Here is a 49,068-nt window from a genome sequence, read left to right as displayed (position 1 = left end):
GTGGAGGTTCTGCGCAGTGGGCAACCCGGCATGGATGCCGGGTTAGCCGCCCCCGGCCATGGATGGCCGATGGCGGCGGGCCCACGGAGCAGGACCGGAGCGAGGGCATGCCGAGCCTAAGCGAGGCACCGAACGAAAGGGGCAAAAGCGCTTTGGTTACTTTCGCGCTTTTCGAAAGTGACTCGCTGTAAAAGCGAAACCGCCAGCCGCCGTTACCAAAGAAACGGATATGCCCCCAAACTAACCGGCATCAGAAGCAGGCGGACTTTATTTTGTTTCCGAATATACGTTGCACGAAATTTTCACAAAGCCTCCAAGACAATTCGCCCGCGCCAACATCCGGGCAGTAATCAATGGCAATGCGGCGGTTGATCGTGCAACATTTGCGCACCGCGCAAGCCCCGGGGCCGAGAACTGGCCAACAGAGGGCAAGGCGCAGCTGTATTTTTGAAACTTAAACTTCCAATGGGTCCTAAAACGACATGGCAATCCCGGACGCCCTGAATCAGCAGCGAGCTTCTAGTCGCCTGCTGCAACCGACCGTCAAATCGCATCTGGCCTACACGCTGCTGTGTGCCCTGGTCATGATGGTCATGTTCAGCCTGCTGCGCGTTGCGCTGCTGGTTTACAACCGCGAGATGATCCTCGACACCCCGGCCTCGACCTTTCTCGAAGCGTTCGCCAACGGTCTGCGTTTCGACCTGCGCCTGGTGGTCTACCTCAGCATTCCATTGCTGCTGGCGCTGTTCAGTGCACGCGCCATGGCCGCCCGCGCATTCTTCCGTTTCTGGCTGACCATTGCGACAAGCATCGCGCTGTTCCTCGGCCTGATGGAGATGGACTTCTACCGCGAGTTCCACCAGCGCCTCAACGGACTGGTCTTCCAGTATGTGAAAGAAGACCCGAAAACCGTGATGAGCATGCTCTGGTACGGTTTCCCGGTGGTTCGCTACCTGCTGGCCTGGGCCGTGGGCACCTTGATCCTGACCCTGGCGTTCAAGGGCGCCGACCGCGCTACCCGTCCTCGCGGCCCGTTCAGCGGCGGCAGCATTGGCACCCGCCAGATCGCCCCGTGGTATTCGCGCATCGCGGTGTTCGTGGTTTGCTTGCTGGTCTGCGTGGTCGCTGCTCGTGGCACGCTGCGTCAAGGCCCGCCGATGCGTTGGGGTGACGTCTACACCACCGACTCGAACTTCGCCAACCAGTTGGGCCTCAATGGCACCCTGTCGCTGGTCGAAGCGGCCAAAAACCGGATGTCAGAAGATCGCGACAACATCTGGAAGGCCACTCTGCCACAGCCTGAAGCGCAGAAAATCGTGCGTGACATGCTGGTGATGGCGGACGACAAACTGGTGGACACCGAAACCGCAGCCGTACGTCGCGATTACACGCCGCCGGCCGACAAGACCCTGCCGATCAAGAACGTCGTCGTGATCCTGATGGAAAGCATGGCCGGTCACTCGGTGGGCGCCTTGGGCGCACCGGGCAACATCACGCCGTACCTCGACAAACTGTCGAAGGAAGGCCTGATGTTCGACCGCTTCTTCTCCAACGGCACCCATACCCACCAGGGTATGTTCGCCACCATGGCGTGCTTCCCGAACCTGCCAGGTTTCGAATACCTGATGCAGACGCCGGAAGGCAGCCACAAGTTGTCCGGCCTGCCGCAATTGCTCAGTGCCCGTGACTATGGAGACGTGTACGTCTACAACGGCGACTTCGCCTGGGATAACCAGTCGGGTTTCTTCAGCAACCAGGGCATGACCAACTTCATTGGTCGTAACGACTTCGTGAACCCGGTGTTTTCCGATCCGACCTGGGGCGTGTCCGACCAGGACATGTTCGACCGTGGTCTGGTAGAGCTCAAGGCTCGGGAAAACGGCAAGCCGTTCTATGCGCTGCTGCAAACCCTGTCCAACCACACTCCTTACGCCTTGCCGACCCCATTGCCGGTTGAGCGCGTGACCGATCGCGGTAGCCTGAACGAGCATTTGACCGCCATGCGCTATGCGGACTGGGCGCTGGGCCAGTTCTTTGAAAAGGCCCGCAAGGAGCCGTATTTCAAGGAAACCCTGTTTGTGATCGTCGGCGACCACGGTTTTGGCAACGAGCGTCAGATCACAGAAATGGACCTGGGCCGATTCAACGTGCCGATGCTGATGATCGCACCGGGCATCCAGGAAAAGTTCGGCGAGCGAGACCATACCGTGGGCACACAGATCGACATCGTGCCGACCATCGTGGGCCGTATTGGTGGCGAAGTGCGTCATCAGTGCTGGGGCCGCGATTTGCTAAACCTGCCTGAAGGCGACACTGGTTTTGGCGTGATCAAGCCGTCGGGTAGCGAGCAGACCACCGCCATCATCACGGCTGATCAGATTCTGGTGCTGCCGAAGGAAAAGGAAATGGCGCCGAAGATGTACCAGTACGAACTGGGCGCGACACCACACGCCGAGATCGTTCCGAATGCACCGCGTACCGCTGAGCTGAAGCTCAAGCTCGAAGCGTTCCTGCAAACGGCGACCAAGAGCCTGATCGACAATACCGCCGGTGTGGTTGACGGCAAGCCGGACTAAGTCTTGATGCAATAAAAAAAGAGGCCCTTGAAAAGGGCCTCTTTTTTTTGCCGGTTAAACCTTTATATCTTGCCGAGCAATAGCAGGATCAACAGCACCACCAACACGACGCCGATGATACCCGACGGGCCATAACCCCAACTTCTGGAGTGCGGGAACACTGGTAAACCACCAATCAGCAAGAGGATCAGGATTACGATAAGAATTGTGCCCATGTCTATTTCCTTGTTGGAAGTGTTCTGGAATACCTGGCGTTTAACTGTCAGCCGGGATGCTATAAAACCAGGCTGCTTACAAAATCCGACTGTCGCTCATGAAAGAAAATTCCAAGTTTTTTTAATGTTTTTCGAAGAAAGGCTTATTTCGTTTTTAATGAGTCTAGTTGGTTCAGGCGCTGCCACGGTTTGCTCGGGCCATTCAGCAATCTGATGGAGCGTGGGTCGGGCATTGTCCTTCGCTACACTCGACGCATCTTCCCCGGAACAACAAGGCTGTTTGCTATGCAAAATCGCATGATGATCACTGGCGCGGGCTCGGGCTTAGGTCGCGAAATCGCGCTGCGCTGGGCGCGTGAAGGCTGGCAGCTGGCCTTGTCGGATGTCAGCGAACCCGGCCTGCAGGAAACCCTGAAATTGGTTCGCGACGCCGGCGGCGACGGTTTTATCCAGCGTTGCGACGTGCGCGATTACAGCCAGCTGACCGCTTTCGCCCAAGCCTGCGACGAGAAACTCGGTGGCATCGATGTCATCGTCAACAACGCCGGCGTTGCCTCGGGCGGGTTCTTCAGTGAACTGTCGCTGGAAGACTGGGACTGGCAGATCGCGATCAACCTGATGGGCGTGGTCAAGGGCTGCAAGGCCTTCCTGCCGCTGCTGGAAAAAAGCAAAGGCAAGATCATCAACATCGCGTCGATGGCCGCCCTGATGCAAGGCCCGGCCATGAGCAACTACAACGTGGCCAAGGCTGGCGTGGTGGCGTTGTCCGAAAGCCTGCTGATCGAACTGGCGCAGCAGGAAGTGGGCGTGCATGTCGTCTGCCCGTCGTTCTTCCAGACCAACCTGCTGGACTCCTTCCGTGGCCCGACGCCGGCGATGAAAGCCCAGGTCGGCAAGTTGCTGGAAAGCTCGCCGATCACCGCGGCCGACATTGCTGACTACATTTATCAACACGTTGCCGCCGGCGAATTCATGATCCTGCCTCACGAACAGGGCCGCATGGCCTGGGCGCTCAAGCAGAAGAACCCGCAACTGCTCTACGACGAAATGACCGTCATGGCCGACAAAATGCGCGCCAAGGCCAAACAAACCGCAGGTTGAGCTTGCCCTGTGCACAACACCGTCGTTAGGGTGGCCGCCATCGGCCATCCTCGCGAGACGTTTGCATGCTCAATTACCTGTGGTTTTTCCTCGCCGCGCTGTTTGAAATCGCCGGCTGTTTCGCCTTCTGGATGTGGCTGCGCCAGGGTGAAAGCGCCTGGTGGGTCGTGCCGGCTCTGCTCAGTCTGACCTTGTTTGCGCTGCTGCTGACCCGCATCGAAGCGACCTATGCCGGTCGCGCCTACGCCGCTTACGGTGGTATCTACATCATCGCCTCGATCGGCTGGCTGGCGGTGGTCGAGCGGATTCGTCCGCTGGGCTCGGACTGGATCGGTGTGGCGCTGTGTGTGATCGGGGCCAGCGTCATCCTTTTCGGCCCGCGATTCTCCGCTTCCTGAAGGATCGGTCCTTCAATCAATGGATTTGTCAGACGTTTCCTTAGGAAGCGTTCGTGCTGCGCTGTAGGGTGGGACTGATTGTCTGTCAGCGCATTGAAGAGCTGCTGCACGCGAGGCATCTTCAGGGTCCGATAACCCTGAAGGATGAATGTCATGCTTGTACTCAGTCGCGTTGTGGGCGAATTGATTTCCATCGGTGACGACATTTCCGTGCGCATTGTCGCGGTCAACGGCAACACTGTGCGCTTCGGTGTCGAAGCGCCGCAGAACGTCAGCGTGCACCGGGCGGAGGTCTACGACCGCATCCAGGCCAAACGGGCAAAAAACAAAGGGCGCTGAAGACCTCAGTCGAACAGGTGCTTGGGCACATCATGCTTGAGCATCAACTGGCATTGCTCACTGTCCGGATCGAAGACAATCAGCGCCTGGCCCTTGGTCAATGCCTGGCGAACCCGCAGAACACGAGTTTCCAGCGGTGTGTCATCACCGTTGTCCGTACCGTCACGGGTTACGAAATCCTCGATCAGGCGGGTGAGGGTGTCGACTTCAAGTTGGTCGTGGGGGATCAGCATAGGCACCTCGGCTAAACAATGGCGCGATGCTACGGCGGTTGAACGCACAGGACCAGTAGGAGCTGCCGCAGGCTGCGATCTTTTGATCTTTTGATCGTTTGATCGTTTGATCGTTTGATCGTTTGATCGTTTGATCGTTTGATCGTTTGATCGTTTGATCGTTTGATCGTTTGATCGTTTGATCGTTTGATCGTTTGATCTTTTGATCTTTTGATTTTCAGCGATGCAACTGACGCCAGAAGATCAAAAGATCGCAGCCTGCGGCAGCTCCTACGGTTTTGCGTTCGCTTTAGTTATCCGACCGCTGCCCCACCAGACTATCCACCGACGGCACCCGCGTATCGCTTTCCATCTGTGTGTCATGTTCGATCTGATGACTGAACCGGTCCAGCGACCCCTTGGCAGGTTGTGCATCGCTGGCAAACACCGGCGGACTCAGAATATAGGCGCCGAGCAGGCGGCTGAGGGCGGCGAGGCTATCGATGTGAGTGCGTTCGTAGCCGTGAGTGGCGTCGCAGCCGAAGGCGAGCAGGGCGGTGCGAATGTCGTGCCCGGCAGTGACCGCCGAATGGGCATCGCTGAAGTAGTAGCGGAACAGGTCACGGCGCACCGGCAATTCGTTGTCACTGGCCAGGCGCAGCAGATGCCGCGACAGGTGATAGTCGTAAGGCCCGCCGGAATCCTGCATTGCCACGCTCACCGCGTGTTCGCTGGAATGCTGACCCGGCGCGACCGGGGCAATGTCGATGCCGACGAATTCGCTGACGTCCCACGGTAACGCCGCCGCGGCGCCACTGCCGGTTTCCTCGGTAATGGTGAACAGCGGATGACAGTCGATCATCAGCTCTTCGCCGTTGTCGACGATCGCTTTCAGCGCCGCCAGCAATGCGGCAACGCCGGCCTTGTCATCGAGATGACGGGCGCTGATGTGGCCGCTTTCGGTGAATTCCGGTAAAGGGTCGAAGGCGACAAAATCACCGACGCTGATGCCCAGCGAGTCGCAATCGGCACGCGTAGCGCAATAGGCGTCCAGGCGCAGCTCGATGTGATCCCAACTGATCGGCATTTCATCCACGGCGGTATTGAACGCATGCCCGGAAGCCATCAGCGGCAGCACGCTGCCACGGATCACGCCGTTGTCGGTAAACAGGCTGACTCGGCTGCCCTCGGCAAAACGGCTGGACCAGCAGCCGACAGGCGCCAGGGTCAGACGGCCGTTGTCCTTGATCGCGCGAACCGCCGCGCCGATGGTATCGAGGTGAGCGGAGACCGCGCGGTCGGGACTGTTCTTCTTGCCCTTGAGGGTGGCGCGGATAGTGCCGCGGCGGGTCATCTCAAAGGGAATGCCCAGCTCTTCAAGCCGTTCGGCGACATAACGCACGATGGTGTCGGTGAACCCGGTCGGGCTGGGAATGGCGAGCATTTCCAGCAGGACTTTTTGCAGGTAGTTCAGGTCCGGTTCGGGAATTTTGCTGGTCATGGAAACTCCTGATGAGTTGAGGCCATCGATGGTTTCGATGAAGGGAAAGAATCTGTGGTGCCTGTCAGGCCGCCTTCGCGAGCAAGCCCGCTCCCACAGTGGAGTGCGGTCAAATGTGGGAGCGAGCTTGCTCGCGATGGGGCCCAGACAGGCAACACATCAATGTCAGGCCGCCGGCTGACTATGCGGAAACAACAAATCCACAAACCGCTCGGCCGTCGGCTGCGGCTCATGGTTGGCCAACCCGGCACGCTCATTGGCTTCGATAAATACGTATTCCGGTTGATCGGCGGCGGGCACTATCAGGTCGAGTCCGACCATCGGAATATCCAGCGCCCGCGCCGCACGCACCGCCGCATCCACCAACGTCGGATGCAGGATCGCCGTCACATCCTCAAGAATCCCGCCGGTGTGAAGGTTCGCCGTGCGCCGTACGAACAGATGCTCGCCCGCCGGCAGAATGCTGCTGTAGTCGTAACCGGCAGCCTGCAAGGTGCGCTCGGTCTCATGGTCCAGCGGGATTTTGCTTTCGCCGCTGGTAGCCGCCTGACGACGCCGGCTCTGGGCTTCGATCAGCGCACCGATGGAATGCTGACCATCGCCCACCACTTCTGCCGGTCGGCGAATGGCCGCGGCGACCACCTCAAAACCGATCACCAGAATCCGCAAGTCGAGGCCTTCGTGGAAGCTCTCCAGCAGCACTCGACTGTCGAACTGGCGGGCGGATTCGATGGCTTGCTGGACCTCTTCGATGGTCCGTAAATCCACCGCGACGCCATGGCCTTGTTCGCCATCCAGCGGTTTGACCACCACCCGTTCGTGCTCGTCGAGAAACGCCAGATTGTCATCGGCGTTGCCGGCCAGTTGCTGCGATGGCAGGTTCAGGCCGGCGGCCTTGAGCACTTTGTGCGTCAGGCTTTTGTCCTGGCACAACGTCATGCTGATGGCGCTTGTCAGATCGCTGAGTGATTCACGGCAACGTACGCGGCGACCGCCGTGGATCAAGGTGAACAGGCCGGCATCGGCGTCATCGACTTGCACTTCGATGCCGCGACGGTGAGCTTCCTCGACGATGATCCGTGCATAAGGATTGAATTCGGCTTCGGGACCCGGGCCCAGAAACAACGGCTGATTGATGCAGTTTTTGCGCTTGATCGCGAAGGTCGACAGGTTGCGAAACCCCAGCTTGGCGTAAAGACTTTTCGCCTGCCGGTTGTCGTGCAGCACGGACAGGTCCAGGTAACTCAGCCCACGGCTCATGAAGTGCTCGATCAAATGCCGCACCAACACTTCACCGACACCCGGTCGTGAACATTGCGGATCGACCGCCAGGCACCACAGGCTGCTGCCATTTTCCGGATCGTTGAACGCCTTGTGATGGTTGAGGCCCATGACGCTGCCGATGATCGCGCCGCTGTCCTCATCTTCGGCCAGCCAATAGACGGGCCCACCCTGATGACGCGGGGTCAGCAGACTCGCGTCGATCGGCAGCATGCCGCGCAACTGATATAGCTGATTGATCGCCTGCCAGTCCGCATCACTCTGGGCCCTGCGGATGCGAAAACCGCGAAACACCCGAGTCGACTGACGGTAATCACTGAACCACAGGCGCAGGGTGTCGGAGGGGTCGAGAAACAACTGGGCCGGCTCCAGCCCCAGTACTTGCTGGGGGGCAGCCACGTACAGGGCGATGTCGCGTTCACCGGTGTGCTCATTGAGCAGCTCCTGGGCCAGGCTCGCCGCATCCGGGAAGGTATGGCCGATCAGCAACCGGCCCCAACCGCAATGCACGGCGATCGGTGCGGCGCCCAATTCACTGCCGTCTTCGGCCAGGCGTGCCTGCAAGCGTTCGTAAGAGGGCGTCTGACCGCGCAACAAGCGTTGGCTGTAGGCCGTGGCGTGGGGTTTCATCGATCAGATTCCTTGTTCACTGAGCCACAGGTTCAGGGCCGCCAATTGCCACAGTTTGGAACCGCGCAACGGGGTCAATTGACCTTGCGGATCGGTCAGCAGGCGGTCGAGCATCTCCGGTTTGAACAGGCCACGATCCTGACTCGGATCGAGCAGCAGTTCGCGCACCCAGTTCAGCGTATCGCCCTGCAAATGCTTCAGGCCCGGCACCGGGAAGTAACCTTTCTTGCGATCGATCACTTCACTCGGAATCACCAGCCGCGCCGCTTCTTTCAAGACTTGCTTGCCGCCATCCGGCAGTTTGAATTTGCCCGGCACGCGCGCCGACAATTCCACCAGGCGATAGTCGAGAAATGGTGTGCGCGCTTCCAGGCCCCAGGCCATGGTCATGTTGTCGACGCGTTTGACCGGGTCGTCCACCAGCATGATCGTGCTGTCCAGACGCAGGGCTTTATCCACCGCTGCATCGGCGCCGGGCTGTGCGAAATGTTCTTTGACGAAGTCACCGGCGGCGTCATTGGCCGTCAGCCATTTCGGCTGCACGGTGGCGGCGTAGTCGTCGTAGCTACGGTCGAAAAACGCATCGCGATAGGCTGCGTACGGATCTTCGGCACCGTCGACTTGTGGGTACCAGTGATAACCGGCGAACAGTTCGTCTGCACCCTGGCCGCTTTGCACCACTTTGCAATGCTTGGCCACTTCACGGGACAGCAGATAGAAAGCAATGCAGTCATGGCTGACCATCGGCTCGCTCATGGCGCGGAACGCTGCGGGCAATTGCTCGATGATCTCTTTTTCGTCAATGCGCAGTTGGTGATGCTGCGTGCCGTAGTGCTTGGCGATCAGGTCCGAATACTGGAACTCGTCGCCGCGCTCGCCGCCGGCATCCTGGAAACCGATGGAGAAGGTCGACAGGTTTTCAACACCGACTTCACGCAACAGACCGACCAGCATGCTCGAATCGACACCGCCCGAAAGCAGAACACCGACGTCGACCGCCGCCCGTTGACGGATCGCCACCGCGTCACGGGTGCTGTCGAGTACACGGTCGCGCCAGTCTTCGAGTGTCAGATTCATCTCGTCGGCGTGTGGGCCGTAGGGCAGGGTCCACCAGGTTTTCTGTTCGGTGGTGCCATCCGCTTCGATGCGCATCCAGGTCGCCGGTGGCAGTTTTTCGATGCCGGCCAGCAAGGTGCGCGGCGCCGGGACCACGGCGTGGAAATTCAGATATTGATTGAGCGCCACCGGATCGAGGATCGGGTTGATGTCGCCGCCCTTGAGCAGTGCCGGCAGCGTCGAGGCAAAGCGCAGGCGCTGACCGGTGCGCGACAGGTACAGCGGCTTCACGCCGAGACGGTCGCGGGCGATGAACAGGCGTTTAGCGTCGCGCTCCCAAATGGCGAAGGCGAACATGCCGTTGAGCTTGGGTAACAGCGCTTCGCCCCAGGCGTGATAACCCTTGAGCAGCACTTCGGTGTCACCACCGGAATAGAAGGCATAACCGAGGCTTTCAAGCTCAGTGCGCAGTTCAGGGAAGTTGTAGATCGCGCCGTTGAAGGCCAGGGATAAGCCCAGCTGGTTGTCGACCATCGGCTGCGCCGAGCCGTCCGACAGGTCCATGATTTTCAGGCGACGATGGCCCAGGGCAATCGGCCCTTGGGCATGAAAGCCCCATGCGTCAGGGCCGCGAGGGGCTAGGTGATGGGTGATTCGCTCAATGGCTGCAAGGTCTGCAGGTTGATGATCAAAACGTAACTCGCCAGCTAATCCGCACATAAATTCCTTACCGGTTTTTCCGTTGGGGAGGGTCAATCGATACCGCGCCAAAAACGGCGGGTACTCAGAAACTGACCCGGCTGAATCCCCGGAGTTTTAGACCGATAAGTTATAAGGCGAACCGTCAGACTTTTCCGCGGATCAACTGGCGCACGGCGAAACGGTTGGGATGGCAGGCCTCGGCGACCGTTCTGGGCAGGGGCAGCGGTTCGTTTTCGATCCATGCTGCAAGCAGCTCACCCGACAGTGGCGCGGTGATCAGGCCGCGAGAACCGTGGCCGCTGTTGACGTAAAAACCCTCAAGCCAGGGGCAGGGAATGTCCGGCACTTGTCGGGCGTCCTTGCTCAGTACGGCGTAGGCGTCGGCGAACGCTGCTTGCTCGGCCAACGGGCCAACGATCGGCAGGTAGTCCGGACTGGTGCAGCGGAACGCGGCGCGTCCTTCAAGCTGCAGCGGGTCCAGTTCCTGAGCATGCAGTCGCATGGCCAGGTCGGGGGAGATTTCCTCGAGCAAGGCGAGGTTGCCGAGGTGTTCGGCGAGGGTCGGGGTCAGGTCATCGCTCTTGAAGTCGAAGCTGGCGCCGAGGGTGTGTTCGCCCAGTCGAGCCGGTGCCACATAGCCTTCGGCGCAGACGACGGTGGCCAGGCTCTGGCTTTCAGGTGTTTGCGCCAGTCGGGTGATCTGGCCACGAATGCGTTTGAGGGGCAGCTCGGCGCTGTGTGGAAAACGCTTGATCTCGGCGGCGCCGGCCAGGATCACCACGGGGGCACTGGCCAGCAAATCATCACCGTCCCAGGCCTGCCACTGATCATCAACCTTGCGCAGTTCCAGTACATCGCGATGGGGCAGCCACAGGATGTTCGCCGAAGACGCCTGCCAATGGCACAACTCCGGCGGATGAACCCAGCCGCCTTCCGGGAAAAATAACCCGCCGTGTTCCAAGGCGACGCCGGCCTGAGCCTGGGCCTGCGTTTGATCTAGCACGTGCACCAGGTCTGGCGAAAAGGCGGCGGCCAATTGCGCCTGACGCTCGGCTTCCTTGGCGTTGAAGGCCAGTTGCAAGACCCCGCAATCGTCCCAGTCGACGCCCCGTTGCAGATGTTCAAGCAAGCGTCGGGTGTGACCGAAACCACTGACAATCAACTGCGACAACGCGGTGCCATGGGCCGAAAGCTTGAGGTACAGCACGCCCTGTGGATTGCCCGAGGCTTCTTGCGCCAGCGCATCGTGACGCTCCAGCAGACTGACTTGCCAACCCCGCGCCGCGAGACTGGCGGCCGTGGCGCAACCGGCCAGGCCGGCGCCGATCACCATGGCACGACGTTCGCCGGTCAGTGGCGTCGGACGTGCAAACCACGGTTTAGCCAGGGTGGGCACCGGGGCTTCCTCAGGCCAGCCGAGGAACACGCCCTGCAAAATCTCCCATTTGTGGCCGATGCCGGGCGTGCGTTTCATCTTGAAACCTGCCGCGTTCAGCAGGCGGCGCACCCAACCGGTGCTGGTGAAAGTGCTGATGGTCGAGCCGGGGGCCGCCAGACGTGCCAGTTCGGCGAACAGCTCGGCGGTCCACATGTCAGGGTTTTTCGCCGGGGCAAAACCGTCGAGAAACCAGGCGTCAATCTGCGCGTCCAGTTGCGGCAATTGTTCCAGCGCATCGCCGATCAGCAGGGTCAGGGTTACGCGGCCGTTGTCCAGCACCAGGCGCTGGAAGCCTGGGTGGATTGCGATGTATTGCGTCAGCAGTTGATCGGCAAACAGTTTGAGCTCCGGCCATAAGGCCAGGGCACGCTGCAGGTCGGGCAGGCTCAGCGGGTACTTTTCGACACTGACAAAATGCAGTCGTGCTCCGGCCACCGCGTGCTGTTCGAACAACTGCCAGGCGCAAAGGAAATTCAGCCCGGTGCCGAAACCGGTTTCGCCAATCACCAGTCGACCGCCGGCCGGCAACGCGGCAAAGCGTTCACGCAACGCGTTCTGTTCGAGGAACACGTAGCGGGTTTCGTCCAGCCCCGACAGATCGGAAAAATACACATCATCGAACACCCGCGAGCGCGGGAGCCCTTGGTCGTCCCAGTCGAGCTGGGCGTGGGGCAATACAGGTTTCATGGCAGGCTCGGCAACGGCAAGGCGGCCATTCTAGCTGATCGCCGGGACGGTGCTTGATCCATGGCAAGCCTCAGGATGGCGTGCTTGTACAAAATGGTGGTGACCGCAAAAGATCGCAGCCTGCGGCAGCTCCTGCGGGTGTACGCCAATCCCGCGTAGGAGCTGCCGCAGGCTGCGATCTTTTGGCCATTTTTGCATCACCGCAAACCTTGAACTTCCGTTAGTCTTGCTCAATCTGGAAAGGGAGCCCTCCATGTTCGAATCCGCCGAAATCGGTCACGCCATCGACAAAGAAACCTATGAGGCCGAAGTGCCGGCCCTGCGTGAAGCCCTGCTCGAAGCGCAGTTCGAACTTCGGCAGCAGAGCCGTTTTCCGGTGATCATTCTGATCAACGGCATCGAAGGGGCGGGCAAGGGCGAGACGGTCAAGTTGCTCAATGAATGGATGGACCCGCGCTCGATCGAGGTCCGCACCTTCGACCAGCAGACCGACGAAGAGCTGGCGCGGCCACCGGCCTGGCGCTACTGGCGGATGCTCCCGGCGAAGGGTCGCATGGGGATTTTCTTCGGCAACTGGTACAGCCAGATGCTGCAAGGCCGGGTTCATGGCTTGTTCAAGGATCCCAGGCTCGATCAAGGCATCAACGCGGCGGAGCGACTGGAAAAGATGTTGTGCGACGAAGGCGCGCTGATCTTCAAGTTCTGGTTCCACCTCTCCAAGAAACAAATGAAAGCACGGCTCAAGTCCTTGGCAGACGACCCGCTGCACAGCTGGCGCATCAGCCCGCTGGACTGGCAACAATCCCAGACCTACGACAAGTTCGTGAAGTACGGCGAACGTGTGCTGCGCCGCACCAGCCGCGACTACGCGCCATGGCATGTGATCGAAGGCATGGATGCACGCTACCGAAGCCTGGCGGTGGGCAAGATTTTGCTCGAAGGCCTGCAAAGCGCTCTGAATCGGCCCAGGATTCACCCCGTCAAGGTCAGCGCCGCACCCTTGGGCAGCAGCGTCGATCAGTTGAACCTGCTCGATAGCCTCGACATGACCCTGCGCCTGGACAAGGACGATTACGAAGAGCAGTTGATCACCGAGCAAGCTCGGTTTTCCGGACTGATGCGCGACAAACGCATGCGCCGGCACGCTCTGGTGGCGGTGTTCGAAGGCAACGACGCAGCGGGCAAGGGCGGGGCGATCCGGCGGGTTGCCGCAGCGCTGGACCCACGTCTATACAGCATCGTGCCGATCGCCGCGCCCACCGAGGAGGAACGGGCGCATCCGTATCTTTGGCGTTTCTGGCGACATATTCCGGCGCGGGGAAAATTTACCGTGTTCGACCGGTCCTGGTATGGCCGGGTGCTGGTGGAGCGCATCGAAGGCTTTTGCAGCCCGGCGGACTGGTTACGCGCCTACGGTGAAATCAACGATTTCGAAGAGCAGATCGCCGATGCCGGGGTGATCGTGGTCAAGTTTTGGCTGGCCATCGACAAGGAGACCCAGCTGGAGCGTTTCCAGGAACGCGAACAGATCCCCTTCAAGCGTTTCAAGATCACCGAAGATGATTGGCGCAATCGTGATAAATGGGACGCCTACCGGGCGGCGGTCGGTGACATGGTTGATCGCACCAGCACCGAGATATCGCCCTGGACGCTGGTGGAAGCCAATGACAAGCGCTGGGCGCGGGTCAAAGTCCTGCGCACCATCAATCTGGCGCTGGAACAGGCTTTCGAAAAGTCCGACAAACACAACAGGAAAGTGAAGCAGCACAAGAAGTGAGCGATGGTCACGCATACGCGGGGTGAATGATTGTCGCGGTCGGTAATGCAGTGGACTTATGCTCGGTCCACTCTCAACCGACAACAACAATGAGGTATGCCATGCGTGAAGTGGTGATCGTCGACAGCGTGCGGACCGGCCTGGCCAAATCCTTTCGCGGCAAGTTCAACCAGACCCGTCCGGACGACATGGCGGCTCACTGCATCAATGCGCTGCTCGAGCGCACTGGCATTGACCCGGCCAGCGTCGAGGATTGCATCGTCGGCGCCGGCTCCAACGAAGGCGGCCAGGGGTTCAACATCGGTCGCAACGTCGCGGTGCTGTCGCGTCTGGGTACGGGCACTGCCGGTATGACACTCAACCGTTTTTGCTCTTCGGGCTTGCAGGCGATCGCTATCGCCGCCAACCAGATCGCTTCGGGTTGCAGTGACATCATCGTCGCCGGTGGCGTCGAGTCCATCAGCCTGACCATGAAAAGTATCAACACTGACAACCTGATCAATCCGCTGCTTAAAGAGCAGGTGCCAGGCATTTATTTCCCGATGGGGCAGACGGCCGAAATCGTTGCACGTCGTTATAACGTCAGCCGCGAAGAACAGGACCTGTACGCGCTGCAAAGTCAGCAACGTACCGCTCAGGCTCAGGCCGCTGGATTGTTTGACGATGAAATCGTGCCGATGGCGGTGAAGTATCGCGTTGAAGACAAGGCCACCGGTCAGGTGCAGATCCTTGACGGCATCGTCGATCGCGACGACTGCAATCGCCCAGGCACCACCCTGGAAAGCTTGGCGGGATTGAAGCCGGTGTTTGCCGAAGACGGTTCGGTGACGGCGGGCAATTCTTCTCAGCTGTCCGATGGCGCGTCGATGACGCTGGTCATGAGCCTGGAAAAAGCCCTGGAATTGGGGCTGAAGCCGAAGGCATTTTTCCGTGGTTTCACCGTGGCCGGCTGCGAGCCGGATGAAATGGGCATCGGCCCGGTGTTTTCGGTGCCGAAGTTGCTGAAGGCCAAGGGTTTGCAGATTGCCGACATTGATCTGTGGGAACTCAACGAAGCCTTCGCGTCCCAGTGCCTGTACAGCCGCAATCGGCTGGAGATCGATAACGACAAGTACAACGTCAACGGCGGCTCGATTTCCATCGGTCATCCGTTCGGCATGACCGGTTCGCGTCAGGTTGGGCACCTTGTGCGTGAATTGCAGCGGCGTAATCTGCGTTACGGCATCGTCACCATGTGTGTGGGTGGCGGGATGGGCGCGACCGGGTTGTTTGAGGCGGTGCGTTAAATCCCCCAGTTTTTTGTTGCCTGATTAACCGCCTTCGCGAGCAGGCTCGCTCCCACAGGGATCTCGTGTGTGACAGAGATCAAGTGTGGGAGCGGGCCTGCTCGCGAATGGAGGCGCCACGGTCTAAAGGCTCATACGCAAAAGCAGCATCCGCTCGATATAGGCCTGAATCTCCCGCGCCAATTTCTCCGGGTTTTCAAACGGCCCCTCCAGGGTGTTTTCACGGGTGCTGAAATACAACTCCCCATTCACACGACACACCCGGTCACAGCGAAAGTGCGTGGCTGGGGCATTGTCCTGGGCGCGCATGCCGTACATGGCGATCTCCTGAGTGATGTTCCTGCTGGCGAACTCATTGAGCTTATGCATGAACCACTTGCAACGCCTCGCCAACCGATCGACGGCATAGCGCCAAATTAATGATGCGACCTGCACAGTTTCATTCGCGGCCAGCGGCGAACTGTCCCTGTGTGCCGATCAACGCTAAGCCTAGAATGACCTTTCTCGCCACTTGGCTTCGGGGTTCGCCATGCACATTTCATCGGGTCGCTGGGTTTACGGTCTGTTCCTGGCCTTGGTGACCGCGTTGCTGTGGGGAATCCTGCCGATCAAACTCAAGCAAGTGCTGCTGGTGATGGACCCGGTGACGGTGACCTGGTTTCGCTTGATCGTGTCCGGCGGGTGCCTGTTCATTTACCTGGCGGTGACCAGGCGCCTGCCGAGTCGCAAAGTGCTCGGCCCGCGCGGAGGCTGGTTGGTGTTGATGGCGGTGCTCGGCTTGGTGGGCAACTACGTGCTGTACCTGATGGGCCTGAACCTGCTCAGCCCCGGCACCGCGCAACTGGTGGTGCAGATGGGGCCGATCATGTTGCTGATCGCCAGTCTGTTTGTGTTCAAGGAACGGTTCAGCGTGGGGCAGGGGATTGGCCTGCTGGTGCTGCTGATCGGCTTCGCGCTGTTTTTCAATCAGCGCTTGGCCGAGTTGCTCACCTCGCTGACCGATTACACCGCCGGTGTGCTGCTGGTGCTGTTGGCGTCCACGGTCTGGACCTTCTACGCCTTGGGCCAGAAGCAATTGCTCACGGTGTGGAATTCGTTGCAGGTGATGATGGTGATTTACCTGTTCTGCGCGCTGTTGCTGACGCCGTGGGTGCATCCGCTGGAAGCGCTGCAACTGAGTCCGCTGCAAGGCTGGCTACTGCTGGCGTGCTGCATGAACACCCTGATCGCCTATGGCGCGTTTGCTGAGGCTCTGGCCCATTGGGAGGCGTCGCGGGTCAGTGCGACGTTGGCGATTACGCCGTTGGTGACGTTCGCTGCGGTGGCCGTGGCGGCGTGGTTATGGCCGGACTATGTGCACGCCGAGACGATCAACGGTCTGGGTTATGGCGGGGCGGTGCTGGTGGTACTGGGGTCGGCGCTGGTGGCGTTGGGGCCTTCGCTGATTGCCGGGCTCAGGGCCCGAAAGGTGCGGATGGCGGCCAGTTAGACCGCGTTATCGTTCTTCGCGGGCAAGCCACGCTCCCACAGGTTTTGTGTCGATCACAATATCCGGGATCAACACATAACCTGTGGGAGCGTGGCTTGCCCGCGATGACGGAGTGTCAGGCGCCGAAAATCTTAACCCTTGGCACCGGCCTCAAGCATATTCTCAGGCCTTACCCACGCATCAAACTCTTCATCCGTCAGGTAACCTAGCTGCAACGCCGCTTCTCGTAACGTCAGCCCTTCTGCGTAAGCCTTTTTGGCGATTTCCGTCGATTTGTCATAACCAATGTGCGGATTCAGCGCTGTCACCAACATCAACCCACGCTCCAGATGCTCAGCCATTTTCTCTGCATCCGGTTCCAGGCCGGCGATGCAATGCTGTTGGAAGTTGCTGCAGCCATCGCCCAACAGGCGGATCGATTGCAGCAGATTGTGGATGATCACCGGTTTGAACACGTTCAATTGCAAATGGCCCTGACTCGCTGCAAAACCAATGGCGACGTCGTTGCCCAAGACCTGACAAGCCAGCATCGATAGCGCTTCGCACTGAGTTGGATTGACCTTGCCCGGCATGATCGAGCTGCCCGGTTCGTTGGCTGGCAGTTTCACTTCGGCAAAGCCTGCTCGCGGTCCGGAGCCGAGCAGGCGCAGGTCGTTGGCGATTTTCATCAGGGTCACGGCAAGGGTTTTCAACGCGCCGGACAATGTCGTCAGCGGTTCATGGCCAGCCAGGGCGGCAAACTTATTCGGTGCGGTGACGAACGGCAGGCCGGAGAGGGCGGCCAGCTCGGCCGCGATGGCTTCGCCGAAACCATGGGGCGAATTCAGCCCAGTGCCGACGGCGGTGCCGCCCTGTGCCAGTTCACACACGGCCGGCAGCGCGCTGCGGATCGCCCGCTCGGCGTAATCCAGTTGCGCGATGAACGCCGAGAGTTCCTGACCGAAGGTAATCGGCGTCGCGTCCATCATGTGGGTGCGACCGGTCTTGACCAGTTTCATGTGCCGCGCAGACAACTCCGCCAACCCGCCCGACAGTTCTCCGATCGCTGGCAGCAACTGCTGTTGCACAGCCTGGACGGCGGCGATGTGCATGGCGGTCGGGAAGCAGTCGTTGGAGCTTTGAGAGCGATTGACGTGATCGTTGGGGTGGACCGGCGTTTTGCCGCCGCGAGGATTACCGGCCAGTTCGTTGGCGCGTCCGGCGATCACTTCGTTGACGTTCATGTTGCTCTGGGTGCCGCTGCCGGTCTGCCAGACCACCAGCGGAAACTGGTCGTCGTGGCTGCCGTCGAGCACTTCGTCGGCGGCCTGTTCAATCAGCCGGGCGATGTCCGCGGGCAGGTCACCGTTGCGGTCATTGACCCGCGCCGCGGCCTTTTTGATCAGCGCCAGGGCGTGCAGTACCGCCAGGGGCATGCGTTCCTGACCGATGGCAAAGTTGATCAGCGAACGTTGGGTCTGAGCGCCCCAGTAGGCGTCATCCGGGACGTTCACTTCACCAAGGCTGTCGGTTTCGATACGGCTCATCTTGCGCACTCCTGTAGGTCGATAGCGCAGTTTAGGCCGTGATCGCCGGCCGTGGTTCCATCAGTCTGGATTTTGACCGTTCAACCCTCTAAATCAGTCCTGATAAGGCTTGGGGTTGAGTGACACACTTTTTTAGGCGCAGAATGGACGCCCTTGGGGTTTTACCTCGCCTGCTAGAAAAGGAAACTCGATGACTCGTCTTCGTGCCATCTGTACCGCGGTTGCACTGGTTTGCGCCAGCGGCCCTGTTTTTGCCGATACCGCCAGCCACAACGCCAGTGCCGAGGCTTTCCTGACCCTGGCGCACGCTGACAAATTGGGCACCCCGGTGTACATGCAAGTGCAGCAAATGTTCGCTCAGCGCTTTGAACAGACCAAAGCCCCCGAGTCGAAAAAAGCCCTGCTGGAAACCTACCAGGCCAAAGCCAACGCCGCGCTGGACCAAGCCATTGGCTGGAACAAGCTGAAGCCGGACATGGTCAAGCTCTACACCACCAACTTCAGCGAATCCGAGCTGAAAGACCTGGTCGCGTTCTACAAATCGCCACTGGGCAAGAAAGTCCTGGAAAAAATGCCGCAGCTGACTCAGCAATCGGCCCAGATGACTCAAGCCAAGCTGGAAAGCGCAGTGCCTGTGGTCAACAAACTGCTGGCTGACATGACGGCCGAGCTGGAGCCTAAAGGCGCCGCCGCTCCCGCCAAGAAAAAGCCTTAAGCGGAGTTCGGTATGACCATGCAACAACGCATCGAATCGACGCTGGCCCTGTTGCAGCCGCAGCATCTGCAAGTGTTGGATGAAAGCCACATGCACAGCCGTGGGTTGCAGACCCACTTCAAGGCCGTGGTGGTCAGCCAGCAGTTCGAAGGGCTCAACCGGGTCAAGCGTCACCAAAAAGTCTACGGCACGCTCGGCGAGCTGATGGGCGAATTCCATGCGTTGGCGCTGCATACCTACACACCAGAGGAATGGGCACAGATCGACGCGGCTCCCGCCTCGCCAACCTGTGCTGGCGGCAGGTAGGAGCGAGGCTTGCCCGCGAAGGCGTATTCAAGATCGCCTTCGCCGGCAAGCCGTGCTCCTACAGAGAAACATTTATTTTTGCTAGAATCCGCAACGCGCCGCTCACCCGGCGCGTTTTTTTTCGCATCCGGTTCACCCCTTACGAGGGTAGCCACCTGGAGAATCACCCATGACACAACAGATTGTCGTGGCGGCACTGTATAAGTTCGTCACTCTGGAAGATTACGTCGCCCTGCGCGAGCCATTGCTGCAAGCGATGGTCGACAACGGCATCAAAGGCACGCTGCTGATCGCTGAAGAAGGCATCAACGGCACCGTGTCCGGCAGCCGCGAAGGCATCGACGGGCTGATGGCCTGGCTCAAGAACGATCCACGCATGGACGACATCGACCACAAAGAGTCGTACTGCGACGATCAGCCGTTCTATCGCACCAAAGTCAAACTCAAGAAAGAAATCGTCACCCTCGGCGTTGAAGGCGTGGACCCCAACAAAAAGGTCGGCACCTACGTCGATCCAGAGAACTGGAACGCCTTGATCAGCGATCCTGAAGTGCTGTTGATCGACACCCGCAACGACTACGAAGTCTCGATCGGCACCTTTGAAGGCGCCATCGACCCGAAGACCACCAGTTTTCGCGAATTCCCCGACTACATCAAAGCCAACTTCGACCCGGCCGTGCACAAGAAAGTCGCGATGTTCTGCACCGGCGGCATTCGTTGTGAAAAGGCCTCGAGCTACATGCTCAGCCAAGGCTTCGACGAGGTTTATCACCTCAAGGGCGGCATCCTGAAGTACCTCGAAGAGGTGCCGCAGGAAGAAACCAAATGGCAGGGCGACTGCTTCGTGTTCGATAACCGCGTGACCGTTCGTCCCGACCTCAGCGAAGGCGACTACGATCAATGTCATGCCTGTCGTACACCGATCAGCGTCGAAGACCGCACATCCGAGCACTATGTGGCCGGCATCAGTTGCCCGCATTGCTGGGATACGCTCAGCGAGAAAACCCGCCGCAGCGCCATTGATCGGCAGAAGCAGATCGAACTGGCCAAAGCGCGCAACCTGCCTCATCCGATCGGCTACAACTACAAGCAAACTCCTTCCGAGGCTTGAATCATGTCTGCACAACGCCTGCTCTATGTGATGGACCCGATGTGTTCCTGGTGCTGGGGCTTTGCGCCAGTCGCCAACGCGCTGGTCGAGCAGGCGCAGGCGGCGGGTGTGGACGTGCACTTGGTGGTGGGTGGTTTGCGCACCGGCAGTGGTTCGGCGCTGGAGCCGACCACCCGGCGCTACATTCTTGAACATTGGCAGGCGGTCACCAAGGCCACCGGCCAGCCGTTCAAAATCGAAGGGGCGTTGCCTGATGGCTTTGTGTACGACACCGAACCTGCCTGTCGGGCGTTGGTGACCGCACGCAGCCTGGCCCCGGATTGCGCGTGGAAACTGCTCGGGCTGATTCAGCACGCGTTTTACGCCGAAGGTCGAGATGTCACGCACGCCAGTGTTCTGGTGGAACTGGCGGAGCAAGCCGGTCTACCGCGCATCGAGTTCGCCGCTGCGTTCGACCGTGCCGATCAACACGCCGCGACGGCTGGCGATTTCACCTGGGTCCAGGACCTGGGCATTGCCGGTTTCCCTACATTGCTGGCTGAGCGTGATGGTCAACTGGCGCTGTTGACCAATGGCTATCAGCCTCTCAGCGTATTGTCTCCGTTGCTCGGCCGCTGGCTGGAGCGCGCTGCCTGTGCATGATCTGCCCGACGACGCCCCAACCGCTACACGTGTCGACCGTCTGAGCTGGGTGGAAATCCGCCGCCTGGCGCTGCATCACAAGAAATCCCTGTGGATTGCCAACGGCGTGGCGGTGCTGGCAACCCTGTGCAGCGTGCCGATCCCCTTGCTCTTGCCGTTGCTGGTCGACGAAGTGCTGCTGGGCCACGGCGACACCGCGCTGAAGATCATGAACCACGCGTTGCCCGAAAACTGGCAGAAAGCCGCGGGTTACATCGGCCTTATGTTGCTGGTGACGCTGGGTCTGCGTTGCGCCGCTTTGCTGTTCAACGTCGTACAGGCGCGGTTGTTCGCGGCGCTGGCCAAGGACATCGTGTACCGCATTCGCCTGCGGCTGATCGACCGGCTCAAGCGTATTTCGCTGAGTGAATATGAAAGCCTGGGCAGCGGCACGGTCACTACCCACCTGGTAACCGACCTGGACACGCTGGACAAATTCGTTGGCGAAACCCTCAGTCGTTTCCTCGTGGCCATGCTGACCCTGGTCGGCACCGCCTCCATCCTGATGTGGATGCACTGGAAGCTGGCGTTGCTGATCCTGCTGTTCAACCCGTTGGTGATCTACGCCACGGTGCAGTTGGGCAAGCGGGTCAAGCACCTGAAGAAACTCGAGAACGACAGCACCTCGCGTTTCACCCAGGCACTCACCGAAACCCTCGATTCCATTCAGGAAGTACGCGCCGGCAATCGTCAGCGCTTTTTCCTCGGGCGCCTGGGTCAACGCGCCCGGGAAGTACGCGATTACGCGGTGATCTCGCAGTGGAAAACCGATGCCTCGAACCGTGCAAGCGGCTTGCTGTTCCAGTTCGGCATCGATATTTTCCGTGCGGCGGCGATGCTCACTGTGCTGTTTTCCGACCTGTCCATCGGCCAGATGCTTGCGGTGTTCAGCTACCTCTGGTTCATGATCGGCCCGGTGGAACAACTGCTGAATCTGCAATACGCCTACTACGCCGCCAGCGGCGCGCTGTCGCGGATCAACGAGTTGCTGGCCCGGGCCGATGAGCCTGAATATCCGGGCGGAGTGGACCCGTTCAACGGTCGCGAAACCGTTGGCATCGAAGTCCAGGGATTGAGTTTCGGCTACGGCGACGAACTGGTGTTGAATCAGATGGACCTGTCGATCGCTCCCGGTGAGAAAGTCGCGATCGTGGGTGCCAGCGGCGGTGGCAAAAGTACCCTGGTGCAGTTGCTGCTGGGCTTGTACACGCCGCTCGCCGGGACGATCCGTTTCGGCGGCTCGACCCAGCAGGAAATCGGTCTGGAAACCGTTCGGGAAAATGTCGCCGTGGTCCTGCAACATCCGGCGCTGTTCAACGACACCATCCGCGCCAACCTGACCATGGGCCGCGAACGCAGCGACGAAGCCTGCTGGCAGGCTTTGGAGATTGCTCAGTTGCACCACACGGTGAGTGAGTTGCCCAACGGCCTGGACAGCATCGTCGGACGTTCCGGCGTGCGGTTATCCGGCGGGCAGCGTCAACGCCTGGCGATTGCGCGGATGGTCCTGGCCGAGCCCAAGGTGGTGATCCTCGACGAAGCCACCTCGGCACTGGATGCCGCCACCGAATACAACCTGCACCAGGCGCTGGCGCGGTTCTTGAGCAACCGCACCACGCTGATCATTGCGCACCGGTTGTCCGCGGTGAAGCAGGCTGATCGGGTGCTGGTGTTTGATGGCGGACAAATTGCCGAGGATGGCGACCATCAGCAATTGATTGCTGATGGGGGGTTGTACGCCAAGCTTTATGGGCATTTGCAGCAGCACTAGCCAATGCGCACAGCCTCTTTTTCCGACGATGCCCGTTTTGAAGTGAGTAGATGCGCCTTCCTTTGTTTGTCTGCTGCGCTCCAAAAAAACAGCGACTTATAGACACTTCCCCACAGCGGGAGCGGCTACTCGCTTGCCGGGATCAAGAACGCACCCTAGTCTAGCTGTAGCGATCACGTTGGATGATGATCTGGCAGTGCTAAAACAAGGGACCTCATGAATCAAGCGCGGACTCTCGGAACGCCACGGTTGTTGGGCATCGTCTGGCCATTTATTGCCGTCGTGTTATTTCAAGCCTTGCTGGGTGGTGTCAGCCTGTATGTTCTGTCGGCGGTTCGCGGCTACGTTGCCGGTGAAAGCCTGTGGTCCAAAGGCCAAAAAGACGCCATCTATTACCTCAATCTCTACGCCGACAGCCGCGACGAGACGATTTTCCTCAAATATCAGTACGCCATTGCCGTACCGCAGGGGGGCCACGAGTTGCGTGTGGCGCTGGATCATCGGCCACCTAATATCGAAGCGGCACGGGTGGCGATCCTCAAGGGAGGTAACCACCCGGATGACGTCTCCAGTGTGATCTGGCTTTACCTCAATTTCCGGCATTTCAGTTACCTCGAAAAAGCTATCGACCTTTGGACGGTGGGCGACGCGTACCTGGTGCAACTCGATGACGTTGCGAAGGAAATGCATCAGCACATTCCTGTCAATCAGGCCGCCGAGGTTGACATCAAGCGCTGGAAAGACCAGATATTCGCCATCAACGAGGGTGTGACACCGGCGGCGAAAGCCTTCAGCGATGCCTTGGGCGAAGGTTCACGGGTGATCCTGCGGCTGCTGCTGGTGACCAACCTCGCCACCGCCCTGGGCTTGATTGCGCTGGCCTTGATGCGCACCCACAAACTGCTCAAGCACCGCAATGCGTTCGCCGAGGCCCTGCAGTTGGAGAAGGACCGGGCGCAGATCACCCTTCAATCGATTGGCGATGGCGTGATCACCACGAATGTCGAAGGCGCGATCGCCTACATGAACCCGGCCGCCGAGGCGTTGACTCACTGGAAGGCCGAGCAGGCGACGGGTTTGCCGCTGGCGGCGCTGTTCAATCTGCTGGACGAGAACGCTCAGGCCGATGGCTTCACGTTGATCGAGCACATTTTGAGCGGACAGCTGAGCGGTGGCAGCGAACACTCAAAACTGATCCAGCGCCTGGATGGCAGCACGGTTTCGGTTACCCTGGTCGGTGCTCCGATCCGCAACGCCGGCAAGGTCAGCGGCACGGTGCTGGTGCTGCACGACATGACCCAGGAGCGACAGTACATTGCCAATCTGTCCTGGCAGGCGACCCATGACGCCTTGACCGGGCTCGCCAACCGCCGCGAGTTCGAATATCGCCTGGAGCAGGCGCTGCACATCCTGGCGCGGCAGTCGGGGCGCCATGCCTTGATGTTCCTCGATCTGGATCAGTTCAAACTGGTCAACGATACCTGCGGCCACGCGGCGGGTGACGAGCTGCTTCGGCATATCTGTGCGTTGCTGCAATCCGGTTTGCGCGAAGGCGATACCCTGGCCCGCCTGGGTGGCGACGAGTTTGGCATCCTGCTGGAGAACTACGCCCCGGAAGCCGCCGAAAAAATCGCCGAAGGCCTGCGTCAGACCGTGCAGAACCTGCACTTCGTCTGGAAAGGCCGACCATTCGTGACCACTGTGAGCATCGGGCTGGTTCACATCGCTCAGAATCCGACCACTCTCGAAGCCTCGCTGCGCGCTGCCGACATGGCCTGCTACATGGCCAAGGAAAAGGGCCGCAATCGGGTTCAGGTCTATCACGCCGACGATTCGGAACTGTCCCTGCGCTTCGGCGAGATGGCTTGGGTACAGCGTTTGCACATGGCGCTGGAAGAAGACCGCTTCTGTCTGTACGCCCAGGAAATCGCGCCCCTTGGTCATATCGAGAAGGGCGGTGGACATATCGAAATTCTGTTGCGCCTGCATGACGAAGCCGGACGCATGATTTTGCCCGACAGTTTTATTCCGGCTGCTGAGCGTTATGGTCTGATGACGTCCCTTGACCGCTGGGTTGTACAGAACGTTTTCAAAATTATTGCCCAATGCATAGCCGAGCAGCACAAAGGACCATTGGCCATGTGTGCGATTAATCTGTCAGGCACAACTATCGGAGATGAGGCGTTTCTGCACTTCCTGCGTGAACAGTTTGTTACTTACTCCATACCGCCTGAAATGATTTGTTTTGAAATCACTGAAACCAGTGCCATTTCCAATCTCGGAAGTGCAATCAGATTTATTAATGAACTCAAAGGTTTAGGTTGCCATTTTTCACTGGATGACTTTTGCGCCGGAATGTCCTCATTCGCATACTTGAAACATTTACCTGTAGACTTCTTGAAGATCGACGGGAGTTTCGTAAAGGATATGCTGGACGACCCGATTAACCGCGCCATGGTCGAAGTGATCAATCACATCGGTCATGTTATGGGTAAGCGTACGATTGCCGAGTTTGTTGAAACACCCCAGATCGAGCAGGCATTGCTGGAGATCGGGGTGGATTACGCTCAAGGGTATGTTATTGAACGCCCGCATTTGTTTACCTGCGACAGTTTACAAAGTCGTCCAGCCAGGCCTCAGCCTTTGTTATTCAAGGCGCCTGGCACGTTCCGTTGAAATCTCTTGCTGATCCTTATAATCACAATCAAAAGGAGCTCGACAGTGATCGACACATTCAACCGAACCGGACCACTCATGGAAGCTGCAAGTTATCCCGCGTGGGCTCAACGCCTGATCCAGGATTGCAGCGAGAGCAAACGTCGGGTTGTCGAACACGAACTGTATCAGCGTCTGCGTGATAACAAACTCAGTGCAAAGGCCATGCGCCAGTACCTGATTGGTGGCTGGCCGGTAGTCGAACAGTTCGCGTTATATATGGCACAGAACCTGACCAAGACTCGCTTTGCCCGCCATCCAGGTGAAGACATGGCGCGTCGCTGGCTGATGCGTAACATACGCGTCGAATTGAACCATGCCGATTACTGGGTGCACTGGAGCCGTGCTCACGGTGTCAGCCTGGAAGATCTGCAAGCGCAACAGGTTGCCCCTGAGCTTCACGCCTTGAGCCACTGGTGCTGGCACACCAGTTCGTCGGATTCGCTGATCGTTGCCATTGCCGCCACCAACTACGCCATTGAAGGTGCGACCGGGGAGTGGTCGGCGCTGGTCTGTTCCAGTGGTGTCTACGCGGCCTCATTCCCGGAGGAAGATCGCAAGCGGGCCATGAAGTGGTTGAAGATGCATGCCCAGTACGACGATGCCCATCCGTGGGAAGCCCTGGAAATCATCTGCACGCTGGCGGGCATGAACCCAAGCAAATCCCTGCAAGTGGAATTGCGTCAGGCCGTCTGCAAGAGCTACGACTACATGTTCCTGTTCCTGGAGCGCTGCATGCAGCTTGAGCATGCGGAAAAGGCCCCGGTCGCGCGTGAACGCAGGGCGCTGGCCGAAAGTTGATCCGTTAATCCACGCCATTGAAAAAGCCCGCTCCCCCTGTCTGTATCGAAAGGGGGGCGGGCTTTTTCGTAATGGCAGCAATCAGTCAGGCGCTGATCTTCAGCCCAACCAGCCCGGAAATGATCAACGCCACACTGGCGAGCCTGAACAATGCCATGGATTCACCGAACAGAATGATCCCGGCAATTACCGTCCCGACCGCACCGACACCCGTCCAGATCGCGTAGGCCGTGCCCAGCGGCAATTCCTTCATGGCAAGGCCCAGCAAGCCAAGGCTGATGGCCATGGCGGCAACGGTCAATGCGGTGGGGAGAGGGCGGCTGAAGCCATCGGTGTATTTCAGGCCGACAGCCCAGCCAACTTCGAACAGGCCGGCGAAAAACAGAATGATCCAGGACATGAGAGACCTCCATCGATTGACGGGGTCGTCCCCAGATTAATGACTCGATCGAGCCGCGAGGTCGTCCTCGCGTTTTGCAATAGAGTGCCCATCATTAACCTGGGGATCAAGTTTCCGGATCAGTCAGTGGCCTGTTGAGCCGCAGTTTCCCGATCTTCTTTCTCGCTCATCCGGCGGAAATAGGTCGAGAGCAGCGCCCCGGAGATGTTGTGCCAGACGCTGAACAACGCACTCGGCACCGCCGCCAGCGGTGAGAAGTGCGCACTGGCCAGCGCTGCACCCAACCCGGAGTTCTGCATGCCGACTTCCAGCGCCAGGGATTTACGCTGGGCCAGTGGCAACTTGAACAGCCTCCCGGTGAAGTAACCCAGCAGATAGCCGAAGCTGTTGTGCAGCATCACTACGGCCATGATCAGCAGGCCGGATTCGGCAATCTTCGCCTGGCTGGCGGCCACTACGGCTGTGACGATAATGACGATGCTTACCACCGAGATCAGCGGCAGAACCTCCACCGCATGGCGAACCCGATCACCCAGCAAGCGCTGGGCAACCACGCCAAGCACGATCGGCAACAGCACCACTTGCAGGATCGACCAGAACAGCTCCATGAACGACACCGGCAACCAGGCTGAGGCCAGCAACCAGATCAGCGCCGGGGTCAGCAGCGGGGCGAGGAGGGTGGTGACAGCGGCGATGGCCACCGACAGCGCCAGATCGCCGCGGGCCAGCCAGGTCATCACGTTCGACGAGGTGCCGCTAGGGCAGCAACCGACCAGGATGACGCCGACAGCGATCTCCGGCGACAAGTGGAAAGCCTGGCAGAGCAACCACGCCACACCGGGCATGATCACGAAATGCGCAACCACGCCCAGGGCCACGCGCCATGGATGGCGAGCGACTTCGGCGAAGTCTTCGAGTTTGAGGGTCAGGCCCATGCCGAACATCACCAGCCCCAGCAGCGGTACGATCGCGCCTTTCAGGCCGATGAACCAGGTCGGTTGCAGGAACGCCACGACGGCGAAAATCAGTACCCAGTAAGCGAAGGTGTTGCCGACAAAGCGACTTAATGCAGCCAGTGCACGCATGGCCTGATCCTTGTTATTAAGTAACACCACAAACCAATGTGGGAGCGAGCCTGCTCGCGAAAGCGGTCTGTCATTCAACAATGATGCTGACTGACATGACGCCTTCGCGAGCAGGCTCGCTCCCACAGTTTGAGATCACAAGCTTTTAGATCCCCTGCGGAGTCTCTTCACCGCCCAGCGCTTCAACCAGCCCCGGCAGGAAGTCGCCGAAGGTCAGCATCATCAGGGTGAAGCTGGCGTCCAGTTGGCCGAGGGCTTCTTCGCCACCGTCCTGTTCCGCCTGGTCTTGCAGCAGGTCTTCGAACTTCAGGCGCTTGACCACCATCTTGTCGTCAAGCACGAAAGACAGCTTGTCTTGCCAGGCCAGCGACAGCTGAGTGACCACTTTGCCGGTGCTCAGGTGCAACTGGATTTCTTCGCTGGTCAGGTCCTGGCGCTTGCAACGCACGATGCCGCCGTCTTCGTGGGTATCACGCAGCTCGCACTCGTCCAGCACGAAGAAATCGTCCGCGGCTTTCTGGGTGGTGACCCATTCGGTCATGGTCGCGGTAGGGGACATCTTCACGGTCAGCGGACGTACCGGCAGCGTGCCGATGACTTCACGCAGGGTGGACAACAGGTCTTCGGCACGTTTCGGGCTGGCCGAGTTGACCAGGATCAGGCCCTGTTTCGGCGCGATGGCAGCGAAAGTCGACGATCGACGAATAAAGGCGCGCGGCAGGAAGGCCTGGATGATTTCATCCTTGATCTGGTCACGTTCCTTTTTGTAGACCTTGCGCATTTGTTCGGCTTCGATCTCTTCGACCTTTTCCTTCACCGCGTCGCGCACGACGCTGCCCGGCAGAATGCGTTCTTCTTTACGGGCAGCGATCAGCAGGAAGTCGCCACTGATGTGCGCCAGCGGAGCATCTTCGCCCTTGCCGAATGGCGCGACGAAACCGTAGGTGGTCAACTCCTGGCTTGCACATGGACGCGCCAGTTTGGTGGCCAGTGCAGTTTCCAACGCCTCGGCATCAAAAGGCAGATCTTGGGTCAGGCGATAGATAAGCAGGTTTTTGAACCACATGGGGCGAGTCTCTCCTTTATACAAAGGGGGGCATTATTCTCTTCGCGGCGCCATAGGCCAACCCTTCTCTAAGCCTTTGGAAGGCCTGAAAAAATTAATTAAAAAAGTGCTTGCCAGGGATGTGGTCGCTCCGTAGAATGCGCGCCACACCGAAAGTGAAGGGTGATTAGCTCAGCTGGGAGAGCGTCTGCCTTACAAGCAGAATGTCGGCGGTTCGATCCCGTCATCACCCACCATTCGCTTCCAGTGTTACGCGCAGCGGTAGTTCAGTCGGTTAGAATACCGGCCTGTCACGCCGGGGGTCGCGGGTTCGAGTCCCGTCCGCTGCGCCATATTCGGTCACCTGGAACGCTGAACGCCAGGTCACCACAGAAAGCCCGCTTAATGCGGGCTTTTTGCTGTCTGGGGTTTGGTGAAGTCCTTCACTGCGTGCCGTGGATATAACTATGTAGTGCCTGCCAGGCACGCAGCTTTCGGACAATGGGCAGCGTTTTCCATGACAAATACCGTCATGGAGCAAGTTCATCGCCTACCGAGAGACTGTAATCATGAAATCCACCCCTCCTGAAGGTGTTGTTCCGTCCTCCACTACCGACTCGATCCTTGCGTCGAATCCGATTTTCGTAACCTGCGATGACGCCGCTGCCTTTTTGCACGAGTCGCTGCAAGGCCAACGAGGCGCCGAGTTCTCAGGGTTTATCCTCAAAAACGAGGAAGGTCACTTCTTTTGCGCCACCGAGGTGATGTACACCGATGAAAGTGCTGATGCACAAAAAGAACCGAACTTTCCGTTAGTCGTATCCGTGAGTGCAAAATGGTGAGCTGGAGGTTCCGGGCGGATACACCCTCGAAGCGCGCTTGCTTTCCCATGCCGACAAGGTCAGAGGTCTGGAGGAAAGCAACGTACAGTGGATCCAGCGAAAGCTGTTCTTTTCGATTTCCGACCTTTTCGAAGTGATGACCCGGCGTCGAAAATTTTCCAGATGTTACGTGTCTGGAAGTGATTGGCGGCCTGATCTCTTACACCTTAAAAGACTCAGGGTTCGAGCAGGAGTTGTCACGCCAGCTTGGGAGAAAGCCCGATGGCAGACTTCAATCCTTCGAGAGCTTGTATGAAAAAGGTGCAGTGCCAGGCAGCATTCTGATTTTGTTGGCTGTGGCAGCCGGTGAGGTCGTCACGGTGGTACCAGGTAATCTTTGGAGGGTAAGGGGCGAGCTGAAAGCCAGCTGGAGGAAGGACATATTGGAGCAAAATCCGCCGATCGGTCTGATGCCGGTCTGTGGGCCGATCCTCAAGGATGCCAGGGAAGTTGCTCGGTATCTTCATACGAAAATGCAAAAGTTATCGACTACACAGCAGCAGGTCGGCATCGTTCTCAAGCACAAAACGCAGAAAGTTTTTGTCGTCACCCTCCCTGTTGCAAGCGATTACGCCACGTTCAATCGGGAGGCTCTCTTCCCAAAGGATCACCACGGTAATCCAATGCTCCCGGAAACATTCCGCGTTCACGGTTTCTACCACTCGATGAATCCGGTCCCGGTAAACCGACTGCCCTCCACAGACGTCGAGCTTTATAAAAACTTCTTCTCTCCCACGGACATGCGAGTCGGTCTTGGCCGGGTTGCCCTTGCGCCTCATCATCGCCTGTTTCTGTGCACGCCCGATGGGGCGGTATTACGTTTTGCCAAGCCGGAGTCCGAGGGCGTTCGTCGATTGGGTGGCGGCTGCCGGGGTCTTGGGTGTCCTTTATACGAGTAAGGTCTGGCCACGGGCCGGTAGGGTTAGCGTTCCCGATACCGTCGTGGCCGTCGATCCGGAGGCGATGCAGTGATTACTCACCATTACGGCTGTGCCGGTAATCGCTCACCGCTTCATACACGGCTTTGCGCAACCGGTTGATGCCGCCAATGGGGCGATGAGCCTCAAGGCCAAACCACGGGTTGAACGACTGGTTATCGCATTGCACGTTCAGCGTAGGCGTATCGAAGTCCTGGGCGGGTACTTTGATCCGCGCCACGGTCTCGAATGGAGCATCGCTTTGCTGCCACTCAATGCTCGTGTCTTCTATCGGCATGTACTTGGCCGGGTCCTGGCGCTGTATCTGCAGGACGAAACAGGCCGGTACCCGGTCGGTCGACAGTTGCTGGTTCAGCGCATTGCGCAGGAAGTTCGGCAACTTCTGGTTTTGCGCAGGCAGGGTGTAAGTCGGGCAGCTTGCCGGATCGGGCATGACGCGGAACTTGGCATTGGCTTCGCCGAATTTGTAGGGCGAAACCGAAAAGTAAGTCGTCTGGGCCGGGCTTTCCGGGGCGGGTGAAAGTGTCGCCAGCGCGATAAACAGATGGCGAACCTGCCAGGTCCGTGGGTCCCAACCTGGAAAGAACGCCATCAGCTTCTTGCCGTCAGCCTGTGCGGCTACATTCTGACGGTACTCGGCGACATCGCTGACGAAGAAATTCGGATGGCTGAACATCACGAAGTCCTGTTCGCCACGACTCTTCTGATCATTCAGCAGTTGTTTGCCGGGCACATCGAGCAACTTGATCGCCATGCCCCGTGCATCGCGGATGCTGTCGAACTGCGGGTAGGCATTGCCGTTGGACAGCCGCATCGTCGCTTGCCAGGTTTTTCCGGGTTCGCTGAACACACCCTGACGCAGTTCACCCGCCAGATCCGGCAGCACCTGAACCTCTGCCTTCACGCAGCCGTGGGCCTTGGCATGGGCGTCGCGCAGGTAGCGGGTGCTTTCACGGTGCTGATCGACGATGCGCACAGCCGTCTGGATGATGTCTTGGGTCATCGCTGATTCGCCATCTGGAATCAGTTCTTCAGCCGAAACCGGGCCGCTGTGCTGCCAGGCGAACCAGGCCGTGGCCAGCGCCCAGCCGAGCAATCCAAGACCCAACGACCACAACAGGGTTTTGCCGAGAAAGGCGCCAAAACGCATCCAGAGTCTGCTCATGGCAATTGTGCCTCCAGCGGGCCGCCCAGCACTTTCAGATACTCCAGCAGCGCCCAGCGCTCTTCTGGCTGCAGCAGGCGACCGATGACGCCGTTGCCACGCTTGCCTGCCCGGAATTCGTGGCCGCTGTTGTGATTGCCGGTGATGCGCGTGTCGAACAAAAATCCATTGGTGAAAGCCTCGGTGCGATAGCCGAGGTGACTCGGGTCGTACTCGAACGTGCCCTTGTAGAAGGTGGTTGTGCGTTCATCCTGGGGCGAGAGCAGCTGATAAATGCTCGGCACCGAACCGTTATGCAGAAATGGCGCGGTGGCCCAGACTCCCGCCAATGGTCGAGCCTTGTAGGCGCGCAATTCGCGCACGCCAATCGGCAGGCCGAAGCCGTCCATGTCCGGTCGTTCGGCCGTAGGAATGTTTGCTTCACGGAAGGCCCGGTTTCCGACGAAAGCGGTGACGTAGGCCAACCCTTTAGCCGATGAGAGCTTGCTCAAATCCAGCGATTCAGTGGGCGTCGGCTGCAACTGAACATCCAGTTGCGCCAGCTCTGCCGGGTCCCATTGCAAGGCTGTGAGGTCGAAGCGATGGTCGGCGATGTTATTGGCCGCGCCCGGGTCTGTGCCGATGAACTCCACGGGCAGCATTTTCAAATGTTGCACCCAGCGCCCGTCGCTCTGGACCGATCGAGGTACATGGCAGCCGGCGCAGTTCTCGGTGAATAATTCGCGACCTTTTGCTGCCTGGGTCTTGTCGATGGCGCCCAGCAGTTCCTCCGGCCAGGCTGGGGGTTTGAGCCGCTGCAGGGTTTGTTCGATCAGGTGCAGATCGCGCAAGCGGACACTGGACGGATAACGTGCGTCTCCTTTAAGCGGTTGGCCGTTAACGTCGAAGAAATTCAGCGTCGCACCCACACCCAAGGCCTCACCGATGTTGCGGGCCATCGGTTGCTGCGCCGAACCGTTCCACTGCACCCAGTCGAAGGTCCACATGTCCCACAGTTGCGGATAGTCGACCGGAGCATTGGCTACACGGTAGTTGGCGGGGGAAATCGCATCGCCGAAACTGGCGTTGGCAATGCGCCCGAAAGCGTCGGTGCGGCCGGGGCCTTCTTCGGTGGGATAGAGCCCGCGATGGGTGTCGTTCCAGGCCACCTTCAAGAAGATATCGAGAGAGACTTTGACGTCTTTGCGCAGTTGTTGATGCCGGGCCTCGTAGTCCTGGCCCAATACGTTGCGTGCGAAACGTTCGAATTTCCATGGGTTGTAGTAAGTCGACGTCAGACTCGCTACCAGCGCTTGTCCGAAACTGCCGCCGTGTAACGTAGGAACGCTGGATGGCAGAACGTGCTGCGCCGAACCGCCATCGATGCGCACGGCCTGGCCGTTAAAGCGCAGTTCGCCGGTGTGGCAGGCAGCGCAGGTGATGTCCAGAAACTCGTCCTGGCTTCCAGGGTTCTGATGGCGGGCAAAGCCCACTGGCAGATTGCCGGGGTTGTTCGGCGTGGGTCTCTGGCTGGGGTCGATCAGAAAACCGAAGCGGGCGAGGTATTCGGGAGCGGCGAATCGCTGTTGCGAGAACGGCAATTCGAGGGCCTTGAACCAGTCATAGCGCAAGCCCTTGACCTGAGTGCCCTGGGGCGTGAAGTAGTAAATCTCGCGGTCGCTGGCGCTCCATTGTTCCAGGTAATGCACTTGCTGCACGGGTGACCAGGCCGGCAGTTTCGGGTTGGCGACGTAGTACAGAACCACAGCGAGGCTCAGCCCCAGCAGGACTGAGAACAGAACCAGCAAGCGAAAGAAGAGGCGCAAGATAAACATCCTTGTCGATTTGAAGCTCCCTTATGCCTCAGTACCTGAGGTGCGGCAAGTGGCCATTACGCCAGATGCTGGGGTTTTGCTATTGGTTTCTGTGGGCGCAAGATGACAGAAGCTTCATCAGCCCATTCCCGAAATGCGTTAAAACACCTGAACTTATCAGAAGTTTCCTGCTCTCATGCCGGTAGCCATTGGTCGTGGCCGCCTGATAAGCTCGCGGCTTTATTCGATTGCCCTTTAGGCGCATGAACAAGGAAATAGCATGAAACAGCATCGGTTGGCGGCGGCGGTGGCCCTGGTTAGCCTGGTACTTGCGGGTTGTGATTCGCAGACCAGCGTAGAGCTGAAAACCCCGGCGCAAAAAGCTTCCTACGGGATTGGCCTGAACATGGGCAAGAGCCTGGCTCAGGAAGGCATGGATGATCTGGACTCCAAAGCCGTAGCCCAAGGCATCGAAGATGCCGTCGGCAAGAAAGAGCAGAAGCTGAAGGATGACGAACTGGTCGAAGCCTTCGCAGCACTGCAAAAGCGTGCTGAAGAGCGTATGGCCAAAATGAGCGAAGAGTCGGCAGCTGCCGGCAAGAAATTCCTCGAAGACAACGCCAAGAAAGCCGGTGTAACCACCACCGCTTCGGGCCTGCAGTATGAGGTGGTCAAGAAAGCCGATGGCGCACAGCCTAAGCCGACCGACGTAGTGTCCGTTCACTACACCGGCACCCTGACCAACGGCACCGTTTTCGACAGTTCCGTCGAGCGTGGCAGCCCGATCGATCTGCCGGTCAGCGGTGTGATTCCGGGTTGGGTCGAAGGCCTGCAACTGATGCACGTTGGCGAGAAGTACAAACTGTACATCCCTAGCGAACTGGCTTACGGCGCCCAAAGCCCAAGCCCGGCGATTCCAGCCAACTCGGTGCTGGTATTCGATCTGGAACTGCTGGCAATCAAGGATCCAGCAAAACAAGACGCCGTTACCAAGTAATCAGCGTCTGCTCTAAAAACAACGCCTCGCTTATGCGGGGCGTTGTTGCATCTGGCGTTCAGCAAAGGTAAACAAAGCGAACGGATGCTGTAGGCTGGAGTCATAGCCATTGAGGACACCCGTGCTAGCCGCGCCAGAGCGCCAAGTCAATGAAATCTTGGGTTTTTTTATGTGAGTAAAAAACGCCCGATCTGAGTTAGGCCCTTATGAAACGGGGCTTTCAGCCGTGAAATGCAGCTCTGTTCACAAGGTTATCCACAATTTGTGTGGATAACATTTCAGTGGGAGGAATGATGAAAACGCCTTGGAATTTCGCTCGTTTCCTGCCTCTGGCCGGACGCCTGCTCGCGCGTGGACGTTTGCCGACCTTGCTCTTCGCGGTGGCCAGCAAAGGTGCCAGCCAGGGTAACCGGCTGGGCAAGCTCAAGGATGATCTACGCCTGTTGCAGGCACTCTGCCTGGCTTACTGGCGCGGTGAGTATCGGGCCATCAGCCCCAAAGCGCTGATGTCGGTGGTGGCAGGCCTGATGTACTTCCTCAGTCCGCTGGATGCCATTCCGGACTTCATTCCAGTGTTCGGCATGCTCGATGACATCGCGGTGCTGGCCTGGCTGATGAAAGTTCTCGACGATGAGCTCAACGCCTTCCGCGCCTGGCGCAAGCGTCAGTTGCCGGAAAAGCTTGCGGTGGTCGAACGCCTGCCCGATACCCCGGAACAACTTCAACTTCAGGGGCCGAAAAAAAACTGAACTGATTCAATCTCATCCACAGATTGATACCCCCGCGACCTTGGCCGCTGTTAGGATTACACTTCTAGGGAAAAGTGCCGACTCGCTAAGTGTTGTTGTCCTACGGGGTAGTCATGGATATTCAGATAATTACACGCGAAGGAGAGCCCGAGTATGCGGTTCTGCCATGGGCTCAGTATCAGGCTCTACTAAAAGCAGCAGGCATCAATGAACAACCGCCGCGGGTCGCCCCAGAGCGTCACGCAGCAACACCAGACCAGATTCTTCCGGGTCTGGATCAACTACGCAGTTTGCGCGAAGGGAAGGGCATCGCCATCGAGGCGTTGGCCCGCACGGTAGGCATCAGCCCGTCTTATCTGGCCTTGATCGAAAGTGGCGAGCGTCTACCCGATGCTGCGATTCGCCGCAGCCTGGCCTGGGAATTAACGGTGCCAGGGTGGAGGGATGAATCGTGAGCGTACGCATCAGTCGTCAACATTGGGACGGGTTGCTGGGCGAACTGGATCAGGCGCGCCGCCAGCGTCATCTTCTGACATACCGGGCGTTGCTTGAACGTTTGCAACTGCCCACACCGGCCATGCAAACCTTGACCGCCGCCCTTGAACATCTGGCCGCGCTGGACGCCAAGGCCGAGCAGCCATTGCGCAGTTCGCTGGTGATCAGCCAGGGCGCCAGTCGCCTGCCACGCACCGGATTCTTTGAATGTGTCGAACGTCTGGGGCGTTTCTCCGGGCCGTCCGATGGGGTGGCCGCAGCATCCTGGCATGCCTCGGAAGTGGTGCGGGTGTTCGAGTACGAATACCCCGAATCGGCAGAGGCCTGAGTGTTTCTACGACTCAAGGCGAAGGCCAGTTACTGGCTGGCGCGTAGGCTGTTTCACTGGTCGTGGTTTGTGCGTCAGCCGCGTGGCTGGAGCTGGCTCGAAGGCCAGTTCGCACGCATGGCGAACCTGGGTGATGTTGGCGCCCAGAGCTTCTATGGCCACATCCTGACCTTTCGCGGCGTCGGCCTTGGCGCTCGCGAAGAAGGAGTGCGATTGCTGCGCCTGGCGGCGTTGGCGGGGGATGGCAAAGCGGCGTATCAGGTGGGCGTGATTAGTCTGGCAGGGACGCCGAGCAAGGCGCCAGATGCGGTTGAAGCTGCGCGGTTTTGGGAGATGGCCGCCAAAGCAGGACATCCGTTGGCCGAGCTTAAACTGAAAGAGTTGGCGTCTCGCAATTCCGAGGCACCGCCCTCAATCTGAGTTGAACGATCAAGATCGCAGCGGCAATCACCGATGTCCGGCAACCAATGCTTCCTCGGTTGCTGGCACCGCCAAACTATCGATCACATGCACGCTATACCCCGGCACATTCTTCGCGTAATGCTTGGCCTGCGATGCCATCTCCGCCAACTGGCTTGCATCGAGTTGTCCACAGGCCTGTGGATGTAAATGCACCACGCCGATCGACAGTGACAGCAATTCAAACTCCTGGCGCACACCCTGGCGGTTTGGGGCGATGAAGCAGCCGGCTTCCAGGTGTTCGCTGCGATAAAAGCGTCGGCATTGGCTCTGGAAGTCGTCCAGCAGCTGGTTCAAGCGTTTGCGCCAGTCTTCCGGGCCGAGTACCAGCAGGAAGTCATCGCCGCCGATATGGCCGACAAAGTCGCGGGAAGGGTCGACGCGATCATTCAGGCATTGCGCCAGGCACAGCAGGACTTCGTCCCCACGGCCGTAGCCGTAGATGTCGTTGAAGGGTTTGAAACTGTCGATGTCGACGTAGCAGATCACCGACTCCCGTTGCTGTTGCAGTAGTCGCGACAGGCATTGCTGGATCGGCACGTTGCCCGGCAGCAGGGTCAGCGGGTTGGCGTAACGGGCTTGCTGGATCTTCAGTTCGGTAATCAGTTTGAGTACGTCGATCACTCGGCCCAGTCCCAGGTAACCGCCGTTGAGGGTGATGATGAAGTCTTCTTCGATGCGCTGCCGCGCGCGGCTGGTGATCAGGCGACTCACTTGTTGCAGCGACTGGCTCATCTCAACGGCGAGGAAGTCATCACTCATTAAACGGCTGATCGGCTTGCGGGCGAACAGGTCGGTGGCAAAAGGCTTGAGCAACGCGTCGGAGAGCGAATGCCGGTGGACGATGCCGCAGGGCTGACCTTGCTCGTCGAGTACCGCCAGGGAGTTCAGGTTGGCCTGGCGGCGAAAGGCTTCCAGGACGGTGGCGGTCGGTGTATCGCGACCCACTGCCGGTTGGTCGTTGAGCAAAGCGCTAAGGTCGCTGACTTCATCATTCAACGCCACCGCTGTGCTTTCCCGTTTGGGCATCAGGGCTCGGGCATCACGAGGTGGATGTTCCTGGGGGCGGCAGAGCAGATAACCCTGAACCAGATCCACGCCCATCTCGGTCAACACTGCGAGTTCTTCCGGCAGCTCGATACCTTCCGCGATCACTTGCGCCCGCGAGGCCTTGGCGATTTGCAGGATCGAACCGACGAATTCGCGCTTGAGGGCGTCCTGGTGAATACCGTCGATGAAGTGTCGATCAATCTTCACGTAGTCCGGACGCAATTCAGACCACAGCCGCAAACTCGAATAGCCTGCGCCCAGATCATCCAGAGCAATGGAAAACCCCATCGCTCGATAGTGATGCAGAGCGGTTTGCAGCAGCTCGAAATCGTCGGTCGGGGTCTGTTCAGTCAGTTCGATCACCACCTGACTTGGCGGTATGCCGAAATCCTGCAGCAGTTGCAGGGTGCGCCCGGGTTGGTGGGCGGCTTCGAGCAGGGATTCAGGGGAAACGTTGAGGAACAGTTTGCCGGGCAGTTGCTGCTCGTTGAAACGTCGGCAGGCGCTTTGACGGCAAGCGATTTCCAGCTCGCTCAGGCGCCCAGCCTGACGGGCGACGGCGAACAGTGCGAGGGGGGAGTGCAGTGGACTGTTGGAGGGGCCGCGACTAAGTGCTTCGTAACCGAGAATGCGTCGCTCAGAGAGGGAAATGATCGGCTGGAACAAGCTGTGCAAACCGCTTTGAGCCAGTATGGAACTCAAGGCACTCAGCTGTTCTGTGGTGGTCATGGCTTTCTCTGGCGATAAAAAAGGACTGGGAGCACTCTCTTGGATAAAGAGGTGCTCCCAGTCCTTTATTTCACGACAGAATGATGACTGTATGATGACGCTCCGGGGAGCGTCAGCATTAAATTGCCATCATCTTGCTTGTAACAACTTAGTGCTTGGCTACCGTGGTATTGAGTTTCAGGTAGTCCAACAGAATCCGCCCGGTTTCGCTCAGGTAGGCATCGTCTTCCGGTTTGGTCTTGTCCGGCTCGGCCGCAATAGCATCCTCGTCTTCTTTCTTCAGCTCTTTGAGCGGTTCTTCGCCCTTGGCCTTGCGACGAATGTTTTCCATGACCAGTTGCTTGGCTTCTATGTCGGCGTGTTGCTTACGACGATCGACTTCGTTGAGGCTGACGGTTTTTTCTTCCATTAGCTTCTGGGCCAGGGCCAACTTGTCGCGGATAAACACAAACTCGGCGTCTTTGGCCGAGCGTGCGTCATGCTCGGATTTAAGCTGCGAGATGTAAGGCTTGAACGGGTCGACCGCAGGCTTGATGGCCGCACGGATGGTGTCCCACGGCATGGCTTCTGGCAGTGCGCTTTCGCCGATTTCCTTGGTGTCGATGATCGACGGGTAATCGATGTCCGGCAGTACGCCCTGATGCTGGGTGCTCTGGCCGGAAACCCGGTAGAACTTGGCCAGGGTCAATTTCAGTTCGCCATGGTTCAGCGGCTGAATGGTCTGCACGGTGCCTTTACCGAAGGTCTGGCCGCCAATGATCAACGCGCGGTGATAGTCCTGCATGGCGCCGGCAAAAATCTCCGAAGCCGAGGCAGACAAGCGGTTGACCAGCAACGCCATCGGCCCTTTGTAGAAGGCACCCGGGTTTTCATCTTCCAGCACATCGACCCGGCCATCGGCATTACGCACGAGAACGGTCGGACCTTTGTCGATGAACAGACTGGTCAGCTCGGTGGCTTCCTGCAGGGAACCGCCGCCATTGTTGCGAAGGTCGATGACTACGCCGTCGACCTTGTCTTTCTGCAACTCGGTCAGCAGTTTCTTGACGTCGCGAGTGGTGCTCTTGTAGTCCGGATCGCCAGCACGGAAAGCCTTGAAGTCCAGGTAGAAGGCCGGGATCTCGATGACGCCGAGCTTGTAGTCCTTGCCGTCCTGTTTCAGGTTGAGGACCGACTTCTTCACCGCCTGGTCTTCAAGCTTCACCGCTTCGCGGGTGATCGGGACGATCTTGCTGGTCTGGTCGTTCGGCGCATTGCTGGCCGGGATCACTTCCAGGCGCACCACGGTGCCTTTCGGCCCGCGGATCAACTTGACCACTTCGTCCAGGCGCCAGCCGACCACGTCGACCATTTCTTTGTTGCCCTGGGCAACTCCGATGATCTTGTCGGCCGGTGCGACTTGTTTGGTCTTGTCGGCCGGGCCGGCAGGCACCAGACGCACGACTTTCACCTGGTCGTTGTCGCTCTGCAACACGGCGCCAATGCCCTCGAGGGACAGGCTCATGTTGATGTCGAAGTTCTCCGCGTTATCCGGTGACAGATAGTTGGTGTGCGGGTCGTAGGACATGGCGAAGGTATTGATGTACGCCTGGAAGATATCTTCCGGACGGGTCTGGTCCAGGCGCGCCAATTGATTCTTGTAGCGCTTGGTCAGGGTTTCCTGAATCTGCTTGGAGTCCTTGCCCGCGATCTTCTGCCGCAGCACTTCGTCCTTGACGCGTTTGCGCCACAGGTCGTCGAGTTCTGCGGTGGACTTGAGCCAAGGGGCATCCTTGCGATCGATCAGCAAGGTTTCCTTGGCGGTGAAGTCGATCTTGTCGACGCCTTTGTTCAACTCGGCAAGGGCGAAGTCCAGACGCGCTTTGACGCGGTCCAGGTAGCGCTTGTAGATGGTGAACCCGGCATTCAGGTCGCCGCTTTTGAGGAAGTCGTCAAACTGGGTTTTCCACTTGTCGAATTCGGCAATGTCGCTGGCCATGAAGTAGCTGCGCGACGGGTCCAGCAGTTTGAGGTAGCTGTCATAGATGATCACGGAGCGCGCGTCATCGAGCGGCGGCTTGCTGTAATGATGGCGCTTTAGCAACTCGACGACGTTCAGGCTGGCGATCACTTCGTCACGATCAGGCTGAAGCTTGTCCCAGCTATTGGCTGCAAACGAATTGGTCGACATCGGCAACAGACCGATACCAATGAATAGGGCTAGGGCGGTGCTGGGGAAAAAATGCTTCATGCTGATTCGACGCGGGGACAATTGATCACGCATATTAGGCCGTCTTTGAAGTCGCCGGTACCACGAGGGCCGGTCGCATAATGCAAGAAAGCCCGGCGCTACAGCTACGGGCTCAGTCCAGACTCACTATGGAGGCACTGTGAAAGCATTGCAAGGCGTTGAAGGTCAAGTGGCGTGGGTGGAAGAGCCCAGTCCTACATGTGATGTAGGACAAGTTCGGATTCGAGTGGCGGCTGCGGGTCTCAATCGCGCCGATTTGTTACAGAAGGCGGGTCTTTATCCGCCACCGCCGGGAGCCAGTCAGGTACTGGGTCTTGAGTGTTCGGGGGTGATCAGCGAGGTGGGGCCGGGCTCGTCCTGGCAGGTTGGGGATCGGGTCTGCGCCTTGCTGGCCGGGGGCGGGATGGCCGAGGAGGTAGTTGTCGACGGACGGCATGTGTTGCCGGTTCCCGAAGGTTTGTCCCTGACGGAGGCTGCAGCGCTGCCAGAAGTGTATGCGACCGTTTGGCTGAATTTGTTTCAACTGGCTGCGCTCAAGCCAGGTGAGAAAGTTCTACTGCACGCCGGAGCAAGTGGAATCGGTTCAGCTGCCATTCAGCTGTGCAAGGCGTTTGGTAACCCATGCTGGGTCAGCGTCGGTTCCGCCGAGCGTTTGGCTTACTGCGAAGCGCTGGGCGCGCAAGGTGGGGTCGTGCGCAACGGGGATCTGGACCGCTTGAGTGACCTGGGGCCGTTCGATGTGATTCTCGACCCGGTGGGCGGCAACTACGCCGCGCTGAATCTGAAACTGATGGCGCTCGATGGCCGTTGGGTGCTGATCGGCCTGATGGGCGGTCGTGAGGCGCAGCTGGATCTGGCGCAGGTGCTGGCCAAGCGCGTGCAACTGCTGGGTTCAACCTTGCGCAGTCGCGACGATCAGTTCAAGGCGGATTTGTTCAGTGATCTGAGCCAGCATGTCTGGCCGTTGTTTGCTGAAGGGCGTTTAAGCCCGCAATTGGCCAAGACCTTTTCGATCAAGGACGCCGAAGCGGCGTTTGCGGAGTTGGCGACTAATAAGGTGTCGGGGAAGTTGGTGTTGGTGATCGACGAAAGCCTGGTTTGACACTCACCTGTGGGAGCGTGGCTTGCCCGCGATGAACGATGACGCGGTATGACAGACACACCGCGTCGCCTGAATCGCGGGCAAGCCCGCTCCCACAGGATATGGGTTACTTCCAGAGATGGATCGGCCAGCCGGCTTTTTCTGCGTGTTCAAGCAACACCGGATCCGGGTTTACCACGTGTGGGAAATCTACTTTCAGCAGCAACGGCAAATCATTACGTGAGTCAGAGTAGAAACTCGCGCCTTCCAGGTTTTCCTCTTCCGCATCCAGCCACTCCAGCAAACGCGTGATCTTGCCTTCGCGGTAGGTCAGCGTGCCCACCGTGTTGCCGCTATAAACCCCATGCGTTACTTCCAGCTCGATGCCGAGAATCTCGTCGATGCCCAAGCGATCGGCAATCGGCCTCACCAGGTGCGTGCCCGATGCCGAAATCACCAAAATCCGGTCGCCGGCCTTGCGATGGGCTGCAATGGCTTTGGTGGCGTCACTGAAAATGATCGGCTCGATGAAGTCTTCCACCCAAGGCCCTACCAAATGGTCGACCTCTTCCGGCGTGCGCCCGATCATCGGCTCCAGACTGAAGGTCATGTACTCCTCCATCCGTAGTTTGCCGTGGCTGTAGGCGTCCATCAGTTCGTTGTTCTGACGCATGAACGACTCGGGATCGACCCAGCCCAGGCGACCCATTTGTTCGCTCCAGAGGGTGGCGCAGTCGCCGTGGATCAGGGTTTCGTCCAAATCAAAAATTGCCAGGGCCATCAGTGCGGTTCTCTCTTCAACATCAGCAAAGTCATCAGGCTACCTCACACAGGGCCGTCGGATCGATGGAAAGCGCCAGACGTTGACCATCGGGATGCAGATCGGCCGCCGAGCGGTTCAGCACATCTACCACCAGTTCCACGCCCCGGGCTTCGACCCGGTAGCGAATCACGTTGCCCAACAGGCTGTGGCTGCGGATTTGTGCGTCGAGTTCGCCGTTCAGGCTCAGCTCGATTGCTTCCGGGCGAATCGCGATGCGGTGGGTAATCGGTCGCTGCAGCAGTTTTGTGGCGCTGTCCGCGTCCAGCAGGTTGTAGTTGCCGATGAAACCTGCGGCAAAAAAATCGATGGGTGCGGTGTAAAGGGTCTGGGCGTCGCCGCTCTGTACGATTTTTCCCTGATTCATCAAGAAAATCCGGTCGGACATGGTCAGGGCTTCTTCCTGATCGTGAGTGACGAAAATCGTGGTCAAGCCGAGTTCACGCTGGATCTGACGGATCTGTTCGCGCAAGTGCTTGCGAATCCGTGCATCAAGGGCCGACAGCGGTTCATCCAGCAACAATAGACGTGGCCGGGTCACCAACGAGCGGGCGAGGGCGACTCGCTGGCATTGTCCGCCGGACAGTTGATGCGGATAACGCGCGGCGAAATCGTTGAGTTCCACCAGCTTCAGTACTTCGGCAACACGCTTGTGGCTTTCGTCGGCGTTGACCTTCTGCATGCGCAAACCAAAGGCGACGTTCTGCTCGACGGTCATGTTCGGAAACAGCGCGTAGCTCTGGAACACCATGCCGATCCCGCGTTTCTGCGGGCTCAACGGAACGAGGTCCTGGCCATCGAGCAGGATTTTGCCGCCATCCACCGAGGTCAGCCCGGCGATGCAGCGAAGCAGTGTGGATTTGCCGCAACCGGACGGGCCGAGGAGGGTGACGAACTCACCCTTCTGGATTTCACAGTTGATGTCGCTGAACACCGTGGTGCCCGCGTAGCTTTTCAGTAGGTGTTGGACGCTGACGAAGCTCATTGGCTTTTGTCCTTGTTCAAAATATTGGCAGCCCAGGTCAGAACCAGCACAAAGAAGAAATAGGAAATCACCAGCGCACTGGTGAAGTGGCCGCTGCTGTTGCGCATGTTGTTGAGGTAGACCTGCAGGGTTTCGTAGCGGGTCCCGACGAGGATGTTGGCGAACACGAACTCACCAAACAGGAACGAGAACGACAACAACAACGCCACCATCAAACCTTTGCGCAAGTTTGGCAGCACCACCAGAAACGCCGCTTGCCAGGTGCTGGCACCGAGCAGCTGGGCGGAGTCCATCAGGTCGCGCAGGTTGATCGCCTGCAAGTTGTTGGTGATTGCCCGGTACATGAACGGTAGCGCCACGGTGAAGTAGCAACCGATCAGAATCCACGGCGTCCCGACCATCGCGAACGGCCCGGAACCGTAGAGCTGCAATAGACCCACCGACGACACCACCGGCGGCACCGCGAAGGGCAGCAGGATCAGGATGTTCATCAGCGCATCGAGTTTCGGGAAGTGGTAATGCACCACAAACAGCAACGGCAGAATCAGCACCACCGACAGAATCAGCGAGCCGACGCAGACCAGCAGCGATTGGCCGAACGAATGGAGAAACCGCGGATCGCTCCACAGCTCCACGTACCATTTAACGGTGAAGCCGCTGGGCAGAATGGTCGCCGACCAACTGCTGGAGATCGAGTAGATCAGCGTCCCGAGCAATGGCAGCAACAGTATGGCAAAGAGCAAATACACCACCACCCGGTGGTAGATGCCGACGGGGCCCAGTTCAGCGCGAGACATTGTAGCTCCTCTTCAACAACAGCTGATGCACGATGGTCACCAGGGTCATCAGCGCCACCAGCACCACAGCCAGGGCACTGGCCAGGTTCGGGTCCAGGGAAATGTCGCCGGAAACCATCGCCGCGATGCGGATTGTTAGCACGTTGAAGTTGCCGGTGGTCAGGGCGTACACCGTGGCGTAGGCGCCCAGGGCGTTGGCCAGCAGGATCACAAACGTCCCGAGCAGCGCCGGGGTCAGCACTGGCAAACCGATGTGCCGCCAGAACTGCCAGCCATTGGCGCCGAGCAGCGCGGCGGATTCACGCCAGTCTTCGCGCAGGGCATCAAAGGCCGGGTAGAGCAGCAACACGCCGAGCGGGATCTGGAAGTAGGTGTAGAGAATGATCAGCCCGGTTTTCGAATACAGGTTGAAGTCCTGAATGATTCCGGCCTGCTTGAGCATGATGGTGAAGCTGCCATTGAAGCCCAGCAGAATGATGAACGCGAAGGCCAAAGGCACGCCGGCAAAGTTGCTGGTCATGTTGGCGAAGGCGTTGACGAAGTTGCGCAGCTTCGAGTCGACCCGGCGCAGGGAGTAGGCGCCGAGCACCGCGATGATGATCCCGAACACGCTGGACCAGAAACTGATCTCGAGGCTGAACTGGATTGCCTGCAGATAGAACTTCGAATTGAAGATCCTGGTGAAGTTGGCGATGCCCCAGCCGAACTCTTCCGATTGCAGACTATTGATCATCACCCAGGACAGCGGCGCGATCTGGAACACGATAAAGAACAGTGCGAAAGGCACCAGGCACAAGGCTGCGAGCCATTTTCCGCGCGTCATGGTGTTCACTTGAGCAGCTCCTGGCATACAGGTTTGTCGTGGGCCACACCCAGCAGTTCGCAGACGGTGCCGCAGATTTCAGTCTGTTTCGGTGCGGCGTTGGCATTGAAGCTGAAAGCGTCGCCGAGGACGAACAGCGGTACTTCGCGTTCTTCCGGCAGCAGGCCGTTGTGGGAGCGGTCGTTGTTCATGCCATGGTCGGCGGTCACCAGCACCTGATACCCGGTGTCGAGCCAGGTGTGCAGATAGTCGGCCAGAATAATGTCGGCCGAGCGGGCGCTGTTGCGGTACTGCGGGGTGTCGAGACCGTGCTTGTGCCCGGCGTCGTCGATATTCATGGGGTGGACCAGTAAAAAGTTCGGCGCATGACGCAGGCGCAGGTTTTCGGCGTCGGCGAACAGGTGCGAGTCCGGGTAGTGATCGTTCCAGTAGAAATGACCGTGCTGGATTGGCAGGTCCGGGTCGTCGGTGTGACGATCCCGCGCGGCGATAAACGGCGAACGGTTATACAGCTCGCTGACCCAGTGATAGGCCGCGGCGGCGGTTACAAGGCTGGCATCGCTGGCGTAGTGATAGATGCTGCGCTGGTTGGACAGGCGCGAGACATTGTTGTGAACAATGCCGCTATCGATCGGCGTGACGCCGGTCAGGATGCACTCGTAAAGCGGACGGGACAGCGCCGGCAATTCGCATTCCAGTTTGTAGAGCGCTGCGCGTCCTGCGCCAACGTAAGCCTGCAGGTGCCCCATGGCGTGGCGCGCGACTTCGTAATTGAGGCCGTCGAGCACCACAAGGATGACGTTGTGCTTCATAGGGGCAAAAACTCCGCAAAACAGGTATTCGCAATTTACTCGCTCCACTGTGGGAGCGAGCTTGCTCGCGATGACGGGCTGACCTTCAACAGAGATGTTGACTGCGCTACCGCTATCGCGAGCAAGCTCGCTCCCACAGGGATCTCCATTAGCCCTCCAATTGGCGGGCTACCGCATCACTTCATTTCGACGATGACTTCTTCGTTCCACTTCTGCGGCAAAGCCTTGGAAGTCTTTTCCCACGCATCCGCGTCTTTGATCGGCGTGACCTTTTTGTACTGCTCGTTAGGCAGCAGTTGGGCCTTGACGTCATCCGGCAATTTGACGTGGTCGGCGCGGATCGGACGGGCGTTGCCGCGCGCCAGGTTGATCTGACCGGCATCGCTGAAGATGTATTCGCGGGTCAGCTTGGCGGCGTTCGGGTTTTTCGCGTATTTGTTGATGATGGTGGTGTAACCGGAAATCACCGAGCCATCGGATGGAATCAGCACCACGTAATCATCCGGATTCGCCATCTTGGCCTTGTAGCTCAGGCCGTTGAAGTCCCAGACCACGCCGACTTCGATTTCACCCTTTTCCATCGTGGCGATGGTCGGGTTGGCCATGGACAGGCGTCCTTGTTTGGCGATATCAGCGAACAGCAACAGCGCTGGTTGCAGGTTCTTTTCGTCGCCACCGTTGGCCAGTGCTGCGGCCAGTACACCGTTGGCGGCCTGGGCGGCGGTGCTCACGTCACCGATGGAAACCTTGTATTTACCGGTTTTCAGATCAGCCCACTTGGTCGGGGCTTCGGAACCGTGCAGCAGCTTCTTGTTGACGATAAAAGCGATGGTGCCGGTATAGGCCAGCGCCCAGTTGCCGTCCTTGTCCTTGGCCCAATCTGGAATCTGATCCCAGGTAGAGGGTTTGTAAGGTTGCACTACATCTTGCTTGACTGCGATCGGGCCAAAGGCTGCACCGACGTCACCGATGTCAGCCGTGGCGTTGTCTTTTTCAGCTTTGAACTTGGCGATTTCCTGGGCCGAGCTCATGTCGGTGTCGATGTGTTTCAGGCCGTAGTTCTTGGCCAGGTCATCCCAGGTGCCTTTCCAGTTGGCCCAGTTGTCGGGCATGCCGACGCTGTTGACCTCACCTTCCGCTTTCGCCGCGGCTTCCAGGGTTTTCAAATCGCTATCAGCCGCCATCGCGGCGGTACACATGGCAATGGTCGAGCCTAACAGTGAGGCCAGGAAAAGCTGTTTCATCCGAAGCTCCTTTGGGCGTTTTCAACGCTGCGATTGCGGTTGTGTTGGTCTAGGTCAGCAATACCTGAGCCAATTTAGGCCGGTTGGATGACATTTTGATGTCGACGACCGGTCTAGCTCTATGTTCAGCGCTGGAATGCTCAGGCTCCGGGTAAGCGTAGACCATGGCTAAAGAGCTGATATGAAAGGACTTGGCCATGAAATTGCAGGTGTCTGGATCAACCGTTCGGCGGCTTTGTCATCTGTCAGTCATAAGCAGTGCCTAGGCTTGCCGGGAGTTGTAGGGAGCCGATTGACTCGCGGTTCCGCCCCGAAACAGTGCTGGTCTAGTCCAGATAGGTAACGTTGATGCGCATCGAGACAACCAAAGCGGTGACAGCGATCGGGCAGGTTCTGCAGGAACAGCTTGACCATGGCCTGTTGGCGCCCGGTAGCAAACTGCCGGCCGAGCGCAAGCTCAGTGAGTTGTTCGGAACCACGCGGATCACCGTGCGGGAAGCATTGTTGCAACTGGAAGCCCAGGGGCAGATTTATCGGGAGGAGCGCCGTGGCTGGTTCGTGTCGCCACCGCGCCTGGCCTATAACCTGATGCAGCGCAGTCACTTTCACGCGATGGTCAGTGCACAGGGGCGGGTGCCGTCCACCGAGGTGATTTCGGCGCGGTTGCAGCCGGCGTCGGTGGCGGTCTGTGCCTGGTTGCAGTTGCCGGCGTTGTCGAGCGTGATTCAGATTTGCCGGGCGCGGCGGATCGATGAGCGGCTGGTGTTGTATGTGGAGCACTATTTGAATCCGCAGTTTTTTCCGGGGATTCTGGATTTCGATTTGAATCAGTCGATTACCGAGTTGTACGCGCGGCATTACGATTTGCACTACGGGCGGGTGCGTTTCGAGATTGTGCCGACGGCGTTGTCGGTGGATGCGGCGGCGGCTTTACGGGTGTCGGTGGGGAGTCCGGGGTTGCGCATCGCTCGGGTCAATTACGATCAGCATGAGCGGTTGATTGATTGTGATCTGGAGTTTTGGCGGCACGACGCGATTCATGTCGGGGTTGATGTGGTCTGAGCCTGGCCGCCACAGGTCGAGCTTATCCGAAGCGGTAAATGTCCATGCCCAAGGCCCCCATGGTGAATCCCTTGTGGGTCACGCTGAAATGTCCTCCGGCGCCGCGGGCAAAATACAAAGGCAACAAATGCTCATCACTTGGATGGTTGCGCACGGCATTCGGTGCTTGCTGACGGTAATCGTGCAACGCGGTTTCGTCGTTGGCAGCGAGTTTTTCGATCATCCAGTCACGAAATGCCTGGGCCCAGGGTTCGACGCTTTCCGAGCCTGCGTGCCAGTCCAGTTCACGCAGGTTGTGGGTGATGCTCCCGGAACCGATCAGCAGCACGCCGTGTTCGCGCAGACTGGCCAGGGCATGACCGACGCGGGTCTGCAGGGCCGGGCCGCCGCGGGTGGGTAGCGAAACTTGCACCACGGGGATGTCGGCTTGTGGATACATCAATGACAAGGGCACCCAGACACCATGGTCGAATGGCCGTTCGGCGTCGATGCGTGCGGGCAGGCCATCGCTCTTCAGCAGTTCGACAACCTCTGCGGCCAATTGTGGATTGCCGGGCGCCGGGTATTGCACGTCGAACAAAGCCTGCGGAAATCCGCCAAAGTCATGCCAGGTTTCAGGCTGGGGATTGCCGCTGACCAGCAACTCATTGCTTTCCCAATGCGCAGAAACAATTACGATGGCTTTGGGTTTCGGCAATTCTGCGACCAGGCGAGCGAGGGCGGGCCCGCTGGCGCCCGGTTCCAGTGCCAACATGGGCGAGCCATGGGATATGTACAGGCTGGGGA

46 protein-coding genes and 2 tRNA genes are annotated in these 49,068 nt (G+C 58.8%); 26 read left to right on the top strand and 22 right to left on the bottom strand.

The genetic code is table 11. The features are described from left to right. The first annotated feature begins 482 nt into the window (after positions 1 to 482). Positions 483 to 2,576 carry an LTA synthase family protein gene (locus WLY71_RS12510; RefSeq protein ID WP_347803789.1) on the top strand — a complete coding sequence of 698 codons (2,094 nt, stop codon included), beginning with the start codon at positions 483 to 485 and terminating at the stop codon, positions 2,574 to 2,576. A 62-nt stretch (positions 2,577 to 2,638) separates the two neighbouring features. Here WLY71_RS12510 and WLY71_RS12505 read toward each other — a convergent pair whose 3' ends face one another. Then, positions 2,639 to 2,797, bottom strand: a complete 159-nt coding sequence (locus WLY71_RS12505) for a DUF3309 family protein (RefSeq protein WP_172901242.1) — start codon at positions 2,795 to 2,797, stop codon at positions 2,639 to 2,641. Between WLY71_RS12505 and WLY71_RS12500 the strand changes: the two genes are divergently transcribed. From WLY71_RS12500 to csrA, 4 genes are all read left to right on the top strand, one after another. After that, positions 2,790 to 3,005, top strand: a complete 216-nt coding sequence (locus tag WLY71_RS12500; protein WP_347803788.1) for a hypothetical protein — start codon at positions 2,790 to 2,792, stop codon at positions 3,003 to 3,005. The genes WLY71_RS12505 and WLY71_RS12500 overlap by 8 nt on opposite strands. A gap of 71 nt (positions 3,006 to 3,076) precedes the next feature. Beyond that, a complete protein-coding gene (locus WLY71_RS12495) occupies positions 3,077 to 3,892 on the top strand; it encodes an SDR family oxidoreductase (RefSeq protein WP_347803787.1) in 816 nt (271 codons plus the stop codon). 65 nt (positions 3,893 to 3,957) lie between these two features. Next, positions 3,958 to 4,290 (top strand): YnfA family protein, encoded by a 333-nt coding sequence (locus WLY71_RS12490; RefSeq protein ID WP_347803786.1) that lies wholly within the window; start codon positions 3,958 to 3,960, stop codon positions 4,288 to 4,290. A 153-nt stretch (positions 4,291 to 4,443) separates the two neighbouring features. Then, positions 4,444 to 4,629, top strand: coding sequence for a carbon storage regulator CsrA (csrA, locus tag WLY71_RS12485; RefSeq protein ID WP_282481278.1), 186 nt, complete (start codon positions 4,444 to 4,446; stop codon positions 4,627 to 4,629). 5 nt (positions 4,630 to 4,634) lie between these two features. Here csrA and WLY71_RS12480 read toward each other — a convergent pair whose 3' ends face one another. The 5 genes from WLY71_RS12480 to mnmC form a co-directional block, all read right to left on the bottom strand. Further along, a complete protein-coding gene (locus WLY71_RS12480; RefSeq protein ID WP_025212539.1) occupies positions 4,635 to 4,862 on the bottom strand; it encodes a YheU family protein in 228 nt (75 codons plus the stop codon). Positions 4,863 to 5,151: 289 nt separating this feature from the next. After that, positions 5,152 to 6,342: an osmoprotectant NAGGN system M42 family peptidase gene (locus tag WLY71_RS12475; protein WP_347803785.1), complete on the bottom strand. Its 1,191-nt coding sequence runs from the start codon at positions 6,340 to 6,342 to the stop codon at positions 5,152 to 5,154. A 165-nt stretch (positions 6,343 to 6,507) separates the two neighbouring features. Further along, entirely contained in the window at positions 6,508 to 8,253 is a 1,746-nt protein-coding gene (gene ngg, locus WLY71_RS12470) for an N-acetylglutaminylglutamine synthetase (protein ID WP_347803784.1), read from the bottom strand. A gap of 3 nt (positions 8,254 to 8,256) precedes the next feature. Continuing rightward, on the bottom strand, positions 8,257 to 10,029 hold the full coding sequence (locus tag WLY71_RS12465; RefSeq protein ID WP_347803783.1) for an N-acetylglutaminylglutamine amidotransferase: 1,773 nt from the start codon (positions 10,027 to 10,029) through the stop codon (positions 8,257 to 8,259). Positions 10,030 to 10,153: 124 nt separating this feature from the next. Continuing rightward, positions 10,154 to 12,136, bottom strand: coding sequence for a bifunctional tRNA (5-methylaminomethyl-2-thiouridine)(34)-methyltransferase MnmC2/FAD-dependent 5-carboxymethylaminomethyl-2-thiouridine(34) oxidoreductase MnmC1 (mnmC, locus tag WLY71_RS12460; RefSeq protein WP_347803782.1), 1,983 nt, complete (start codon positions 12,134 to 12,136; stop codon positions 10,154 to 10,156). Positions 12,137 to 12,389: 253 nt separating this feature from the next. On the opposite strand from mnmC, the gene pap reads away from it, so the two are divergent. Then, on the top strand, positions 12,390 to 13,913 hold the full coding sequence (gene pap, locus WLY71_RS12455; protein WP_347803781.1) for a polyphosphate:AMP phosphotransferase: 1,524 nt from the start codon (positions 12,390 to 12,392) through the stop codon (positions 13,911 to 13,913). A gap of 101 nt (positions 13,914 to 14,014) precedes the next feature. Then, positions 14,015 to 15,199 carry a thiolase family protein gene (locus WLY71_RS12450; RefSeq protein ID WP_347803780.1) on the top strand — a complete coding sequence of 395 codons (1,185 nt, stop codon included), beginning with the start codon at positions 14,015 to 14,017 and terminating at the stop codon, positions 15,197 to 15,199. Between the two features lie 123 nt (positions 15,200 to 15,322). Here WLY71_RS12450 and WLY71_RS12445 read toward each other — a convergent pair whose 3' ends face one another. Then, positions 15,323 to 15,517 (bottom strand): DUF6316 family protein, encoded by a 195-nt coding sequence (locus WLY71_RS12445; protein WP_347803791.1) that lies wholly within the window; start codon positions 15,515 to 15,517, stop codon positions 15,323 to 15,325. Positions 15,518 to 15,728: 211 nt separating this feature from the next. Between WLY71_RS12445 and WLY71_RS12440 the strand changes: the two genes are divergently transcribed. Continuing rightward, positions 15,729 to 16,688 carry a DMT family transporter gene (locus WLY71_RS12440; RefSeq protein WP_347803779.1) on the top strand — a complete coding sequence of 320 codons (960 nt, stop codon included), beginning with the start codon at positions 15,729 to 15,731 and terminating at the stop codon, positions 16,686 to 16,688. Positions 16,689 to 16,819: 131 nt separating this feature from the next. On the opposite strand, the gene WLY71_RS12435 is transcribed toward WLY71_RS12440, so the two are convergent. Continuing rightward, positions 16,820 to 18,214 (bottom strand): class II fumarate hydratase, encoded by a 1,395-nt coding sequence (locus WLY71_RS12435; protein ID WP_347803778.1) that lies wholly within the window; start codon positions 18,212 to 18,214, stop codon positions 16,820 to 16,822. A 190-nt stretch (positions 18,215 to 18,404) separates the two neighbouring features. Between WLY71_RS12435 and WLY71_RS12430 the strand changes: the two genes are divergently transcribed. The 7 genes from WLY71_RS12430 to WLY71_RS12400 all read left to right on the top strand — a co-directional run bounded on the left by WLY71_RS12430 (position 18,405) and on the right by WLY71_RS12400 (position 26,314). Further along, the gene (locus WLY71_RS12430) at positions 18,405 to 18,929 is read left to right on the top strand and encodes a DUF2059 domain-containing protein (protein ID WP_109633752.1); all 525 of its coding nucleotides are present in this window, start codon (positions 18,405 to 18,407) and stop codon (positions 18,927 to 18,929) included. A gap of 12 nt (positions 18,930 to 18,941) precedes the next feature. Continuing rightward, positions 18,942 to 19,235, top strand: a complete 294-nt coding sequence (locus tag WLY71_RS12425) for a BolA family protein (RefSeq protein ID WP_347803777.1) — start codon at positions 18,942 to 18,944, stop codon at positions 19,233 to 19,235. A gap of 169 nt (positions 19,236 to 19,404) precedes the next feature. Beyond that, positions 19,405 to 20,346, top strand: coding sequence for an oxygen-dependent tRNA uridine(34) hydroxylase TrhO (gene trhO, locus WLY71_RS12420; protein WP_347803776.1), 942 nt, complete (start codon positions 19,405 to 19,407; stop codon positions 20,344 to 20,346). A 3-nt stretch (positions 20,347 to 20,349) separates the two neighbouring features. Further along, complete coding sequence (locus WLY71_RS12415; RefSeq protein ID WP_347803775.1) at positions 20,350 to 20,988, top strand: DsbA family protein; 639 nt, start codon at positions 20,350 to 20,352, stop codon at positions 20,986 to 20,988. Next, positions 20,981 to 22,798, top strand: a complete 1,818-nt coding sequence (locus tag WLY71_RS12410; RefSeq protein ID WP_347803774.1) for an ABC transporter ATP-binding protein — start codon at positions 20,981 to 20,983, stop codon at positions 22,796 to 22,798. The genes WLY71_RS12415 and WLY71_RS12410 overlap by 8 nt, the downstream gene beginning before the upstream one ends. Positions 22,799 to 23,014: 216 nt before the next feature. After that, positions 23,015 to 25,474, top strand: a complete 2,460-nt coding sequence (locus WLY71_RS12405; RefSeq protein WP_347803773.1) for an EAL domain-containing protein — start codon at positions 23,015 to 23,017, stop codon at positions 25,472 to 25,474. A 78-nt stretch (positions 25,475 to 25,552) separates the two neighbouring features. Next, entirely contained in the window at positions 25,553 to 26,314 is a 762-nt protein-coding gene (locus WLY71_RS12400; protein WP_425589921.1) for an iron-containing redox enzyme family protein, read from the top strand. 85 nt (positions 26,315 to 26,399) lie between these two features. On the opposite strand, the gene sugE is transcribed toward WLY71_RS12400, so the two are convergent. From sugE to rdgC, 3 genes are all read right to left on the bottom strand, one after another. After that, positions 26,400 to 26,714 carry a quaternary ammonium compound efflux SMR transporter SugE gene (gene sugE / locus WLY71_RS12395; RefSeq protein WP_008151200.1) on the bottom strand — a complete coding sequence of 105 codons (315 nt, stop codon included), beginning with the start codon at positions 26,712 to 26,714 and terminating at the stop codon, positions 26,400 to 26,402. A 119-nt stretch (positions 26,715 to 26,833) separates the two neighbouring features. Continuing rightward, the gene (locus tag WLY71_RS12390; protein WP_347803771.1) at positions 26,834 to 27,799 is read right to left on the bottom strand and encodes a bile acid:sodium symporter family protein; all 966 of its coding nucleotides are present in this window, start codon (positions 27,797 to 27,799) and stop codon (positions 26,834 to 26,836) included. A 145-nt stretch (positions 27,800 to 27,944) separates the two neighbouring features. After that, complete coding sequence (rdgC, locus tag WLY71_RS12385; RefSeq protein WP_347803770.1) at positions 27,945 to 28,865, bottom strand: recombination-associated protein RdgC; 921 nt, start codon at positions 28,863 to 28,865, stop codon at positions 27,945 to 27,947. A gap of 160 nt (positions 28,866 to 29,025) precedes the next feature. On the opposite strand from rdgC, the gene WLY71_RS12380 reads away from it, so the two are divergent. The 4 genes from WLY71_RS12380 (at position 29,026) to WLY71_RS12365 (ending at position 30,624) form a co-directional block, all read left to right on the top strand. Then, positions 29,026 to 29,101, top strand: a tRNA-Val gene (locus WLY71_RS12380). A 19-nt stretch (positions 29,102 to 29,120) separates the two neighbouring features. After that, positions 29,121 to 29,197 (top strand) — tRNA-Asp (locus tag WLY71_RS12375). A gap of 216 nt (positions 29,198 to 29,413) precedes the next feature. Then, positions 29,414 to 29,686, top strand: coding sequence for a hypothetical protein (locus WLY71_RS12370; protein ID WP_347803769.1), 273 nt, complete (start codon positions 29,414 to 29,416; stop codon positions 29,684 to 29,686). A gap of 179 nt (positions 29,687 to 29,865) precedes the next feature. Then, positions 29,866 to 30,624 carry a hypothetical protein gene (locus tag WLY71_RS12365; RefSeq protein ID WP_347803768.1) on the top strand — a complete coding sequence of 253 codons (759 nt, stop codon included), beginning with the start codon at positions 29,866 to 29,868 and terminating at the stop codon, positions 30,622 to 30,624. A gap of 73 nt (positions 30,625 to 30,697) precedes the next feature. Here the strand turns inward: WLY71_RS12365 and WLY71_RS12360 are convergent, their stop codons facing one another. Both WLY71_RS12360 and WLY71_RS12355 read right to left on the bottom strand, forming a co-directional pair. After that, complete coding sequence (locus tag WLY71_RS12360) at positions 30,698 to 31,828, bottom strand: catalase family protein (RefSeq protein ID WP_347803767.1); 1,131 nt, start codon at positions 31,826 to 31,828, stop codon at positions 30,698 to 30,700. Next, positions 31,825 to 33,633: a di-heme-cytochrome C peroxidase gene (locus WLY71_RS12355; RefSeq protein WP_347803766.1), complete on the bottom strand. Its 1,809-nt coding sequence runs from the start codon at positions 33,631 to 33,633 to the stop codon at positions 31,825 to 31,827. Before WLY71_RS12355 ends, WLY71_RS12360 begins: the two co-directional genes overlap by 4 nt. Before the next feature lie 268 nt (positions 33,634 to 33,901). Here WLY71_RS12355 and bamJ point away from each other — a divergent pair, with 268 nt between their 5' ends. The 5 genes from bamJ (at position 33,902) to WLY71_RS12330 (ending at position 36,610) form a co-directional block, all read left to right on the top strand. Continuing rightward, positions 33,902 to 34,618: a BamJ family beta-barrel-assembly machinery protein gene (gene bamJ / locus WLY71_RS12350; RefSeq protein ID WP_347803765.1), complete on the top strand. Its 717-nt coding sequence runs from the start codon at positions 33,902 to 33,904 to the stop codon at positions 34,616 to 34,618. Between the two features lie 293 nt (positions 34,619 to 34,911). Further along, a complete protein-coding gene (locus WLY71_RS12345; RefSeq protein WP_347803764.1) occupies positions 34,912 to 35,367 on the top strand; it encodes a YkvA family protein in 456 nt (151 codons plus the stop codon). Between the two features lie 113 nt (positions 35,368 to 35,480). Further along, the gene (locus tag WLY71_RS12340; RefSeq protein WP_123369006.1) at positions 35,481 to 35,822 is read left to right on the top strand and encodes a helix-turn-helix domain-containing protein; all 342 of its coding nucleotides are present in this window, start codon (positions 35,481 to 35,483) and stop codon (positions 35,820 to 35,822) included. Next, positions 35,819 to 36,190 carry a hypothetical protein gene (locus WLY71_RS12335; RefSeq protein WP_003223109.1) on the top strand — a complete coding sequence of 124 codons (372 nt, stop codon included), beginning with the start codon at positions 35,819 to 35,821 and terminating at the stop codon, positions 36,188 to 36,190. Before WLY71_RS12340 ends, WLY71_RS12335 begins: the two co-directional genes overlap by 4 nt. After that, positions 36,191 to 36,610 (top strand): SEL1-like repeat protein, encoded by a 420-nt coding sequence (locus WLY71_RS12330; protein WP_347803763.1) that lies wholly within the window; start codon positions 36,191 to 36,193, stop codon positions 36,608 to 36,610. It abuts the gene before it with no gap. A gap of 27 nt (positions 36,611 to 36,637) precedes the next feature. Here WLY71_RS12330 and WLY71_RS12325 read toward each other — a convergent pair whose 3' ends face one another. Beyond that, complete coding sequence (locus tag WLY71_RS12325; RefSeq protein WP_347803762.1) at positions 36,638 to 38,428, bottom strand: bifunctional diguanylate cyclase/phosphodiesterase; 1,791 nt, start codon at positions 38,426 to 38,428, stop codon at positions 36,638 to 36,640. 148 nt (positions 38,429 to 38,576) lie between these two features. Continuing rightward, on the bottom strand, positions 38,577 to 40,658 hold the full coding sequence (locus WLY71_RS12320) for a carboxy terminal-processing peptidase (RefSeq protein WP_347803761.1): 2,082 nt from the start codon (positions 40,656 to 40,658) through the stop codon (positions 38,577 to 38,579). A 139-nt stretch (positions 40,659 to 40,797) separates the two neighbouring features. On the opposite strand from WLY71_RS12320, the gene WLY71_RS12315 reads away from it, so the two are divergent. Further along, positions 40,798 to 41,760, top strand: a complete 963-nt coding sequence (locus WLY71_RS12315) for a zinc-binding dehydrogenase (protein WP_347803760.1) — start codon at positions 40,798 to 40,800, stop codon at positions 41,758 to 41,760. 106 nt (positions 41,761 to 41,866) lie between these two features. Here the strand turns inward: WLY71_RS12315 and WLY71_RS12310 are convergent, their stop codons facing one another. The 6 genes from WLY71_RS12310 to WLY71_RS12285 all read right to left on the bottom strand — a co-directional run bounded on the left by WLY71_RS12310 (position 41,867) and on the right by WLY71_RS12285 (position 47,220). Further along, a complete protein-coding gene (locus WLY71_RS12310; RefSeq protein ID WP_046056551.1) occupies positions 41,867 to 42,520 on the bottom strand; it encodes an HAD family hydrolase in 654 nt (217 codons plus the stop codon). Positions 42,521 to 42,554: 34 nt separating this feature from the next. Continuing rightward, positions 42,555 to 43,544, bottom strand: a complete 990-nt coding sequence (locus tag WLY71_RS12305) for an ABC transporter ATP-binding protein (protein WP_347803759.1) — start codon at positions 43,542 to 43,544, stop codon at positions 42,555 to 42,557. Further along, positions 43,541 to 44,341: an ABC transporter permease gene (locus WLY71_RS12300; protein ID WP_347803758.1), complete on the bottom strand. Its 801-nt coding sequence runs from the start codon at positions 44,339 to 44,341 to the stop codon at positions 43,541 to 43,543. The genes WLY71_RS12305 and WLY71_RS12300 overlap by 4 nt, the downstream gene beginning before the upstream one ends. After that, entirely contained in the window at positions 44,328 to 45,164 is an 837-nt protein-coding gene (locus tag WLY71_RS12295; protein ID WP_347803790.1) for an ABC transporter permease, read from the bottom strand. The genes WLY71_RS12300 and WLY71_RS12295 overlap by 14 nt, the downstream gene beginning before the upstream one ends. A gap of 5 nt (positions 45,165 to 45,169) precedes the next feature. Then, the gene (locus tag WLY71_RS12290) at positions 45,170 to 45,976 is read right to left on the bottom strand and encodes an alkaline phosphatase family protein (RefSeq protein WP_347803757.1); all 807 of its coding nucleotides are present in this window, start codon (positions 45,974 to 45,976) and stop codon (positions 45,170 to 45,172) included. Between the two features lie 176 nt (positions 45,977 to 46,152). Continuing rightward, positions 46,153 to 47,220 (bottom strand): ABC transporter substrate-binding protein, encoded by a 1,068-nt coding sequence (locus WLY71_RS12285; RefSeq protein WP_347803756.1) that lies wholly within the window; start codon positions 47,218 to 47,220, stop codon positions 46,153 to 46,155. Between the two features lie 348 nt (positions 47,221 to 47,568). Here WLY71_RS12285 and WLY71_RS12280 point away from each other — a divergent pair, with 348 nt between their 5' ends. Continuing rightward, positions 47,569 to 48,282, top strand: a complete 714-nt coding sequence (locus WLY71_RS12280; RefSeq protein WP_347803755.1) for a UTRA domain-containing protein — start codon at positions 47,569 to 47,571, stop codon at positions 48,280 to 48,282. Positions 48,283 to 48,304: 22 nt separating this feature from the next. Here the strand turns inward: WLY71_RS12280 and WLY71_RS12275 are convergent. Then, the coding region (locus WLY71_RS12275) for a DODA-type extradiol aromatic ring-opening family dioxygenase (RefSeq protein ID WP_347803754.1) at positions 48,305 to 49,068 on the bottom strand (764 nt) is incomplete at its 5' end.

It is taken from the genome of Pseudomonas rossensis (assembly GCF_039888995.1).
In the GTDB taxonomy this organism is placed as follows: Bacteria; Pseudomonadota; Gammaproteobacteria; order Pseudomonadales; family Pseudomonadaceae; genus Aquipseudomonas; species Aquipseudomonas rossensis.
Note: the sequence above shows the minus strand (reverse complement) of the source record. Positions and strands in the feature narration are given on the sequence as shown.

Coding starts and splice junctions, on each gene's coding strand:
- WLY71_RS12415 (WP_347803775.1), top strand. CDS start 20,350: ATGTCTGCACAACGCCTGCTCTATGTGATGGACCCGATGTGTTCCTGG.
- WLY71_RS12475 (WP_347803785.1), bottom strand. CDS start 6,342: ATGACCAGCAAAATTCCCGAACCGGACCTGAACTACCTGCAAAAAGTC.
- WLY71_RS12325 (WP_347803762.1), bottom strand. CDS start 38,428: ATGACCACCACAGAACAGCTGAGTGCCTTGAGTTCCATACTGGCTCAA.
- sugE (WP_008151200.1), bottom strand. CDS start 26,714: ATGTCCTGGATCATTCTGTTTTTCGCCGGCCTGTTCGAAGTTGGCTGG.
- WLY71_RS12285 (WP_347803756.1), bottom strand. CDS start 47,220: ATGAAACAGCTTTTCCTGGCCTCACTGTTAGGCTCGACCATTGCCATG.
- WLY71_RS12290 (WP_347803757.1), bottom strand. CDS start 45,976: ATGAAGCACAACGTCATCCTTGTGGTGCTCGACGGCCTCAATTACGAA.
- WLY71_RS12345 (WP_347803764.1), top strand. CDS start 34,912: ATGAAAACGCCTTGGAATTTCGCTCGTTTCCTGCCTCTGGCCGGACGC.
- WLY71_RS12480 (WP_025212539.1), bottom strand. CDS start 4,862: ATGCTGATCCCCCACGACCAACTTGAAGTCGACACCCTCACCCGCCTG.
- csrA (WP_282481278.1), top strand. CDS start 4,444: ATGCTTGTACTCAGTCGCGTTGTGGGCGAATTGATTTCCATCGGTGAC.
- WLY71_RS12440 (WP_347803779.1), top strand. CDS start 15,729: ATGCACATTTCATCGGGTCGCTGGGTTTACGGTCTGTTCCTGGCCTTG.
- WLY71_RS12390 (WP_347803771.1), bottom strand. CDS start 27,799: ATGCGTGCACTGGCTGCATTAAGTCGCTTTGTCGGCAACACCTTCGCT.
- WLY71_RS12400 (WP_425589921.1), top strand. CDS start 25,553: ATGGAAGCTGCAAGTTATCCCGCGTGGGCTCAACGCCTGATCCAGGAT.
- WLY71_RS12360 (WP_347803767.1), bottom strand. CDS start 31,828: ATGAGCAGACTCTGGATGCGTTTTGGCGCCTTTCTCGGCAAAACCCTG.
- trhO (WP_347803776.1), top strand. CDS start 19,405: ATGACACAACAGATTGTCGTGGCGGCACTGTATAAGTTCGTCACTCTG.
- WLY71_RS12450 (WP_347803780.1), top strand. CDS start 14,015: ATGCGTGAAGTGGTGATCGTCGACAGCGTGCGGACCGGCCTGGCCAAA.
- WLY71_RS12490 (WP_347803786.1), top strand. CDS start 3,958: ATGCTCAATTACCTGTGGTTTTTCCTCGCCGCGCTGTTTGAAATCGCC.
- WLY71_RS12445 (WP_347803791.1), bottom strand. CDS start 15,517: ATGTACGGCATGCGCGCCCAGGACAATGCCCCAGCCACGCACTTTCGC.
- WLY71_RS12425 (WP_347803777.1), top strand. CDS start 18,942: ATGACCATGCAACAACGCATCGAATCGACGCTGGCCCTGTTGCAGCCG.
- WLY71_RS12465 (WP_347803783.1), bottom strand. CDS start 10,029: ATGTGCGGATTAGCTGGCGAGTTACGTTTTGATCATCAACCTGCAGAC.
- WLY71_RS12305 (WP_347803759.1), bottom strand. CDS start 43,544: ATGAGCTTCGTCAGCGTCCAACACCTACTGAAAAGCTACGCGGGCACC.
- WLY71_RS12435 (WP_347803778.1), bottom strand. CDS start 18,214: ATGAGCCGTATCGAAACCGACAGCCTTGGTGAAGTGAACGTCCCGGAT.
- WLY71_RS12510 (WP_347803789.1), top strand. CDS start 483: ATGGCAATCCCGGACGCCCTGAATCAGCAGCGAGCTTCTAGTCGCCTG.
- bamJ (WP_347803765.1), top strand. CDS start 33,902: ATGAAACAGCATCGGTTGGCGGCGGCGGTGGCCCTGGTTAGCCTGGTA.
- mnmC (WP_347803782.1), bottom strand. CDS start 12,136: ATGAAACCTGTATTGCCCCACGCCCAGCTCGACTGGGACGACCAAGGG.
- WLY71_RS12320 (WP_347803761.1), bottom strand. CDS start 40,658: ATGAAGCATTTTTTCCCCAGCACCGCCCTAGCCCTATTCATTGGTATC.
- WLY71_RS12310 (WP_046056551.1), bottom strand. CDS start 42,520: ATGGCCCTGGCAATTTTTGATTTGGACGAAACCCTGATCCACGGCGAC.
- rdgC (WP_347803770.1), bottom strand. CDS start 28,865: ATGTGGTTCAAAAACCTGCTTATCTATCGCCTGACCCAAGATCTGCCT.
- WLY71_RS12500 (WP_347803788.1), top strand. CDS start 2,790: ATGTCTATTTCCTTGTTGGAAGTGTTCTGGAATACCTGGCGTTTAACT.
- WLY71_RS12495 (WP_347803787.1), top strand. CDS start 3,077: ATGCAAAATCGCATGATGATCACTGGCGCGGGCTCGGGCTTAGGTCGC.
- WLY71_RS12340 (WP_123369006.1), top strand. CDS start 35,481: ATGGATATTCAGATAATTACACGCGAAGGAGAGCCCGAGTATGCGGTT.
- WLY71_RS12430 (WP_109633752.1), top strand. CDS start 18,405: ATGACTCGTCTTCGTGCCATCTGTACCGCGGTTGCACTGGTTTGCGCC.
- WLY71_RS12370 (WP_347803769.1), top strand. CDS start 29,414: ATGAAATCCACCCCTCCTGAAGGTGTTGTTCCGTCCTCCACTACCGAC.
- WLY71_RS12300 (WP_347803758.1), bottom strand. CDS start 44,341: ATGTCTCGCGCTGAACTGGGCCCCGTCGGCATCTACCACCGGGTGGTG.
- WLY71_RS12280 (WP_347803755.1), top strand. CDS start 47,569: ATGCGCATCGAGACAACCAAAGCGGTGACAGCGATCGGGCAGGTTCTG.
- WLY71_RS12295 (WP_347803790.1), bottom strand. CDS start 45,164: ATGACGCGCGGAAAATGGCTCGCAGCCTTGTGCCTGGTGCCTTTCGCA.
- pap (WP_347803781.1), top strand. CDS start 12,390: ATGTTCGAATCCGCCGAAATCGGTCACGCCATCGACAAAGAAACCTAT.
- WLY71_RS12405 (WP_347803773.1), top strand. CDS start 23,015: ATGAATCAAGCGCGGACTCTCGGAACGCCACGGTTGTTGGGCATCGTC.
- ngg (WP_347803784.1), bottom strand. CDS start 8,253: ATGAAACCCCACGCCACGGCCTACAGCCAACGCTTGTTGCGCGGTCAG.